Consider the following 56,666-nt stretch of genomic DNA (forward strand, 5'->3'; position numbering starts at 1 on the left):
AGACCGACCGGCTGACCGCGTTGGCGCGGGAGTTCACGGCTCTCGGGGCGGCCGTCACCGAGGCGCCGGACGGGCTGGAGATCCGGCCCCGGCCGCTGCACGGCGGGGTGTTCCGCACCTACCACGACCACCGGATGGCGCACGCCGCCGCGGTGGCCGGCCTCGCGGTGCCCGGCATCGAGGTCGACGACGTCGGGTGTACCTCGAAGACCATGCCCGAGTTCCCGGCACTATGGTCAGCGATGGTGACCGGCAAGAGCTGACGGAACAGGGGGCGGTCCTGGCGACCAGACGGCGGGAGTACGACGAGGACGACGTACGGGTCCGACCCGGAAAATCCTCACGTCCGCGTACCCGCACACGACCCCGGCACTCCGACGCGGTGGACGGCTTCGTCATCGCCGTCGACCGAGGGCGCTACACCTGCGTGCTGGCCGGGGCCGAGCGCGGCGTGGCCGGGGCCGAGCTGCCGACGGTCACCTCGATGCGGGCCCGCGAGTTGGGCCGCAAGTCGGTCGTCGTGGGTGACCGGGTCAGCCTCGTCGGCGACACCTCCGGTGCCGAGGGTGCTCTCGCCCGCATCGTCCGGATCGCCGAGCGTCGCTCGGTGCTGCGGCGCACCGCCGACGACGACGAGACCACCGCCGAGGGTCGCCTGGAACGGGTGGTGGTGGCCAACGCCGACCAGTTGGTGATCGTCAGCGCGCTGGCCGATCCACCGCCACGCACCGGGTTCATCGACCGCTGCCTGGTGGCCGCGTACGACGCCGACATCGAGCCGCTGCTCTGCCTCACAAAGGCCGACCTGGCCGGGCCGGAGGAGGTGCTGGGCTACTACACCGAGTTGGAACTGCCGTACGTGCTCAACCGCCCCGACTCCGACCTGGACGCCCTGCGCGCGCTGCTGGCCGGCCGGGTGTCGGTGCTGGTCGGGCACTCCGGGGTGGGCAAGTCGACGCTGGTCAACCGGCTCGTCCCGGACGCCGCTCGGGCGGTCGGTGTGGTCAGCGCGATCGGCCGTGGCCGGCACACCTCGACCAGTGCGGTGGCGCTCCGGCTGCCGCCGATCCCCGGCGTCGACACCGACCCGGGCTGGATCATCGACACCCCGGGCATCCGCAGCTTCGGGCTGGCGCACGTCTCCGCCGACAGCCTGCTGCACGGCTTCCCGGACCTGGTCGAGGGCACCGAGAGTTGCCCGCCCAACTGCCCGCACTCCGCCGACGAGGCCGACTGCGGGCTGGACGCCTGGGTGGCCGCCGGCAAGGCCGACCCGCGCCGGCTGGCGTCGTACCGCCGGTTGCTCGCCTCCCGCGCGGGCGAGGGCGACTCGCGCGGCGAGAGCGACCAGCGCGGGCCTGGCGAGGGTGACCGGCGCGGGCCCGACGAGTGAGCCGGCGGGCGTCGGCTAGGTTGCCGGGATGACCGGGTACGCCGACGACCTCGCCCTCGCCCATCTGCTCGCCGACCGGGCCGACGCCATCGCCACGGCCCGGTTCCGCGCGCTCGACCTGCGGGTCGAGGCGAAGCCCGATCTGACGCCGGTCTCCGACGCGGACACCGCCGTGGAGCGGGAGATCCGCGCGCTGCTGGCCGAGCACCGGCCGGGTGACGGCCTGCTCGGCGAGGAGTACGGCGGCTCCCCGGCCAGCGGTCCGGGCGGCCGGCGGTGGATCGTCGACCCGATCGACGGCACGAAGAACTTCGTCCGCGGCGTGCCGGTCTGGGCCACCCTGATCGCGCTCTTCGACGGTGACCGCCCGGCGGTCGGCGTGGTGTCCGCACCGGCGCTGGGGCGGCGCTGGTGGGCGAGCGCGGGCGCGGGCGCGTACGCCGGACCGGGTCCCGCCGCCGGTGAGCGGATCGGTGTGTCCGCGGTGCGGCGGGTCGCCGACGCCAGCTTCTGCTACTCGTCGCTCACCGGGTGGGAGCGAGCCGGACGGCTCGACGCGATGCTCGACCTGATGCGCGACAGTTGGCGGAGCCGGGCGTACGGCGACTTCTACGGCTACGTACTGCTGGCCGAGGGCGCACTGGACGTGATGGTCGAGCCGGAGTTGTCGCTGTGGGACGTCGCGGCGCTGGTGCCCATCATCACCGAGGCGGGTGGCACGGTCACGGATCTGGCCGGTCGACCGGCCCCGGCTGGTGCGCCCGGCACCGAGAGCAGCGTGGTGGCCACCAACGGTGTACTGCACGCCGACATCCTCACCCGCCTGGATCGACCAGCCGAGCGCTGACCCCCCGCAACCTCTATCCTCGCCAGGTGGTCTCCTCCGGCTGGTGCTTCCTGGCGACGATGATCGTTGCGTACGGCTTCGCCAACCTGCTCCAGTCGGTGGCCGCGGCCCGCACCACCGTGCACCACACCTTCGATCCGGGGCTGCTGCTGCGGCTGGCCGGGCACCGGACGTACCTGGTCGGGTTGTGCTGTCAGATCGCCGGCTTCGTGCTCGCCTTCCTGGCCCGGCGCGACCTGCCGCTGTTCCTGGTCCAGGCCAGCGTGGCCGCCGGGCTCGGGGTGACCGCCATCCTCGGCGTGCTGGTGCTGAAGTGGCGGCTACCGGTGGCCGAGGTGGTGCTGCTGGCCCTGCTCTTCGCCGGCATCACCGCGCTGGTGGTGTCCGCACGGCCGGCGCCGTCCCGGCAGCTCGGCACCGCCGGCTCGGTCGCCCTGCTGGCGGCGCTCGGCGTGATCGCGGTGCTCGGTGTCTTCGCCGTACGGCTGCACGGGGCACCCGGGTCGGTGGCCCTCGGTTCGCTCGCCGGGTTGGCGTTCTCCTCGGCCGCGGTGGCCGCCCGGCCCCTGGCCTCCGCGTCGTCGGCCGAGGCGTTCCTCGCCAACCCGCTGTTCTACCTGCTGATCGTCCACTCCGTCGTCGGCCAACTGCTGCTCGGTCTCGCCATGCAGCGTGGCTCGACGACCGCCGCGGTCGCCGCCATGGACGCCGCCGGCGCGGTGCCGGCGGCGATCGTCGGCCTCCTGCTGCTCAACGACAAGATCTGGCCCGGCCGGGAGTGGCTGGCCGCGGTTGGTTTCCTGGTCACCCTGGCCGCCGTGATCGGGCTGACCCGGTACGCCGAGCCGCAGCAGCAGCGCGCGTCGGCGCGCCGCCGCGACCCGGCCATGGTCGGCGCCGCCCGAGGAGCCTGAGCGGAGGCCAGGCCGCTACCGGCGCCGCGTCACGCCTCGACCGGTTTGCGGCGGCTCACCACCCGCTCGTAGAGGCGCTCCAGCGCACCGGCCGTCCGCTCCCAGGTGTAGCTGCTGCGGACCCGGTCCACCGCGGCGTGGCCGTAGGCGAACCGGGCGGCGTTGTCGGCGAGCAGCCGGCGCAGGGAGACCCCGAGGGCCCGCACGTCGCCGGGAGGCACCAACCGGCCGGTGACCTCGTCGACGACGGCGTCGGCCAGGCCGCCCATCGCGTAGCCGACCACCGGCACTCCGCAGGCCATCGCCTCCAGGGAGACGCGGCCGGCGGAGGAGTAGTGCGGCGTGCAGGCCACCACGTCCGCCGAGCGGTACCAGGTCGCCATCTGATCGTGCGGCACCGCGCCGACCAGGCGTACCTGGCCGGCCAGGCCGACCTGCTCGACCAGCTCGCGCAGCCGACGTGCCTCCGCATGGGTGGCCAGTTGGTCGGCCGGCGGCCCGCCGGCGATCACCAGCTCGGCGTCACCGACCAGCCGCATCGCCCGGATCAGGTCCTCCTGGCCGTGGCCCGGGGAGAGCCCGCCCACCGACAGGATCCGGGCCCGCTGCTCGCGCGGCGCCGCCTCTCCGTCGGGGTGGAACTGCTCGATGTCCACGCCCGCGGGCACCATCGCCACCGAACTGCGTTGCAGGCCCATCCGCGTCAGCTCGTCCACCTCGTCGTTGCACTGGGCCACCGCGATGTCCACCGCGCGGGTCAGTGCGCGTTCCAGGGGGATCCGCTCCCCCGGCCCGTCGTACCGACCGCCGAGGTGGCGCAGTTGCTCGACGCCGAGCGAGTGGAAGGTCTGCACCACCGGGAGGTCGGTCTCCCGTACGGCGTGGGCGGCGGCCAGGCCGCCGATCCAGTAGTGCCCGTGCACCACCTCGGGACGCCAGGCGCCACCCCAATCGTCGGCCAGCCAGCGGCCGAACTCGGTGACGTGCGGGATCAGCTCGGCGGTGGACAGTGGCGTGGGCGGACCCGCCGAGACCCTCTGCACCCGGTAGCCGTCGACGTCCACGGTCACCGGTAGCCCCGGGGCATCCTGGCGTTCGTAGATCCGGACGTCGTGGCCCCGGCCGGCCAACTCGGCGGCGACCCGGGTGATGTGCTGGTGGGTGCCGACCGGCGGGCCGTCGGCGTGCCGGTACGAACTGGTGTGCGCGCAGACGAGGCCAACGCGCATGGGTCACCTCCCTGCGATATTTCCCTCGGCGGTGGTCCTCCCGGTCAGAGCGTCCCATTAACCCGGAGGTCGGGAGCCGAAACCTGGCAGATCGGGAACGGCGCCCACCGGTGCCACGGACGCTTGTGCCACGACAGTCACAAATCTCCGTGCGTGTCCGACGATCGGCGGCCGGTCACTGGTATGACCTGGCCCGACCGGGGGTACCGCCCAGGAATGCCGCTGACCCGCAGCCTCGACGAATCGACCGTGGTGATCACCGGCGCGTCCAGCGGGATCGGCACGGCCACCGCGTACGCGTTGGCCCGCCGAGGGGCCGCCGTCGTTCTGGGCGCCCGGAGCGAGCCGGCGCTGCAGCAGGTCGCGCAGCGCTGCCGCCAACTGGGCGGTCGGGCGTTGGCCGTGCCCACCGACGTCACCGACCTGGGGTCGGTGCAGCAGCTGGCTGACCGGGCCGCCGCCGAGTTCGGCCGGATCGACGCATGGGTGAACAACGCCGCGGTGGGCGCGGTGGGTCTGTTCGACGAGATTCCGGTCGCCGAGTTCCGCCGGGTACTGGAGGTCAACCTGCTCGGGGCGGTGCACGGCATCAAGGCGGCACTGCCGCACCTGGGTGCCGCCGGTGGCGGCGTGCTGGTCAACAACGCCTCGTTGCTGGCCGAGGTGGCGATGCCGTACCAGTCGGCGTACAACGCGACCAAGCACGGCATCCGGGGGCTGGCCGACACCGTCCGGCAGGAACTGCGGGTCACCGGCCGGGCCCAGATCTCCATCTGCACCGTGCTGCCGGCCACCATCGACACCCCGTTCTTCCGGCACGCGGCCAACCACAGCGGACGCGAGCTGGTGCCACCGCCGCCGGTCTACCCGCCGGAGGTGGTCGCCGAGACCATCGTGCGGCTGCTGCGCCGACCGCGCCGCGAGGCGTACGCCGGTGGCGCGGCCCGGCTGCTCGGCCTGCAGTGGCGGTTGGCACCCGCGCTGGTGGAACGAACCCTCGGCTGGTACACCCACCGCACCCAGTTCGGCCCGGCTGCCCGGGCGGACAGCAGCGGCAACGTGTTCCACGCCGACGCGGAGGGCCGTCGGGACGGTGGTTGGCACGGCCGGCGGCGGCAGATGGTGCGGATGACCGCCGCGTTCGGCCTCGCTGCCGCCGGCACGGCGGTCGGCACGATGGCGGCGATGAGCCGCCGCTCCCGGATGGTGCGCTGATGACGGGCGTCGAGCGACCGGACGCGAGCGCGAGGAGTGAGCCGCTCCTGCGAGCCCCGCAGTCGCGTACGAACGACGGGACGGCGGCGTCCGTCGCCAGCGGGCACGCCGAGGCGGTCAGGTCGGCGACCGTGCGGTGTCAGGTGGAGGTCGACGAGTCCTCAGCGGTGGTCCGGGTGACCGGTGTGCTCGACGCCGATGGCGTGGACACGGTTCGCGAGGCGCTGCTCGCCCGACTCTGGGACCGACCCGGCCCGGTGGTGGCCGACGTGACCGGGCTCCGCGTGATCGACACGGGTGGGCGAGACGTCTTCGGCGACGTCCGCCGGGAGGTGGCCGACTGGCCCGCCGCCGATCTGCTGCTCTGCGACCCGGCGGTCGGCGGGCCCCGCCGTCCGGACGTGGCGCTGGACGGCCCACCGGCCTGGCCCACCCTGGACGGTGCGCTGGCGGCGCTGAGCGCCGCGCCGCTCGCGGCGGTGCTCACCGCCGACCTGGCCCCGACCGTCGGCGCCGCCCGGCAGGCCCGCGAGCTGGTGACCGTCGGCTGTCGGCGTTGGGGCATGTCGGCGCTCGCCGAACCGGCGTGCATCGCGGTCACCGAGATGGTCAACAACGTGGTGGCACACGCCCGGACACCGATGACCGTCCGGGTGGCTCCCCAGGACGACACCCTGCACCTGGCGGTTCGTGACCACTCGACCCACCGGCCGACGTTCGCCGGGCTCGCACCGCTGAACCGCGCCGGCGGCCGTGGCCTGCTCCTGATCGACACGGTTTCCCGGCGGTGGGGCAGTAGCCCCGTACCGGACGGGAAGGTCGTCTGGTGCGTGCTGTACCCCGAAGACGAGGCCGACGCCCGCGGCTGACGGGTCGTTGCGGCCCTGTTGTCCGACTCCCCAGCGCAGGACCGGCAGTGCCCCGGTTATGGCGGGAGGGCAGCGGGTAGTGATCAGACATGCGTGACAACGAGTTCCCGACCCCCGTGTCCGACACCGAGGCGGAGGGGCTGCCCGACACCGCCGACGACGACTCGACCGCCAACGACGACGTGCTCACCGGGCGCGAGGCGGACGGCCCGGAGCCGGCACAGCTGCCCGGCGACCGGACGCCGGTGGCGGTGGACCGGTTCGGAACCACCGCCGAGGAACAGCTCGACGGTGAGTCGTTGGACTACAAGCTCCAGCGGGAGGCCTTCGAACGCCCGGTGGACGACCCACTGGCCGGCACGGTCGACCCGAAGATCGCCTTCGAGGCGGACAACCAGGAGGCCGCGGCGGAGGCCCAGCTGGACGCCGACGTGATCGACCCGGGGCCCACCTCCGACCCGAACTCGCCGGTCTCCCTCTACGACCACGGCCAGCTCGGCACGGTGGCCGACCACACGGTGGGCCGGCTCGTGGAACCGGACGAGGGTGCGCACACCGACCAGGAGACCGACTCCGTGGCGTACGACGCCGGTTCGGCTGGCGGCGGGGCGACGGCCGAGGAACTGGCCATCCACGAGACGGAACCGCCGCGCTCGGTCTGACCCCGGCCCCGGCCGCCGGATCAGTCGTCGAGACCGCGCTCGATCGCGTACCGGGTCAGCTCGACCCGGTTGTGCAGGTGCAGCTTGCCCAGGGTGTTCTGCACGTGGTTCTGCACCGTGCGGTGCGACAGGCCGAGCCGCTGCGCGATCTGCTTGTACGACAGCCCCTTGGCCACCAGGCGCAGCACCTCCGTCTCCCGCTCGGTGAGCTGGGGCGCTCCGGGCTCCGAGCCGTCGGCCGGGCCGGCCGCCGACCCCGGTCCGGTTCCGGCGGCCAGCCGGCGGTACTCGCCAAGGACCAGCCCGGCCAGGCCGGGGGTGAAGACCGGGTTGCCGGCAGCCGTTCGGCGTACCGCGTCGAGGAACTCGGCCGGCGCCGTGGACTTCACCAGGTATCCGGTGGCGCCCGCCTTGACCGCGTCCAGCACGCTCTGCTGCTCCCCGCTGGCGCTGAGCATCAGCACCCGCACGTCGGGCAGCGCCGCGCGCAGCCCGCGGACCACCTCGACGCCGGAGATGTCGGGTAGTTGCAGGTCGAGGACGACCACGTCGGGCCGGGCGGCGGCGGCCACCCGGATCGCCTGGCGGCCCTCACCGCTGGTGGCGACCACCAGGAAGCCGGCCTCGGTCAGGTCGCGGGCCACCCCCTCCCGCCACATCGGATGGTCGTCGACCACCATCACCCGCACCGGGGTCACCGGTCCGCCCTCGGCACGGTCAACTCGACCTCGGTGCCAACCTCGGGGGTCGACACGATCCGGACCCTGCCGCCGAGGTCCGCCACCCGACCTCGGATCGACTGGGTCACGCCGAGCCGCCCCTGGACGGCCGCCTCGGCCAGCCGGCCGTCCGGGATGCCCGGCCCCTCGTCACGGATCGACACGGTCACCGTGTCCCCCTCATCCTCGATCAGCACCCAGGCCCGGCCACCGGCGTGCCGTCCCACGTTGTCCAGCGCAGCGCCGGTGGCGGCGGCCAGCTCCCCGGCCACCCGCCGAGGCAGCGGCACCGGTGTGGCCGGCGCGGAGAGCGACACGGTCGCTGAGGCGTACCGCCCGAGCAGGTTCCGCAGGTCCACCGCGCCGGCGTCGGTCAGGCCCGCGCCGTCCGGCTCGGCGTCACCGACCGGAGACGTGCCGGCGATCAGGGCACGCAACGCGGCCTCCTGCTCGCCGGCCAGCCGGGCCAGTTCGCCGGCTTCGCCGGGCAGGTGCACGCCGCGCCGCTGCACGAGTGCCAGCACCTGGAGCACCGAGTCGTGGATGCCCCTGGCCAGCCGCTCCCGCTCGCGGGTGGCAGCCTCCAGTTCCACCGCGCGTTGCAGGCGCTCCTCGGCCGCCGCCGCGAGCCGGGCCACATGCCCGACCACCACGCCGGCGAGCAGCATCAGGATCACCCCGGTGAACGAGGACTGGCCGATCCGCTCCCGGGTGGCCAGGTCGGCGCCGGCGACCAGCAGCGCGGCCACCGTGCCCCGCCGCCGGCCGCCGGACACGGCCCAGGCCAGCACCGGGCCGGCCATCCAGGCCACCCCCAGGGTGGGTACGCCGGCGTCGAGCGCCGCGCGGCCGACCACCCACGGGGTCGCCAGCACGATGGCCACCGCCACCCCGAGGTCGGCCAGCAGCAGCGGCCAGCGCCGCCAGGCCGGGTGGGCGTAGCCGATCGCCGTCGTTCCGGTCCAGGCCAGCATCACCAGGAGCAGCGCGCCGACGGCGAACGGGTGGGCGTACCGCTCGGCGTCGCGTACCGCGAGCACGCAAACGTACGCGAGGGACGCCAACCGGAACACCGTGAGCGCCCGCCACAGGGGCACCTCGAAACCACCCGGCGGCAACGGCATGGCGGTCAGGATGCCATAGCGGGGCAAGCCGGCCGGGGCACGGAGTGCGTACCAAGGAACCCTGACGTACGGTGGAAAAGCCGCGAAAATACGTTGAGATCCGGCGTCGGGACGGGCCATGACGAACGCAGAGGCACACGCACCGCGTACGGTTGCGCCCGTTGAGCCTGCCCTCCTGATCGCCGAGGCCTTCGACCAGGCACACGTCACCGAGATCCGACACTCGGTCACCTCGTACGCGCACGCCTCCGGGCTCGGCGGGCAGCGGCTGGACGACTTCGTGCTGGCGATCAACGAGCTGATCACCAACGCGGTGCGGCATGGCGGCGGGCAGGGATGGCTCCGGCTCTGGCGTGAGCCGGGGATGCTGGTGTGCGAGGTCGCCGACCACGGGCACGGGATCAGCGCGCAGCGGCTGGGTGACCGACGCCGGCCCGTCCCGGACACTGCTGGCGGCTGGGGCCTGTGGCTGGCCCGGGAGCTGACCGACGCCATGGAGGTCGCCACCGGCACCGCCGGCACGACCGTCCGCGTCACCACCGCCCTGCACAGCGACCACACCTCGCACTGACCCCGCCCCAAGGCTGGTGGTCAGGCGAAGAGGGCCGAGACGGACTCCCCGTTGTGGATCCGCCGCATGGCTTCGGCCAGGGCGGGGGCAACCGAGAGCACCTCGAGTTTGGGCACGTGCTTCGCGGGCGAGATGGGGACCGAGTTGGTGCAGACGATCTCCAGGACGCCCTCCTGCTCGCTGAGCCGTTGCAGCGCGTCGCCGGAGAAGAGACCGTGCGTACAGGCCAGCCGGATCGAGCGGACGTTCAGGCCGCGCAGGTGCTCCATCAGCTCGACGACGGTGCTGCCCTTCGCGATCTCGTCGTCCAGCACGATGACGTCCCTGTCGGTCACCTCACCGATGACCGCGCTTATCTTGACCAGGTCGTCGCTGAAGCGCTGCTTCGCCCCGGCCGCGACCGGTGTGCCGAGCAGCCGTGCGAAGGCCGCCGCCTCCTTGGCGTTACCCAGATCGGGCGAGACCACCACGGTGTTGCCGAGGTCGTAGCGCCGGAAGTGGGTGGCCAACTCGCGCAGCGCGTGCAGGTGGTCCACGGGGACGCTGAAGAAGCCGTGCACCTGCGGCGAGTGCAGGGTCAACGCGAGCACCCGGTCCGCACCGGCGGAGGTGAGCAGGTCGGCGACCAGCCGGGCACCGATCGAGATCCGCGGCGCGTCCTTCTTGTCCGAACGGGCGTACGCGTAGTGGGGCAGCACCACCGTGATCCGACCGGCGGACGCGCCCCGGGCCGCGTCGATCATCAGTAGCAGCTCGACCAGGTGCTCCTGCACCGGCGGCACCAGCGGCTGGATCAGGAAGACGTCCCGCTCCCGGCAGTTGGCCTGCAGCTGCACTTCCAGGCAGTCGTTGGCGAACCGGGAGACCCGCACCGGATGCAGCGGCACCCCCAGGTGGGCGCAGATCTCGGCAGCCAGGTCGGGATGGGCGGTTCCACTGAAAACTGCGATGTCGCGCACGTTCGCACATCGTAGGCGAAGCGGACGGCGACGGACGGCGAAGGGCCCCGGGTGGCCGTGACGCATGTCGCACCGCAGCACCGGTCCGGGTACGGTGCTGCGGTGACCCCCCAGTACGTCGCCGCCATCGACCAGGGCACCACCTCGTCGCGGTGCATCGTCTTCGACCGGGCCGGTGAGATCGTCGCCGTGGCCCAGCGTGAGCACCGGCAGATCTTTCCTCGACCCGGGTGGGTGGAGCACGACGCCGAGGAGATCTGGGAGAACGTCCAGCACGTGGTCCGGGAGGCTCTGCGGGCCGCCGGCACCGGGGCGGCCGGGCTGGCCGCTGTCGGTATCACCAACCAGCGGGAGACCACCCTGGTCTGGGACCGGGCAACCGGGCGCCCGGTGGCCAACGCCGTGGTCTGGCAGGACACCCGGACCGGGCCGCTGCTGCGCGAGCTGGCCTCGGCGTACGGCGAGGAGCGGTTCCGGGCCCGGACCGGCCTGCCCCTGGCCACCTACTTCGCCGGGCCGAAGCTGCGCTGGCTGCTGGACGAGGTGGACGGCCTGCGCGAGCGCGCCGAGCGCGGCGAGGTGCTCTTCGGCACCATGGACAGCTGGCTGATCTGGAAGCTGACCGGCGCGCACGTCACCGACGTGACAAACGCCAGTCGCACCATGCTGATGGACCTCGAAACCCTCGACTGGGACCAGGAGCTGCTGGACGTGATGGGCGTGCCGGCGGCGATGCTGCCGGAGATCCGCTGCTCCGCAGAGGTCTACGGCACGGCCACGGGGGTGCTGGCCGGAGTGCCGGTGGCCAGCGCGCTCGGCGACCAGCAGGCCGCCCTGTTCGGGCAGACCTGCTTCCAGCCGGGCGAGGCGAAGTGCACCTACGGCACCGGCAGTTTCCTGCTGCTCAATACCGGCGCCACCCCGGTCCCGTCGACGCACGGCCTGCTCACCACGGTCGCGTACCGGATCGACGGCCAACCAGCGGTGTACGCGCTGGAGGGGGCGATCGCGGTCACCGGCTCGCTGGTGCAGTGGCTGCGGGACAACCTCGGTCTGATCTCCACGGCCGCCGAGGTGGAGGAGCTGGCCCGCACCGTGGACGACAACGGTGGCTGTTACGTGGTGCCGGCGTTCTCCGGGCTCTTCGCCCCGCACTGGCGCAGCGACGCGCGCGGCGTGATCGCCGGCCTGACCGGCTACATCACCAAGGGACACCTGGCCCGTGCGGTGCTGGAGGCGTCGGCGTGGCAGACCCGCGAGGTCGTCGACGCGATGAACGCCGACTCGGACGTGGCGCTGCGCCGACTCCGGGTGGACGGCGGGATGACGGCCAACGGGCTGCTCATGCAGTTCCTCGCCGACGTGCTCGACGTGCCGGTGGTCCGCTCCCGGATCACCGAGACCACCTGCCTGGGCGCCGCGTACGCGGCCGGTCTGGCGGTCGGCTTCTGGCCGGACCTGGCCACCCTGCGCGCCCAGTGGCGCTCCGACGCGCAGTGGGAGCCGGACATGGCCCCGGAGCTGCGCGACCGGGAGCTGGGCAACTGGCGCAAGGCCGTCCAGCGCACCCTCGACTGGGTCCAGTGACCGCCGGGGGCGACGATCACTCCCAGCGGTTGCCGGAGAGCTTCTCGTAGACCTCGACGTACCGGGCCCGGGTCGCCTCGACCACCTCGGCGGGCACCTCGGGCGCCGGGGCCTGCTTGTCCCAGCCGCTGCCGGTGGCCCAGTCCCGCACGTACTGCTTGTCGTAGGAGAACTGCACCCGACCCGGCTGGTACGACTCGGCCGGCCAGAACCGCGACGAGTCGGAGGTGAGCAACTCGTCGGCGAGGACCAGGGTGCCATCCGGCGCCCAGCCCAGCTCGATCTTGGTGTCGGCGATCAGGACGCCCCGGTCGGCGGCCAGCTCGGCGCCGCGCCGGTAGACGTCGATGGTGATCTGCCGCAGCCGCTCGGCGGTGGCCTGACCCACCTTGTCCACCACGTCGCCGTACGTGATCGGCTCGTCGTGCTCGCCCATGGGGGCCTTGCTCGACGGCGTGAAGATCGGCTCGGGCAGGATCGAGGCCTCACCGAGCCCTCGCGGCAGCGGCACGCCGGAGACCGCGCCGGTGCGCTCGTACTCCCGCAGGCCGCCGCCGGTGAGGTAGCCCCGGGCAACGCACTCGACCGGCACCATCTCCAGTCGCTGGACACGGATCGCCCGCCCGGCGACCTCGGCCGGCACGTCGGTGGCCGAGATGACGTGGTTCGGCACCAGGTCGGCGAGCTGCTCGAACCACCACAGGGAGAGCGCGGTGAGCAGGCGTCCCTTGTCCGGGATGGGCGTCGGCAGCGCCACGTCGTAGATCGAGATGCGGTCCGAGGCGACCAGGATCAGGTCGTCGCCGTCGGCGTAGACGTCCCGGACCTTGCCCGAGTGCAGAAGTTCCACGCGCCCTAGTACACCACGCGGCGCCCGGCGGCCCGATCCGACCACCCGCGCCGGTCGGCCCCAGGGGTGACCGGACGGACGTTGACACCCTCGTGCGCCGCCTGCGTGAATGGTCCGACCCCGTCCGAAGGTGCCAGGAGATCCCGTGCCCGTTGTTCGACCCCCGATCGATCGCCTCGGCGCCGACCCGGGCCGACGCCGACTCCTCACCGCGCTGCTCGGTGCCCCCCTGCTGGCCTCCGGTGGGCTGACCGGATGCAGCGACGGCACCGAGACATCGCCCCAGGAGGGGCCGGTCGAGCTGTCGGTCTTCTGGTGGGGTGGGACCAGGCGGGCAGAGCTCACCGAGAAGGCGCTGCGGCTCTACTCGGAGCGCAACCCCCGGGTGACCTTCCGGGTCACCTGGCAGGGCGCCGACGGCTACTACGACCGGCTGGCCACCCAGGCGGCCGGCGGCAACGTGCCCGACCTGATCCAGCTCGACGACTCGGTGCTGACCGAGTACGCCGAACGCCAGATCATCCTCGACCTCAGCGAGCGGGTCGCCGACCACCGGTTGGACCTGCGGAGCCTGCCGGAGGGGCTGATCCGCTACGGCACCGTGGGCGGGCGGACGATGGCCGTGGCCGGCGGGCAGACCCTCGCGGCCGTGGTCTTCAACCGGGACCTGCTGCGCGATCTTCGGGTGCCCGAGCCTCGGGCCGGGATGTCCTGGGCCGACTACATCTCCTGGGCGGAGCAGGTCACCGAGGCCAGCAACGGTCGGGTGGCCGGCACCATGGACCCGTCCGGCGACTACCGGGCACTCTGGCTCTGGCTGCGCTCGCAGGGTGGCGAGTTCTACCGCGGGCGTCAGCTGGGCTTCGGCGCCGACGACCTGATCGCCTGGTTCGAGCTGTGGCAGCGGGCCCGCGGAGGGCGGGCCACGCCCGGCGCGGCACTGGTGGAGCAGGCCGACAGTGGCGAGCCGGCCCGGCAACTGGTGGTCACGGGGTTGACCGCCGCGTCGTTCGCCTGGTCTCACCAGCTGCCGGAGTTGCAACGGCTCACCGAGGCCGAGCTGGGCGTGATCGGCTTTCCGGGCCCACCGGGCGCCCAGTGGGCGCGGGCGTCGATGTACTGGGCGGCGTTCCGGGGCACCCGCCACCCGGACACCGTCGCCGACGTCATCAACTTCCTGACCACGAACGGCGAGGCCGGGACCGTCCTCGGTCACGAACGCGGCCTCAACGCCAGTCTCGCGGTGCGCCGCTACGCCGAGGGCAGCATCACCGACCCGGCCCAGCAGCGCGCCGCCGCTTTCGGCGCCCGCATCGCCGACCAGCTCGGGCCGGCACCGGTGCCACCGCCGAAGGGTCACGCCACGGTACGCACCCTGCTGGTCGCCGCCGCGGAGAGCATTCGCGCCGGACGGGCCGGCACCCGCGCGGCCACCTCGCGTTTTCTCGGCCAGGCCAACGCCGCCCTGGCGGCGTGAGCACCGGCGACAGGCTCAGGGCCTGCCGCCGGTGACCATGCCGGTCTCGGCGAGGGCTGGCGGGTCAGCGCGGCGGGCCGCCCCGGCGGTTGCGCGTCAGCCGCAGCACCAGGAACACGATGATCGCCACCACCACCAGGCAGCAGAGCAGGCCGAGGAAACCGAAGCCGCCCCCACGGGACCGCCGCCGGGCGGCCTCGACCACCAGCTCGCCGGTACCCGTGGACGCCCAGGCCGCGACGGGCACGAAGACCGCCAGCACGACCGCACCGAGGACCGCGCTGAGCCGGCCCCACCACTTGTTGATTGAAGACATGCGCCCATCCTCGCCGAAGGACGCAACCCGGGCACGTCGGTCCAGGCCAGATTCTCAGGCGAAGTTCCGTGCGCCTGCTGAGCCGTCAGGCCGGGACGTGGCCGGCCGTCCAGCAGGTCGCGTGGCTCTGGCAGGCGACGTACGCGGCGAGCGCCTGGTGCAGCGCGGCCAGCCTCGCGGCCGGCAGTCTGCCGGCCAGATTGTCGAGCTGGTGGGGGTCGACGCTCCGGTCGTAGTACTCCCGTTCCCCGTTCGAGTACTCCACGTACGTGTAGGTCGCTGTCCGCAGCGCCTCGTACGTGGTGGGGCTGCCGTTGCGCCGGTCCTGGGCATCCGGGTCGTCGGCCGCCTGGTTGGGCCCGTGATGCTCGATCAGTCCACCGGTACGCCAGCCGGACGCCGGCTCGCCCCGCGTCAGGCCGAGCAGGCTGCGGCCGTCGACGTTCGCGCTGACCTCGGCGCCGCCGATGCGCTGGAAGGTCGGTGCCAGGTCGATGTTCTGCACGATCTCGGCCCGCTGCGAGCCGGGGACGACGCCCGGCCCGGCGACGACGAGCGGGACGCGTACGTCGGTGTCGAAGGCGGTCTGCTTGCCGCCGGTCAACCGGTACTCGCCCATGTGGAAGCCGTTGTCGGAGCTGAACACCAGGTAGGTGTTGTCGGCGACGCCGCTGGCGGTGAGCTGGGCGCGCAGGTTGCCGATCAGTCTGTCCACCGCCTGCACGGCCTGGGCGCGCTTGCGGAAGTTCGTGTCGAGGGTGCTCTTCTCCTTGCTGGTCAACGGCCCGTTGCCGGCGAGCCAGGACGGCGGGTCGGTGGGCAGCCGGTCGTACGCGGCGGTGCGCGGGGCGGTGAGCCCGGGGAAGTCCTCGAGGTCCTGGTTGGCCGGGGTGAACGGGCTGTGCGGGGCGAAGGTCGAGACCTCCAACAGGAAGGGTGTCCCGGTGGCGGCCGAACGCTGGATGAAGTCCTTGCCCTTGCGGGACAGCACGTTGGTCAGGTAGTCGGCTGGTTTGTTGCCATAGTGGACGACCGTGTGGTTCTCGTTCAGGTCGTAGTTGTATTCGGGGTACCCGTTCCCGGCCACGTACCACTCCGACCAGCCCGGCGGGACGTACGGCAGCGCACCGCCCTGGGTGTCCGCCGGTAGGTAGCCGTTGAGGTACTTACCCAGGAAGGCGGTCCGGTAGCCCTTGCCCTGCAGAGCGGTGGCGAAGGTTCGGTTCTCGTTGCCCCGACCCTTGAAGACCGCGAAACCGCCGTCGGCTCCGCCGTTGGTGAACACACCCGTGTTGTGCGGGAACTGGCCGGTGAGGATCGAGGAGCGGGACGGGCAGCACAGCGAGTCGGTCACCGTGTAGTTGGTGAAGGTCGTGCCCTCGTTCTGCAGCTGTTTGACCTGCGGCAGATACTGCACGAGGTTCCACGCCAGGTCGTCGGTGAGCACGAAGATGATGTTGGGTGCGGCGGCGGGCACCGGGGCGGGCGCGGCGCCCCGCGCGGGTGTCCAGGCGGCGAGCAGCGCCAGCCCGGCCACGACGGTGGCGGCCAGGAGGCGTCGGGGGGTGATAGCCATGCCGCCGAGCCTGACCGAGATTTGTCAGCATCTATTAAACAAGCGGTGATGATCCGGTCAACAACGGGCCGATCCGTTCACCGGGCACACACCACGACAAGAACGCGGCCCCCTGGATCGGGGACCGCGTTCTGCATTGCACTTCTTCAGTGGTAGCGGGGACAGGATTTGAACCTGCGACCTCTGGGTTATGAGCCCAGCGAGCTACCGAGCTGCTCCACCCCGCGTCGCTGGAGAAATACTAGCGCACCCCTTCGCGCACACTCGCGGGCGGGTCACGCCGGGGGCCTGCTGCTTCCGTACCGACACGCGGTGCCGGCGCGACGAGCGTCGTCCGCCGCACACACAAGAGCCCGTCTCCCGCAATTGCGGGAGACGGGCTCTTGTGTGTGCGGTGTTTCTTTTGTAGCGGGGACAGGATTTGAACCTGCGACCTCTGGGTTATGAGCCCAGCGAGCTACCGAGCTGCTCCACCCCGCGTCGCCTGGTTAACCGTAGCGCACACACCACGAGCACCGCAAAGCGACCCTGATACCGCCTCGCCCAGCGCGTTGACCTGGGCCGTTGTCAACCGACCCAGCTCCTGATCGCCGCCACCGCCCGCCGACTGTCGGCGTCGACCTGCGCGCGCTGGCTGGAGGTGTTCTCCCAACCCTGCTCCCAGAGGACCGTCACCACGTCGCCGACCCGGATCGCGCGGACCAGCCGAACGTCCTGCCCGCCGGTCGGATCGCCGTTGACGTCCCGGCTGGCGCTCCGCAGCTCGAACAGCACCGAATCGTCGCCGAACCCGCTGTCGGGAAGCAGCCGCTGCCTGCTGAGCACCGGCGCGGCATCGCCCGGCCGCCGTTGCTCCGGGCAGGCACGCACCATCCGGCGCAGCTCGTCGAGCACCTCGTCGGCACGCCCGGCGCGATAGATGGTGATGGTGTGCGCGTAGCTGCCGTCCGGGACGTACCCCTCACCGGGGTTTCGCGGCAGCTTGTAGACCAGCAGCCGGGTGCGGCGTTGGACCACCGCGGCCTCGGTCGGGTAACGCGCGCCGCACAGGTCCGGCAGCACCTCCAGCTTCTGGAACCGGGGCCGGACCCCGATCTCGTTCGACGGCGCCAGGGCGAAGAACGCCTGATCAGGGATGCGGGTCAGCGGGGGCGCGGTGGTGCCACCCGGCGACCCGCCGGCCGTGCCCCGAGGTCGCGGAGGCGATGCCGGCGGCATGACCGGCACCACCGGCCTGCCGATCGCCGTCGGCGAGGCAGACGGCGTCGGCGTCGGCGTCGCGGGCTGTGGCGGCAGCGCCGAGGTCGCCGCCGGCGCGGGTACGGCCGCCAGCTGTGGCCTGAGGACCATCTGGGTGCCGGTCGCCACGCCGCCCAGCACCAGTGCCACCGCGAGGCTGACCCCGACGGTACGGACCCGGGCCCGCCGGTCCGCCCACTGGCGCAGCACCTCGGGGACGCCCGGCTCTCGACGGTCGGCGTAGGCGGCGAGCGACCGGTACAGGTCGGAAAGTTCACGCGACATCGGTGGCCTCCAGTTCCACGGTGACGAGATCAGGTAGCAGGGCGGCGAGCCGGGACCGGCCGCGGGACAGCCAGGACTTCACGGTGCCGACCGGAACGTCGGTCTCCCGGGCGATGTCCTGTACCGACATGTCGAAGAGGTAGTGCAGGGCGAGCGCCTGCCGCTGGGCGGCCGGCAACTGGCGGAGCGCGCGAACAAGCAGCACCCCGTCCTCACTCGGTGGTGGGGCTTCCCGCGGGGGGCCGGTACGGCTCAGCGCCGCCCGCCAACGGTGCAGATGCCGCCAGCGGTCGGTCGCGAGCCGCGCCACCACCAGCCGCAGCCACGCCTCGGGAGCCGGATGCGCCGCCAGTTGGCCCCACTGCCGCCAGGCCCGCGCGAACGCCTCCTGCACGAGATCCTGCGCCTCGGTGTGGTCGCCGGTGACCGCGTAGCCGTACCGGAGCATCCGCCGGGCGGTGCTGCGATAGAAGTCGTCGAAGCTCTCGGCGTCCCTCACGACCATCCCCCCTCGTCCACATCCCCTTGCAGGAAGGACGACGGACCGTTGCCGCAGGTTGCGGGGCCGAATCAGCCGAACCCTGTCGGAGAGGTGACTGAAGACGCCGGAGCCCCCGGCGCCCGGACCGGTGCGGTCCGACGACGAGGGCTCCGAGGAGGATGCCGCGGGCTGGGCTGGTCAGCCTCCCGTGCTCGGGCTGGTGCCGGGCGACGGGTTGCCACTGGGCGCACCGCCCGGGTTGGCCGCCTGCTGTGCCTGTTGGAAGGCGGTGAGCGCCTCGTCCAGCGCCTTGAGCGCGCGACCGTACCGCTCGAAGTCACCCGAGGCCTGCGCGTTGCGGACCTCGGTGATGGCGGTCTGCACCCGATCCGCGGCGGTGGCCAGCCCGCCGGTCGGCGGCGGGTTGCCGGTGCCGCCGCTTGGCGTCGGCGTCGGCGTCGGCGCCGTCGGGTTGCCCCCGGTGGTCGGAGGTGGCGGCGCGCCCGTGCCGGCCCGCTTACCCTGGTCGACCAGCTGCTTGATGCCGTCGTTGATGTTGTCGGCCAGCGCCACGAACGAGCCGCCGTCGCCGTACGAGAGCAGCACCTTCTGCAGCAGCGGATAGGCGTCCTGCTGGTTGCTCTTCACGTACACCGGCTCGACGTAGAGCATGCCGTCGGCGAACGGCAACGAGAGCAGGTTGCCGTACTGCACCTGCGCCTGGTTGCTGGAGAGCAGGTTGAGCTGCTGACGGATGTTGGCGTTGTTGGTCATCTGCTGGTGGACCTGCACCGGGCCGGAGATCCGGGTCTGGTCCGGCAGCTCCAGCACCTCCAGCCGGGGCTGCCCGTCGACGTACGACCCGGAGATCAGCGCCGCGAGGTTCTGCCGGCCGTTCGGGGTGACCGCGGAGGTGAGCTGGAACCGCGGGCCCTCCTGCCCCGGGAACTGGGTGAACAGGTAGTACGGGGGCTGCTTCTGGCCGCTGTCCGGTGCGTCCGGCACGTTGGGCACCTGCCAGAAGTCCTGTGCCGAGTAGAAGTCGCCCGGGTTGGTCACGTGAAACTTGGTGAGCAGGTTGCGCTGCACCTTGAACATGTCCGCCGGATAGCGCAGGTGCTCGGTGAGCTCGACCGGGATGTCCTTCTTCGGCAGCACCAGGTCACCACCGAACGCCTTGTTCCACGCCTTGAGCACCGGGTCGGTGTCGTCGTACTCGTAGAGCCGCACGGTGCCGTCGTACGCGTCGACGGTGGCCTTCACCGAGTTGCGCATGTAGTTGACGTTCTCCCGGGCCAGCTGGAAGGTGCCCCGGTTGGTCAGCTCGTCGGTGGTCTCGGTCTGCAGGTTGACCCGCTCGGCGTACGGGTAGGTGGCCGCCGTCGTGTAACCGTCGACGATCCACTGCACCCGCCCGTCGACCACCGCCGGGTACGGGTCGCCGTCCAGGGTGAGGAACGGCGCGACCTTCTCCACCCGGTCCCGCGGGTTGCGCACGTAGAGCAGCTTCGAGTCCTTGTTGACGGCCTCGGAGAGCAGGAAGTTCGACTCCTGCTCCTTGATGGCGTAGAGCAGCCGCCGCGGGAAGGAGCCGATCTTCACGCCGCCCTCACCGGTGTAGGTGTAGGACTCGCCGCCACCCTCACCGACCGGGCGGTCGAACTCGGCCTTCTTGTTCGGGTCGGCCTGACCGACGATCGCGTAGTCGTCGGCCGCCATCCGCTCGCCGTAGTAGATGCGCGGCTGCTTGGCCGGGATCTGCTCGGTCTGCGAGGAGCACGCCTCCTGGGTCTTCTCGCCGAGGAAGCCGGAGACGAAGAACGGTTGCCCGCCGCAGACCACCTGGTTCGCCGGAGCGGCCACCAGCCCGTACCCGTGGGTGTAGACGGTGTGCCGGTTGATCCAGGTGTTCTGCTGGTCGGTCAGCTCGCCATAGTTGATCTCCCGCACGCCGACCACGTAGTCGGAGGTCTTGCCGTTCACCCCGTACCGGTCGATGTCCAGTTTCGGGCCGAAGTCGTAGAAGCCGCGCACCTGCTGGAGCTGGGTGTACGTCTCGCTGACCAGCTGCGGGTCGAGCAGCCGCACGTTCGACACCACCGAGATGTCGGTGGCCAGGTTGCCCGGTGGGGTGAGGTTGCTCGCCGCGTACGGCGTGGTCTCGGTGGTCGCCAGCCCGAACGCCGCCCGGGTCGCGTCGATGCTGCGCTGGATGTACGGCGCTTCCTTGTCCTTGGCGCTCGGCTTGACCTCGAAGGTCTGCACCGCCCAGGGATAGATGCCGCCGATGGCCACGGCGGACACGCCCAGCAGGGCGAGCGAGATGCCCGGCCACACGAGGTTCCGCATCCAGGCGTTGGAGAACACGATGATCGCGATCGCCACCACGATGGAGATGTAGGCCAGGATCTCCTTCGCCGGCAGCAGTGCGTTGACGTCGGCGTAGCCGGCGCCGTACAACTTGGCGCCCTCGTTGTACTCCAGCAGCATCGCCCGTCGGTCCAGCACGTACGCGAGGGCCTTGAGCAGCACGAAGACGGCGACCAGGCTGCTCAGGTGAGCACGCGCCGCGTTGCTCATCCGGTCTCCGACGCCCTGGAGACGAACGCCGCCGAAGAGGTAGTGCACCGCCAGGGCACCGATCACGGCCAGCACCACAGCGGTGAAGGCGACCCCGAGCAGGTACCGCCAGAACGGCAACTGGAAGACGTAGAAGCCGATGTCCACCCCGAACTCCGGGTCCTTGATCCCGAAGTTGCCGCCGTTGCGGAAGAGCAGCCACTGGTTCCACCGGCTCTGCGCGGACAGACCGGCGAAGAGCCCGACGACGGCGGCGGTCAACGCGATCCAGGTGCCGAGGCGTGGGCTGAGCGCCATCCGGTACCGCTCCAGGGTCGCCTGCTCGACCGAGTGCGGACGCAGTCGCGGGCGCAACCGGTGGGCCAGCCACAGGTTGCCCCCGACGATCACGGCCATGCCGAGGCCGATGGCGAGGAAGAGCAACAGTCGGGTGACCAGCACACCGGTGAAGACCTCGGTGTAGCGGACCTCGTCGAACCAGAGCCAGTCCGTCCATGCCTGGACACCCCAGCCGAGCAGGGTGAAGAGCACGAACACCCCGACCAGGACAGCGATGGTGACGCGTCCGCGCCGGCTCATCCTCGGAAGGGGGCTGCTGCTACGCATGACCACTGTTGGCTCCGCACGCTCGAATGTGATCGGCTCCGACCAGGCACCCAGAGTACGGGAGGTTCCTGGACGTGTCGGGGCACGGTCACACGAGTCAGCAGCGGGTCGGTTGGCCTCCCGAACGCAGCGTCTCCAGTGCGGTCAGTGCCTCGTCCAACGAGCCCACCCGCAGCAGCGGCAGACCGGGCTGCGGATTGCGGACCGCCTCGGCGCAGTTGTCGGCCGGCACCAGGAACACCTTGGCCCCGGCACGCTTCGCGCCGACCAGTTTCTGGGCGATGCCGCCGATCGGGCCGACCGCGCCCTCGTCGTCGATGGTGCCGGTTCCGGCGATGACCCTGCCGGCGGTGAGGTCCGCCGGGGTCAGCTTGTCGACGATGCCCAGGGCGAACATGAGGCCGGCGCTCGGCCCGCCGATGTCGCCCAGGTCGATGCCGAGCGTGAACGGGTGCGGCTGCTGCTGGTCGATCTCGACGCCGATCCGTGGTCGGCCGTCCTGCTCCCGACTGGTCACCGCCGCGGTGGCCGACGCACCGTCGCGGGTGTAGCCGATGGTCAGGGCCGTGCCGGCCGGCTTGGCCCGGACCAGTTCGGTGAGCTTCGCGGCCACCGGCACCGGCTGACCGTTGACCGAGGTGATCACGTCACCGACCTTGAGCGACCCGGCGGACGGGCCGTCCGCGGTCACCGACTTGACGACCACCTGCACCGGGAAGCCCAACTCGCGCAGCGCGGCGGTCTCGGCACTGGTCTGTGACGCCTTGAAGTCCTCGGCATTGCGCTGTTCGACCTGCTCCGTCGACTCCCCCGGGGGGTAGACCAGCTCGCGCGGCACCACCGCCTCGTCGTCGGAGAACCAGCCGGCGATGGCTCCCCGGAGCCGCACCGTGGGCTGGACCCCCACCGTGGTCAGCCTGAGCTGACCCGCCGAGCTGGACGTCTCGCGCCCGGAGATCTGGATGACCTCCTTGCCGTCGGCCGTGCCGAGGGTGTTGACCGTCGGGCCCGGGCCGAGCACCACGTACGGGATCGGCACCCGGAGCACCCCTACGCTCAGCAGGGCGGTGAACAGGGCACCGAGCAGGACCGTCAGGCCACGACGTCTCATGCGGCAGAGCGTACCGACCGCCCGGGGGACGGTTGCCGGATGCATCGCACGACTTCGCCCTCAGCGCAACGCCAGCGGCGGCGACCTGGGGCGGCGCGCGCGTACCGTAGACGTCGTGCCTGATATTCCGTTCGGTTTCGCGCTTCCGGGTGGGCAACCACCAGACCCCAACGATCCCGCGCAGATGCAGCAGTTCATGTCGCAGTTGCAGCATCTGCTCTCCGCTCCGGGCAGCGGGCCGGTCAACTGGGACCTGGCTCGGCAGGTGGCGGCCAGCCAGTTGGCGGCCACCGGCGACCCGGCGGTGTCGCCGTTCGAGCGCAACGCGGTCGAGGAGGCGCTGCGCCTCGCCGACCTGTGGCTCGAGCCCGCCTCGGCGTGGCCCTCGGGCATCCAGTCCCCGGTTGCCTGGAACCGCAATGAGTGGATCTTCAAGACGCTGGACGTCTGGCGCAAGCTCTGCGACCCGGTGGCCAGCCGGATGGTCGGCGCGATGGGTGACCTGGTCCCGCCGGAGGCGCGCGCCCAGCTCGGCCCGATGCAGTCGATGGTGGCGACCCTCGGTGGCGCGCTCTTCGGCGGCCAGCTCGGCCAGGCCCTCGGCTCGCTCGCCGCGGAGGTGCTCTCCGCCGGCGACATCGGGCTGCCGCTCGGCCCGGCCGGCACGGCCGCACTGATCCCGGCCAACATCCGGGCGTACGGCGAAGGGCTGGAGCTTCCCGAGGACGAGGTACGCCTCTACGTGGCGCTGCGCGAGGCCGCCCACCAGCGGTTGTTCCAGCACGTCCCCTGGTTGCGCGGGCACGTCTTCAGCGCCGTCGAGATGTACGCCTCGGGCATCCGGGTCAACCGGGAGGCGATCGAGGAGGCGATGGGTCGGGTCGACCCGACCGACCCGGAGTCGATGCAGGCCATCGCGCTGGAGGGCATCTTCACCCCGGAGGACACCCCGGCCCAGAAGGCGTCGCTGGCCCGACTGGAGACCGCGTTGGCCCTGGTCGAGGGATGGGTCTGCCATGTGGTGGACAGCGCCGCCAGCGAGCGGCTGCCGAACGTCGTACGGCTCGGTGAGGCGTTCCGCCGTCGCCGCGCGGCCGGCGGTCCCGCCGAGCAGACCTTCGCCGCGCTGGTCGGTCTGGAGTTGCGGCCCCGCCGGCTGCGCGAGGCGGCGGCACTCTGGGCCGCGCTCACCGAGCACCGTGGCATCGCCGGTCGGGACGCCGTCTGGGGTCACCCGGACCTGCTCCCGTCGGACGACGACTTCGCCGACCCGGTGGCCTTCGCGATGAACGACACGGACCTGAGCGAGCTGGACAGCTTCGACTTCACCGCCCCCGGCGGCGCGGAGGAGAAGGCTCCGGGCCAGTCCGACGACACCGACACCGACGGCGACGCCAAGCCCTGACGCCTCACCGCGGGTGCCCGCACCGATCGACGGCGGGCACCCGGGGGTCGAGCGGATCGGCCGGGCGGCCTGGTTGGTCAGGCGGGTCGGCCGGGCGGCCTGGTTGGTCAGGCGGGTCGGCCGGAGCCCGAGAGAAGGGCACGGGTCGCTTCCCAGCCCTCGAAGGCGGGGTCCAGCGTGGCAAGGTCGGCCGGGCCGCGCATCCGTCGCCACCCGGCGGTGACCGCCACGTCCCCCGGTCGAGGGGCACCCGAACGCGCCTCGACAGGCGTCGCCGTGTCGAGGTCCAACAGCGGCAGCCAGTCTGGCACGGGCAGTCGCACGGCCACCCCGAGCAGACCCGGGCCGCCGCCCTCGACCGGAGCCACCGCGACCGGCCGCGTGGTGAGCGGTCGCAGCAGCTTGCCGACGGTCAGCGCGGGTAGGTCGGGCACGTCGCCGGCGAGCACCGCCGCCTGGTCGTAGCCCTCCAACGCGGCGAAAACGGCGTTCGGCGTCGGCTCCGCGACCTCGTACACGGCCGTGCCAGGCCACACCAGCGCATCGGCCAGAGCACGATCGGCGGGGGACACCGCGACCGCGATCTCCACCTCGTTGAGCGTGGCGAGCAGGTCGATGACGTCCTCTGCCAGGGCCGCCCGCCACTGCGCCCGGTCGACGCCGGGCGGCGACCAGGAGACCGGGCCGAGCAAGGCCACCACCACCCGTCGTGCCATCTGTCGACCCTAGCGCCCCGCCCGACCCCACCCCGACCCCGCCCGACACGGGTTCCAGGGGGCCTCGGGCTCAGGGGGCCTCGGCCGAGGAGTTCAGGTGGGCAGCGGGGCGCAGGAGGCGGCAGCGACGCCCTCGAGGTAGCCGCGGGCCCGCTCGGCCTTGGGATAGCGGCCCACCAGGGCCCAGAACCGGGCGTTGTGGCTGGGCACGATGAGGTGGGCGAGCTCGTGCAGCAGCACGTAGTCGATGACCCAGTCGGGCATGTCCTGGACCCGGTGGGAGATCCGGATGCTGCGGTCGGCGGGTGTGCAGGAGCCCCACCGGCCGTTCTGGTTGGTGACCCACCGGACGCTGGCCGGAACTGCCCTCGCGCCGTACCCGTCGAGGTAGAGATCGATCAGCCGGGTGGCCCGGGCCAGCAACTCGTCGTCGGAGCGGGCCAGCCGGCCCTCCCGGGCGGCGAGCCGGGCGAGCATCCGGTCGACCCACTCGCTCTCCTCGGCCCGGGAGAACTGGTCCGGAATGAGGACGACGACCCGCTCACCGTCACGGTACGCAGACACCGTGCGTCGCCGACGCTGACTGCGCCGCACCTCGACGACCGGCTTGCGCGTCCCCGCCATCACTGGCCCGCGCAGCCTCGGCTACGTGTCACGAAGGAAAGCTAATGCGTACTGACCAGGGGTCCGCAAGAGTCAACCGCATGACACGCGCCCAGAAAATGGTGATTGGTCGCCCGGCGTCCCGAAAATTTCTTGGTTGGGTCGGCCATCCGCCAATCCGTCACCCTTCGTGAACGTCGATGGCGGCGCTGCGCGCGGCGCCCCTCCACCGTAGGTGATCACTGCGCTCGGCGCCTCTTCGGGGGCACCCGCACGGGTGGCTGTGACGGTTTGGCCGGCGTGTCCCCGCCAAACTGACTTATCCGACCTAATTCGCCGTGCACACTCTCGACGTCGACTAGCTCACAGTGTCGATGCACAGCTGACATGGAACCGCCCACACCTGGGTAGGGTCCGCGGACCAGCGGTCACGATGGTGGCCGCGGAGTGAGACCCAGCGCCGGAGCCCCCTGTGGCCCGCCGCCGGGCACCCCGCCGGGACGGCATCGACCGGCGGACGAGACGAGGAGGGCACCGTGGCCGACCAGGCCCAGACGACCTACAACGGTTACTGCGTGAAGTGCAAGGAGAAGCGGGACTTCGAGGGGCACGTGGAGGTCTCGAAGACCGGAATGAACATGGCAAAGGGCAAGTGTCCGGTGTGCGGGACAACAGTGAACCGCATCCTCGGCAAGGCGAAGGTCTGAGGAGTACGGGTGGACGGGGGCGGGGTGGCCGACGGCCACCCCGCCCCCGTCGCCGTTCCGAACGGTGAGCTGTCAGGTGGCTGACACTGCCGCCAGCGGGCTGTGGATAACCCGGCAAAACCTGTGGATAAGGCTGGACAGCCGCCTGGCCACCTGTGGACAACGATCGACCGAGCGCAGGGAAGCGGTCACGATTCGTCATCGTGACCCGTACCGCGCTGCCCCGACCCACGCTGCTGCCCGGCCTCAACCGACTCTGGCGGGACCGGCACACGCTCCAGCTCGGCGTCGGCCCGGGCCCCGCCGTGCTGGTGGAACTGACGAACCCGCGAGCCGCCCGCCTTCTCGACCTGTTGGACGGCACCCGCAGCGAGAGCGCCGTGCTGGCGCAGGCGGTCGCCGCCCAGGTCCGAGGCGACGAGGCGCGTAGCCTGCTCGACGCCCTGCGCGCGGCGGGCCTGCTCGTGCCCGCGCACCACCTGCTCCCCCGCGACCTGGCCGGTGCGGTCCGGGCACGCCTCGCCGCGGAGTCCGCCGCCCTGGCCCTGGTCACCGCGCAACTGCCCGGCACCCCCGCGCAGGTCCTGCGTCGGCGGCTGGGCGCCCGGGTGCTGCTCAGCGGCACCGGGGCGCTCGGCGGGCCGCTGGCGGTGGCGCTGGCCCAGTCCGGCGTCGGGCAGGTGATCCCACACCTCACCGGCCCGGTACGCCCCATCGACCTGGTCGGCACCGGCATCCCCGCCGCCGAGGTCGGCCAGCCGCTGGCCCCGGCGGTCCGGGCGGCGGTCAACCGCGCCGCCCCGGGCACCGGCACCCACCCGGGCCGACCCACCCGCGTCGACCTGGTGATCCAGCTCGGCACGGACCGTCCGCCCGCGCTGCTCGCCGCCGGGCTGGCCCAGCGCCGCCAGCCGCACCTGCTGGTCACCCTGCGCGAAGGCGTACCGATCATCGGGCCGTTGGTCCGCCCGCCCGCCGGGCCCTGCCTGCACTGCGTCGAGCTGCACCGGGCCGACCGCGACCCGGCCTGGCCACGGCTCGCCGCCCAACTCGCCGCCACCGAGCCGATGGCTGTCGGCGCGACCGGCACACTCCTGGCGGCCACCGGGTACGCGCTGGCCGAAGCGCTGGCGCAGGTCGACGGCGGCAGCCCCGAGACGCTGGGCGGCGCCATGGAGATCATCGGCGCGGGCCGCTTCCGCCGTCGGGGCTGGCCACCGCATCCGGCGTGCGGGTGCTCGCGGAGCCGTGCGTGGGCACCAGCCCGGCCGCAGAGCAGCAGCGAGGCCCTCCGGTCGGTAACAATGACCGAGTGACCGACATCCCGCGCCGGGCCGTGTCCCGGACCGCCAAGCTCGCCGCTCTGCCGCTCGGCTTCGCCGGTCGGACCGTCCTCGGCATGGGTAAGCGCGTCACCGGGCTCGCCTCCGACGTGATCTCGGCAGAGATCCAGCAGCGCACCGCCGAGCAGCTGTTCAGCGTGTTGGGCCAGCTCAAGGGCGGTGCGATGAAGTTCGGCCAGGCGCTGTCGGTGTTCGAGGCGGCCCTGCCGGAGGAGATCGCCGCCCCCTACCGCCAGGCCCTGACCAAACTCCAGGAGGCCGCGCCGCCACTCCCGGTCGCCAGCGTGCACAAGGTGCTGACCGAGCAGCTCGGCCCGGACTGGCGGGACCGCTTCGTCGAGTTCAACGACACTCCGGCCGCCGCGGCCAGCATCGGTCAGGTGCACCGGGCCCGGTGGCGCGAGCCGGGGTACGGCCCGTCCGGCGAGCCGAACGGCCGCGACGTGGCCGTCAAGATCCAGTACCCGGGTGCCGGTGACGCACTGCTCGCCGATCTGAAGCAGCTCTCCCGGCTGGGCGGCATGTTCCGGGCCATCCAGCCGGGCCTGGACGTCAAGCCGCTCCTGACCGAGCTGCGCGAACGGATCACCGAGGAGCTGGACTACGAGCTGGAGGCCGAGTCGCAGCGCACCTTCGCCGCCGCGTACGCCGACGACCCGGAGATCTACATCCCGGCGGTGGTCTCCACGGCGCCCCGGGTGCTGGTCACCGAGTGGGTGACGGGCACGCCGCTGGCCGACATCATCCGGGAGGGCACCGAGGAACAGCGCAACGAGGCGGGCCGGCTGATGGCCACCCTGCACCTCTCCGCGCCGCAGCGGGCCGGGTTGCTGCACGCCGACCCGCACCCGGGCAACTTCCGGCTGCTGCCCGACGGTCGACTCGGAGTGATCGACTTCGGTGCCGTGGCGCGGATGCCGGAGGGCACGCCGGAGCCGATCGGTCGCATCGCCGCGCGGGCACTGCGCAACGACGCCGACGGGGTCGTGGAGGGGCTGCGGTCGGAGGGCTTCATCGGCCCCACCACCGACATCGACGCCGAGGGAGTGCTCAGTTTCCTTCGTCCGATGCTGGAGCCCATCGCCGCCGACGAGTTCCGGTTCACCCGGGCCTGGCTGCGCGCCGAGGCGGCCCGACTGGCCACACCCCGCTCCCCCACCTACCAGCTGAGTCGGCAGCTCAACCTCCCGCCGTCCTACCTGCTCATCCACCGGGTGACCCTCGGGTCGATCGGGGTGCTCTGCCAGCTGGAGGCGAAGGCGCCGTACCGGCGCATCCTGGAACGCTGGCTGCCCGGCTTCGCCCCGGTCGCCTGAGCGCCGCCGATCACGACGCCAAGGGCGGGTGCCGGTGGCACCCGCCCTTGCGCGTGGTTGGTTACTAGAGAACGCCCAGGTCGCGCGCCGCCTGGTTGCGGCTGTTCATGGCGACGGTACGGGCGGATCGGGTTGCCTCAGTGCTCGTGGTGGTACGACCGGCCTGAGGCCGGCGCATTCGGGCCCGGGACAACGCTTCGTGGAGTAGTTGCATCTCGAAGGCTCCACTCGGAACGTTCAACATCGTTTTCTCGCTGACTGCCGGTGTGACACCGGCGTAGTTGGTACGGATCGGGAACATGTCAGGCTGCCAGCCGGACCGCGCCACGCACCTCGGACAGCCCACTGGCCTCCAGGCGCGCCTCGGCCTCGACCCGGAGCGCGGCGTCACGGGCGACGTCCTCCTTACGCGGACGGCCACGGGGCCGCTTACGCGGAACAACCGCGCCACGCTCGAAGATCTCGCCGCCCCAGACGCCCCACGGCTCCGCTCGCTCCGCCGCACCGGCCAGGCACTCGACGCGCAGCGGGCAGTCCCCGCAGAGCGACTTGGCCAGCTCGAGCTGCGCAGGCGAATCGGAGAACCACAGGTCGGGGTCGAACTTCCGGCAGGGCAGGTTCGCCTCCATCTCGACGCTCACGTCGACGGGGGCCAACGCCAGACTCATCGCCCGGTCACCTCTCTCTCACTTCGATCTCGTGGATCGCATTCCGACGTACTTCGGCGGGGCAAAAAACTGAGGCCGCGGATCCCGGTAAGCGGGTTCCGCGGCCTCGAGGTGAGCCGGAGTCTGATGGTCAGACCGGTCTACCTCGAGGTGGAACGCCGCGGGCATCCGTGCGCTTGTTGGCGAACTGAATGCCCCTGCCCGTGATGCCACTGGTCCCCTCGACTCCGGTGGGTGCGACAGCCAGGATCAACTCGGCCTGAACCTGGTGCACCTGCGGAACCGACGGTCGTGCGACCGGAAGGGCCACCCGGACAGCCGACAGCGGAGCGTGGACGGGTGGCATCGCCGCCAGACGCTCATAGGTGAAGATCTCCACGGTGACCACCTCCCTCACGTTCCTCGAAATCGACCGGACCGACCCCCGTGAGCAGCCGGAATGGCGCCGCTCGCGTGGTGTGTTCTGAGGCTATTCCTCGCGCACGGGCGAGGGCAAACGAATTTACGACGAGATTTCGAAAGTTTTCTCCGGGCAGACGTCGTCCACCCCCGCGCCCCCCACGAGCGCCAGAACCGACTCCCCGTAGAGGCCCAACTTGCGCGGGCCGATACCGGCGATCGCGATCAGTTCTTCCGGTCGGCCGGGCCGCCGCTCGGCAAGCGCGGTCAGCGTGGCGTCCGTGAACACCACGTACGCGGGCACCTTCTGTGCCCCGGCCACCCGCCGGCGCCACTCAAGGAGACGTTCGTGCAGCTCATCGTCTATGCCGGACGGGCACGTGGGGCAGCGGCCCAGCTTCCGGTCCGGGCCGGCGAGCAGCGTGGCGCCGCAGATGCGGCAGGAGACGATCTGGGTCCGGCGCCGCTCGGGACGGCGGGCCGGCCCGCTGCCGCCGCTGGCCCGTTCGGCTCCACCGGACCGATCCAGTTGCGGCAGGAACCGCGACGGTCGCCGGGCTCGCCCGCCCGGCGAACGCGCGGCGGCATACGACAGCCAGAGCCACTGTCGGGCCCGGGTGATCCCGACGTAGAGCAGCCGGCGCTCCTCCTCGACCTGCTCGACGCTCTTGGCGTACGTGGTGGGCAGGGTGCCCTCGGCGAGCCCGACCAGGAACACGGCGTCCCACTCCAGCCCCTTGGCCGAGTGCAGCGAGGCCAGCGTCACCCCGTCCACCGTCGGCACGTGCTGCTGGGCGGCCCGCCGGGCCAGCTCCTCGGTGAAGTCGGTCAGGGTGACGGCGCGCTCCACGGAGGCCGCCTCGCCGATCGGCAGCACCTCGGGGGTGGCGGCGTACTCCTCGGCGAGCTGGACCAGCGCGGCCAGTGCCTCCCACCGCTCGCGGGCCGCGCCGCCGGCCGGAGGCGAGTCCGGTGCCCAGCCGACCGCGCTGAGCGCCTCGACGACGGCGACCGGCAGCGGCGTCCCGCCGTCGACCGACCGGGTGGCGGCGCGCAGCGCGACCATCGCCTGGCGTATCTCGGTGCGTTCGAAGAACCGCTCGGCGCCCTGCACCACGTACGGCACCGCGGCCTCGGTGAGCGCCTTCTCGTACGCCTCGGACTGCGCGTTGATCCGGAAGAGCACGGCGATCTCCTTCGCCGGTGTGCCCGAGTCGATCAACGCACGGCAGCGGGCGGCCACCGCGTTCGCCTCGGCCGGCTCGTCGGTGAAGATCCGCAGGTCCGGCTCGGGGCCGGGCGGGCGCTGCCCGCGCAGCTCCAGCCGCAGCCGGGCCTCGGTGCCGCGGGCCTGGGAGATCACCGCGTTGGCCAGCCCGACGACCTGCGGGGTGGAGCGGTAGTCGCGGACCAGTCGGACCACGGTGGCACCCCGGTAACGGCGCGGGAAGTCGACCAGGTAGCCGGAGGTGGCCCCGGTGAACGAGTAGATCGTCTGGCTGGCGTCGCCCACGACGGTCAGGTCGTCCCGGCCGCTCAGCCAGGCGTCCAGCAGCCGCTGCTGGAGCGGGTTGACGTCCTGGTACTCGTCGACCACGAAGTGCCGGTACTGACTGCGGATCTGCTCGCCGACGTCCCGGTGCTCCTCGATGCCCCAGACGGCGGCACGCAGCATGTCCTCAAAGTCGATCACGCCGTTGGAGCGCTTGAGCTGCTCGTACGCGGCGAACACCTCGGCCACCTTCGTGGGCTCGTGCGGCGTGTCCCGCAGCGCCCGAGCCGACGCCACCACGTACTCCCCCGGCTCGACCAGCGACGACTTGGCCCACTCGATCTCGCCGGCCAGGTCGCGTGCGGCGGCCCGGTCGGTGCGCAGGCCGACCCGGGCGGCGGCGAGGGTGACCAGGCGCACCTTGCTGTCCAGCAGCTCGGGCATGGCCCGGCCGGCCAACAGCCGGGGCGCGAAGTAGCGCACCTGGCGCAGTGCGGCGGCGTGGAACGTCCGCGCCTGCACACCGCCCACCCCGAGCGCGCTGAGACGACTGCGCATCTCGGCGGCCGCCCGGGCGGTGAAGGTGACCGCGAGCACGTGCCGGGAGGAGATCTCGCCGGAGAGCGCCCGGTGGGCGATCCGGGAGGTGACCGCGCGGGTCTTGCCGGTGCCGGCGCCGGCCAGGATGCAGACCGGGCCGGCGGGTGCGGTCACCGCGGAGCGTTGCTCCGGGTCCAGCCCGGCGAGCACGCGTTCCGACGCTGAGTGAACCACCACAACCAGGAATCATCTCAGCTACCCCGGACGTTGCAGCGAACAGCCTCGGCTTGATCCCCAAGCCGGCGGCCGGAGGAGTTGGAGGATCCGCATGTTGACGATGTATTCCACCCCCTGGTGCGGCTACTGCCACCGGCTCAAGTCGCAGCTCGACCGGGAGGGCATCGGGTACGACGTGGTCGACATCGAGCAGGACCCGAAGGCCGCGGATTTCGTGATGAGCGTCAACGGCGGCAACCAGACGGTGCCGACGCTGCGCTTCGCCGACGGCAGCGCCCTGACCAACCCCTCGATCACCCAGGTCAAGCAGCACCTGGCGACCCTCGCCGCCTGACCGGCCGGGTCCCCTCACGAACGAGCGGCCGCCCCACGCGGGGCGGCCGCTCGGCGTGTCTGATATCTGTCACCGCCCCGGTGGACGGTGGATCCCGGTCGTCACCTGCCGCTCGGCGTCCTCGGCGGAGCGGCGGGGTGCCGGAAGCGCCGGGCGGGTCGGTGGTGTGGGCGGGCGGGCACCCGACGGCGCGCTCAGGTGCCGGCCCCGCCACAGGTAGCAACCGGCCGCCACGGTGGCCACCCCGACCAGCGCGAACAGCACCCGGTAGTCGAGGAACCCGACCAGCAGCGCTCCGGCGCCGATGGAGAAGGCCTGCGGCCCGCTGACCACCGCCTCGGTCGCGGCGGCCACCCGACCCACCAGCCCGGGCGGGGTACGCCGCTGGATCAGCGTGTGCAGCCCCACCATCCGCAGCGGGAGCGAGACGCCGGCCAGCAGCACGGCCACGATCCCGAGCCGGAGATCGGGGTACGCGAGCGCGAGCGCCGCCGGACCGAAGAGGGCCACCCCGGCGGCCAGCGTGCCGACCTCACCGAAACGGCGGATGAGCGCCGGTGAGCAGAGCGCGCCCAGCAGGCCACCGACGCCCTGCACGGTGACCAGCACGCCCACGAACGCGACGTCCCGGTCCAGCCCCTGGTCGACGTACGCGAAGATGAGCGACTCGCTGAAGCCCATCACCAGCGACCCGAGCCCGAAGCCGAGCAGTGCCCGACGCAGCACCGGCTCACCGGCCAGGTGCCGCAGACCGGCGCCCAGCTCGGCCGGCCAGCGCAGCCGCACGGTCGGCGGTCCCGGCCGAGGGCTGGGCAGTGCGCTCACCACCGCGGCGGCGGTCAGAAATCCGACCATGCCGATCGCGGCCAGCGCCCACCCGCCGATCGCCGCGTAGAGCGCCGCGCCGACCAGAGGCCCGACCAGCCGCAACCCCTGGCGTACGGTCTGCAGCACCCCGTTCGCATCGGCCAGCAGCTCCACCGGCACCACCTGCCGGATCAGCCCACTGAGCGCCGCGCTGAGCGTGATGTACGACAGGCCGTACAGGGCCGCCACCAGATAGACGAGCCAGACGTCGTTCGCGTCCCGGACCGTGAACAACGGGGTGAGCAGGACCGCGGTGACCAGGTTCGCGGCCACGAAGAAGGGCCGGCGCGGGTAGCGGTCGACGAACCAGCCGACCAGCGGCGCGAGCGTCATCGGGGCGATCACGGCGAAGATCGTTGCGCCGGCGAGCCCGTCGGAGCCGGTCAGGTCCTTGACCCAGATCGCGAGTGCGAGCAGCAGGATCGACTCGGCGGTCATGCTGGCCAGCAGACCGCCGAAGAGCAGGCGGAAGTCGGGTCGGCGCAGGACGGTGCGCATGGGGGTCCCTCCGGCGGGGATGGCGCGCCCAGGGTGGGCGTGGTCGACGGGGCAGGACCGCGGGTGCGTCGTCGTCCGGCGTGGCCGTGGTCCATTTTTCGCAAGACACGCCCCCGCCGGAACCTCCGACGCCGGTCGCGCCGTCCATACTGACCGTGGGGGGCGAATTTCATACAGTTACCGTCGCGTTGCGGCGGTCGACGGGAAAGAGGACACCGTGCCTCCTGCCGGACACAGCCCGATCATGCGTCGTCGCCGGTTGGGCGTGGAACTGCGCAGCCTGCGCGAGGCCGCGGGCCTCACCGGGGACCAGGTCATCGGGCGCATCGGTTGGGCCTCCGCGTCCAAACTGTCCCGCCTGGAGAACGGGCGCAGCCGCCCCGATCCGGTCGACGTCCGTGTCCTGCTCGACCTCTACGGCGCCGACGAGGCGCAGCGTGCGGATCTGCTCGGCATCACCGGCGAGGCCGGCGACGTGCGGGGCTGGTTGAAGAACTTCCCGGTGATGACCGAGCAGCAGCGCGGCTTCGCCGAGTTGGAGGCCGGCTGCGTGGAGATCTCCGAGTACAACCCGGTGCTGGTGCCGGGGCTGCTGCAGACCGCCGACTACGCGCAGGTCCGGATCCTCTCGGCCCGCCAGGTGGACGAGGGTGCCGGCGATCCGGGGCGGGGCGACGAACCGGAGACCGAGGTCCAGGCCCGGTTGGCGCGCCAGGGCCTGTTGACCCGGGAGCCCGACGCGCCGCGCTACACCGCCGTGCTGGACGAGGCCGCGCTCGGCGGCCGGGCCGGGCCACCCGAGGTGTTGCGCGAGCAACTGATCCAGCTCTGTGAGCTGGCACTGCTGCCCAACGTGACGCTGCACGTGCTGCCGCGCGACACCCAGGTCGGCCACTGGTACCTGCCGCCGACCGCGTTCTCCCTCTATCGGTTCGCCGATCCCCTCGATCCGGAGACGATCGCCATCGAAGGGGGGTTCACCGACATCGTGTCGACCGATGCAGTCGCGCTAAATCGCTATAAAGTGGCGTTCGAGTGGCTATGCACGGCGGCACTGAATGCTTCGGACACGCTCGCCTGGCTGATCGAGGCGACCGGACGGCTGACCGAGGCGACGCCCCCATCCACAGTGGCGTTCGGGCCGTCAACGGCGCCGACCCAACGCCGCCGGGCCTCGGGGCGACTGACGGACCGGTGATCCACGGGGGACCCTCCGTCGGGGCGTGCGGCACCACTCGTCCCATCGGAACGGTTCACACCAGGAGCAGAACCATGAACGACATTCGCAACAAACCATCCGTTGCCGCCCACCACCTGGCGGATGCCCCGTGGCGTACCAGCACGCGTAGCCAGACCTCCAACTGCGTGGAGGTCGCTCCGCTGGCCGCTGGCCCGTCGGCCGTCGCGCTGCGCGACAGTAAGGACCGGAGCGGCCCGGTGCTGCAGTTCAACCGGGCCGGATGGCTCGGCTTCATCGCAGGAGCGAAGAAGGGTCAGTTCGATCTGAACTGATCCGGTGACCGGTTCGGGGCCGTCGGCGCATCGCCGGCGGCCCCGTCGCGTTGTCGGGCCGCCGACCCCGCTGAGCAGCCATCCGCTGATCAGACGAGCCTCGAAACCGATAGGCGCGTTTCGGTTGCTGAGACGAACACGCGGCGTAACATGGCCATCGACCACGTGGAAGTTCCACACTGGCTCATCCGTCGCCGTTCATCCGGAGACCCTCATGCGGTTCCTGATCGTTCGCACCGACATCCGCGCCGTCGCCGACGGTGACATCGCCGCCGCCTGGGCCGACGGCCACCGACTCCGCGACGAGACCACCACGCCCGAGCCGCGCCGGCAGACCGTACACGCCGAGGATCGGGACGCGGCGCTGCTGCTGGCTCGGGCCCTGTCCACGGTCGGCGCGGTCCGCGCCGGCAAGCAACGGGTCAAGGTCCTGCCGCTCAGCGAGCCCCGATCCGCCTTCCGGCACCGGCCGGGCCGCACCAGCACCTGATCTACCGAACGTCCGTCGTGGTCGGAACGGCTCCCCCGCCGCGTTTCTCGCCCCAGCCGACCACGACGGCCCGTGTTCCCGGCCCGTGACCGCCGCGGCAACGGCGTCCACGGGCCGGGACCGTGCTCACCGGTCGGCGTCCACCCACCCGTCGAGCCAGCGATGGATGAGGAACAGCGCGATCGACGACGGTGGCGGCAGGATCAACCGCGCCCCGTCGCCCACGTCGACGGTCCGGCCCGCCAGCGCCGCCCCGATCTCCCGACGGGAGAACCACCGGGCGTACGCGATCTCGGACGGATCGACCCGCACCGGGTCGGCAGGGTCGGCGGTGGCCAGGAAGCCCAGCATCAGCGAGCCGGGGAACGGCCACGCCTGGCTGCCCACGTACCCGATGTGGTCGACCCCGACGCCCACCTCCTCGCGGACCTCGCGCAGCACGGCCGCCTCGGCCGACTCCCCCGGCTCGACATAGCCGGCCAGGCAGGAGTAGCGCCGGCCGCCCGGAGTGCCCGGCCAGCCGGCGTTGTTGCCCAGCAGGCAGCAGCCGTCCGGGCCGTCGACACCGTCGTGCACCAACACGATCATCGCCGGGTCGGTACGAGGCCAGACCCGGCTGCCGTTGCGGTCCACCCGCGACCAGCCGGCCTCGTCCATCGCGGTCGGCGCCCCGGTAGCCGCCGAGTAACCGTGCCGGGTGTGCCAGTTGACCAGCGCCAGCGCGGTCGTGAAGATGCCGGCCTCCCGGTCGGCGAGCAGGTGGCCCACCTCGCGCAGGTTGACCGCGCGGGTGCCGGGCAGCGCCGGCAGCGACGTGTCGACCGCGAAGACCGGCACCCCGTCCGGCTCGACACCGAGGAACATCGCCACCGACTCGGACCCGACCGGCACGTCGGCCGCACCGAACAACACGAGCGCCGGAGGCGAGGCGTCGGTACGGGCCAGCGTCCGCCCCTCGTCGGTCGAGTCGAGCAGCAGCACCCGGGCCCGTAGCCACGCCTCGGTCAGCCACTGCGAGTCGCCCCGCCGGTGGGCGGCACGGTCCAGCGTGGACCGGGCCAGCGGCGGCGCCGTCTCCCCACTCACGCCGCGCCCTCCGTCGCCGGCGGTACCGGCCGGCTCACTGCTGCACCGGCTCGGTCCGGACGGTGGTCAGGGCAGCCAGCCCAGGGCTGACCCGCTCGGCGTCGCCGAGCACCACGACCGCGGCTCGGGCCGGCGCGAGGTACTGGGCCGCCACCTGCGCGACGTCGTCGACGGTCGCCTTCGCCAGCCGGGCCGCGTACTCGGCGAGGAAGTCCAGGCGCAGACCATTTCCGGCGTACGCGCTGGTCAGCGCGGCCAGCCCGGCCTGGGTGGACATGCCGAGCTGGAGGGTGCCGAGAGCGTACTGACGGGCCTGCTCCAACTCGTCGGGCTTGGGAGGCAGCGACGCCAGCCGACCCAGCTCGTACGTCGTCTCCAGCAACGCCGGGCCGGTGACCTCGGTGGCCACCTCTGCCGCGGCGACCAGCACCGACCCGGCCACCGAATGCTCGATCACCGAGTGCGGCCCGTACGTGTAGCCCTTGTCCTCCCGGATGTTTTCCACCCACCGGGAGGAGAAGTAGCCGCCGAAGACCAGGTTGGCCAGCTGCAGCGGGGCGTGGTCGGGATGGGTGCGGGGCACGGCCGGCAGTGCGATCCGCAGCGAGGACTGCACCGAACCGGGCCGGTCGACCAGCAGAAGCGGACCCGCCTCCACCGCCGGGGTGGGCGCCAGCGTGGCGACACGCCCGGCGCCGGCCCAGCCATCGAGCGCCCGCTCGGCCGCGTCCAGGGCCCGCTCCGGCTGTACGTCGCCGACAACCACCAACTGCGCGCCGGCCGGGTGTACCCGCTCGGAGTGCAGGCTGCGCAGCGCCGCAGGGCGAACCGCGCGGATCTGACCGGGCTCCGGGGTCTGCGTGGCGTACGGGTGCCGCCCGTAGATCCGCCTCAGCAGCGCCTCCCGGGCCAGGTGCGCCGGTTGGCTCTGCGCCACCTGGATCCGGTCGACCAGCCGGTCCCGCTCGGTGGCCACGTCGTCGCTCGGGTAGCTGGCGCCGGTCAACACCTCGGCCAGCAGTTCCAGCATCCGGTCCAGACCGGTGACCAGGCCGGCGCCGGACAGCATCAACCGGTCCGGGTCGACGCCCGCGGAGAGCCCGCCGCCCACCTTCTGCAGCTCGGCGGCGATCTGCACGCTGGTCATGGAGTCGGTGCCGGAGAGCATGGTCTGCGAGAGCATCGCGCCGCGGGCCGGGTGGGCCCGGCCGAACGGCACCCAGAGCCGCAGCTCGACCAGGGGTACGGCGGGCCGGCGTACCGCGATCACGGTGAGACCGTTGCCCAGCGTGCGTTCGGACTGCTTGGGCACCTTGAGCTTGCGGGTGGGACCGAGCGGCGGCAGCGTCCGCGGCCCAGGGGCGACGGTGGTGGCGCTCACCGGATCACCTTCGTTCGCGACTGCGGGGCTCGCAAGACCGGCTCACTCCTCGCGCTCACCGGACCACCTTCGTTCGCGACTGCGGGGCTCGCAAGACCGGCTCACTCCTCGCGCTCACCGAACACCTCCCGCGATGACCTCGACCGCGGCCCGGCGCTCCGGGCGCAGGGTGGACGCGGCGGCCCGGACCTGCTCCTCGGTGACCTCGCCGACCAGCCGGGGCAGGTCGTTGAGCAGGCCCGGCTCGCCGCGTTGCTGTTCCAGGACGGCCATGCCCAGCGCCCGGCCGAGCGCCGCGTCGGTGTCCCGCAGCAGGTGTGTCGCCATCCGGGCCTGGGTGCGGGCAAGCTCACCATCGGTCAACCCGTCGGTGGCGAGCCGGTCCAGTTCCTCGTCCATGGTGCGCAGCACCTTGTCCACATCTCCGCCGGGCGGCAGGTGCGCCTGCAGCAGCAGCGCCGTCGGGTCGCGTACGTCGAACGGGTCGCCCATGAAGCCGAGGTAACCGCCGAGGCTGGTCACCGTGCGGTCGCGCTGGACCAGTCGCTCGACCAACCGCGACGCGTCGCCGTCGGTCAGCACCTCGGCGAGCACCACGTACGGCAGGTAGCCGGCGAAGTCGCCGACCGGGTCGGGCACCCGCCAGGCACCGGCCACCGCCGGCAGCGGTGCCAGTTTGTCGGTGTACGAGGTGCGCCGCTCGGCGGTCAGGTCGGGCTCGGTGAAGTCGGGCCGTACCGGCGCCGGACGGGCCGGCACGTCAGCGAAGTGCCGGCTGACCAGTTCGGTCGCCTCGGCCACGTCGATGTCCCCGCTGACCGCGAGGACCGCGTTGCCGCTGGCGTAGTAGCGGCGGAAGAAGTCCGCGGCGTCGGCGACGGTCGCCGACTCCAGGTCGTCGAAGGAGCCGTAGCCGTCGTGCGCGTTGGGGAAGGTGTCGAACATGACCGGCGGCAGGGTCAGCCAGGGAAAGCCACCGTACGGCCGGTTGAGCACGTTGACGCGGATCTCCTCCTTGACCACGTCGACCTGGTTGCGCAGGGTCTCCTCGGTCAGCCGGGGGCCGCGCATCCGGTCGGCCTCCAGGAACAGCGCGCGCTCCAGCGCGTTGCTCGGCAGCGTCTCGAAGTAGTCGGTGTAGTCCAGGTGGGTGGAGCCGTTGAAGGTGCCGCCGGAGCCCTGCACGTGCCGGAAGTGGGCCAGCTTCTCCAAATTTTCCGAACCCTGGAACATCAGGTGCTCGAAGAGGTGGGCGAAGCCGGTACGCCCCTCCGGTTCGGAGCGGATGCCCACGTCGTAGACCACCGCCACCCCGATCACCGGTGCGCTGCGGTCGGGGGTGAGGACCACCCGCAGGCCGTTGTCGAGGGTGAACCGCTCGACCGGATATTTCGTGGCGGGAATTCGGGTTCTGCGCGTGGGCACGGGATCGACCCTAGCGCGTCGGCACCGCCGCCACGGGCGACCTCCGTGCAGCAGCCGCCACCGGGTTGGCCACCAGGGGCAGCACCTCGGCGCCGACCCGCTCGGCCTCCTCCCGGTGCGGCCAGCCGGAGAGGACGAACTCGTCGACGCCGAGCGCGGCGTACTCGTCGATCCGGGCCGCGACCTCGGCGTAGCTGCCGACCAGCGCGGTGCCGGCGCCCTCGCGGACCAGGCCGACGCCGGCCCAGAGGTTCGGTGCGACGGTGAGCCCGTCGGTGCGGCCGGCGTTCAGCGCGGCCATCCGGGCCTGGCCGACGGAGTCCATCCGGCGGAACCGGGCGTGGGCGGCGGCGATCCGTTCGGGGCTCATCCCGGCCAGCAACCGGTCGGCTTCGGCCCACGCTTCGGCGCTGGTGGGCCGGGCGATGACGTGCAGCCGCAGCCCGGTGCGCAGGGTGCGGCCGTGCTCGGCGGCCAGCGCCCGGACCCGGGTCACCCGAGCCTCGATCGACGCCGGCGGCTCGCCCCACATGAGGTAGACGTCGGCCTGCCGGGCGGCCACCGCCTCGGCGGCCGGGGACGCGCCACCGAAGTAGACCGGCGGTGGATCGGTCAGGGGTTTGGCCAGGCCACCGCCGTCGACCCGGTAGTGCGTGCCGGAGTAGTCGAACGGCCGGCCGGCCCAGGCGCCGCGCAGCACCTCGAGAAACTCCCCGGTGCGCGCGTACCGGTCGTCGTGCCCGAGGAAGTCGCCGTACGCGCGCTGCTCGGCGGGGTCGCCACCGGTCACGATGTTGAGCGACAACCGGCCACCGGAGACGGCCTGGAACGCCTCGGCCTGCTGGGCGATCAGAGTGGGCAGTGCGAAGCCGGCTCGGACGGCGACCAGCATGCCGAGCCGTTCGGTGTACTGGGCGACCGCCGCGCAGACGATCCACGGGTCGGGGCAGCCGGCGCCGACCGGGGTGAGTACGGCGGCGAAGCCGTGCGTCTCGGCGGCCCGACCGACCTCGGTCAGGTATGCCACGGTGGCGGCCCGGTCGTGTCGGGCGGCGCCGGCGGTCACGGTGGCGGCGCCGACCTGGTCGCCGTCGCCGGAGGTGGGTAGGAACCAGTGGAACGTCAGTGCTGCGGTCACCGGATTACCCTAGCAAGCTGGTAGGAAATGCCGATATATCTGAGACGCGGCTTCCCGATATATGGATGGCCCTTGACGTCGACTCCGGCCTGGACCACTCTTCCTACCAACTAAGTAGGAATACTGCGGATTGGATGACGATGAGACGGCTCCCCCTGCGCCGGTGGGTCACGCTGGCCACCCTCGCCGTGGTCGGCGCGGCGACCCTGGGCAGCACCGCCGCGTGCGGCGACGACAAGGAGGCCGCGGGCGGCAGCTCCGGCCCGGTGACGCTGCGACTCGGCTACTTCCCCAACATCACCCACGCCCCGGCAGTCGTCGGCGTGGAAAAGAAGATCTTCACCGACAAGCTCGGCACGAACGTGAAGCTGGAACCGAAGACCTTCAACGCCGGCCCGGCCGCCATCGAGGCGGTCTTCTCCGGCGCGCTGGACGCCACCTACATCGGCCCCAACCCGACCGTGAACGCGTTCTCCAAGTCCAAAGGTGAGGCCGTCCGGGTCGTCTCCGGTGCCGCCTCCGGTGGCGTGGCGCTGGTCGTCAAGCCCACCATCACCGACGCGCAGGGCCTGAAGGGCAAGAAGATCGCCACCCCGCAGCTGGGCAACACCCAGGACGTGGCGATCCGTTACTGGCTCAAGCAGCAGGGGCTGACCACCACCAAGGAGGGTGGCGGCGACGTCAAGATCGTGCCCCAGGAGAACGCGCAGACCGTGGAGACGTTCACGAGCGGCGCGATCGACGGGGCCTGGGTGCCCGAGCCGTTCGTGTCCCGGCTGGTCAACGCCGGCGGCAAGGTGCTGGTCGACGAGCGCGACCTGTGGCCGGACAAGAAGTTCGTCATCACCAACCTGCTGGTCAGCACCAAGTTCCTCAAGGCGCACCCGGACGTGGTGCAGAAGCTGGTGGACGGCCAGGTCGCCGCGAACGAGTTCGTCAACAGCAAGCCCGACGAGGCGCAGCAGGCCATCTCGGACGCGATCGGCAAGATCACCGGCAAGCCGCTGGACCTGAAGCTGATCAAGCAGGCGTGGCCGACGTTGACGTTCACCAACGACCCGATCCCCACCTCCCTCAAGGCCGGGCTCGACCACGCCGTCGACGTGGGGCTGACCGAGCCGGTCGACCTCAAGGGCCTGTACGACCTGACGTACCTCAACAAGGCGCTCAAGGCGCAGGGCCAGCCCGAGGTCGTCCAGCCGTGACGTCGACCACGACGACGCCGGAGAGCGCGACCACCGCGGTCGCGCTCTCCGGCGTGACCAAGGTGTACGGGCGAGGGGCGAACGCCGTACTGGCCCTGGACGGAGTGTCGCTGGACGTGGCACAGGGTGAGTTCGTCTGCCTGGTGGGTGCCTCCGGGTGCGGCAAGAGCACCCTGCTCAACCTGGTCGCCGGGCTGGACCGACCCAGCGGCGGGCAGATCGGCGTGACCGGGAACGCCAGCCCGGGGCTGATGTTCCAGGAACCGGCACTGTTTCCCTGGCTGACCGTCGAGGCCAACGTGGAGGTGCCGCTCAAGCTTCGCGGCCTGCCCCGGGCCGAACGCCGGGATCGGGTGGCCGAACTGCTGCGGACGGTGCACCTGGCGGACTTCGGCCGCAAGCGCCCGCACGAACTGTCCGGTGGGATGCGGCAGCGGGTCGCACTGGCCCGCACGCTGGCCCTGGACACTCCGGTGCTGCTGATGGACGAGCCGTTCGGCGCGCTGGACGCCATGACCCGGGACATCCTGCACGACGAGTTGGAACGGATCTGGTCCGAGCGCAAGCTCTCGGTGCTGTTCGTGACGCACAACGTGCGCGAGGCCGCCCGGCTGGCCGACCGGATCATCCTGCTGTCCAGCCGCCCCGGCCGGATCATCTACTCCACCGACGTGGACATTCCGCGCCCCCGGCGGATCGACTCCCCCGAGGTCGCCGCCATCGCCGCCGACGTCACCGAGCGGCTCCGTACGGAGGTGAGCCGCCATGGCCAGTGACACCCTCGCCAGCACGCGCTCCGACGCCCAGATCTCCGGACTGGACGCGCTGGAGATCGCCGGTCGGGACAAGGAGGTCTCCCGGGCCACCCGGCTCTGGGCGGCCACCTGGCCCAAGCTGGCCGCGCTCGCCATCGCCATCGGCATCTGGCAGATCGTGGTCTGGACCGGCTGGAAGGACCCGTGGGCCCTGCCCGGCCCGGGTCCGGTCTTCTCCGACCTCGCCGACTACGCGCTGAGTTCGGCGCTCTGGGACGGCCTGGCCACCACCGCCCGGCGAGCCGTGGTCGGCTTCGCCGCCGCCGTCGCCGTCGGGTTGCTCCTCGGCCTGGGCGTGGCCCAGTCGCGGGTGCTGCGGGCCGCGATCGGTTCGATGATCACCGCCCTGCAGACGATGCCGTCGATCGCCTGGTTTCCGCTGGCCATCCTGCTGTTCCAGCTCAGCGAGCAGGCGATCTTCTTCGTCGTGGTGCTCGGTGCCGCGCCGTCGATCGCCAACGGCGTGATCCACGGCGTGGACTACGTACCGCCGCTGCTGAAGCGGGCCGGGCGCAACCTGGGCGCGAGCGGGCTCAGCCTCTACCGGTACGTCATCGCGCCGGCCGCGCTGCCGGCGATCGTGGCCGGGCTGAAGCAGGGCTGGGCCTTCGCCTGGCGGAGCCTGATGGCCGGCGAACTGCTGGTGGTGATCGCGTCACGAACCTCGATCGGTGCCCAGCTCACCTACGCCCGTGACTTCTCCGACGCGGAGCGGCTGATGGCCATCATGATCGTCATCCTCGTCGTCGGCCTCGCCGTCGACTCCGCCTTCGGTGCGGCGGACAAGGCGATCCGGCGCCGCTGGGGCGTACTGGACCAGGCTGGTCAGTGACGTGTACGTCTCCGCGCGCAGCGACTACGCGCTCCGGGCGATGCTCGCCGTCGCCGCCGGTGTCGTCGGCGAGGGTGCGGGCGAAGGCGGCGAGCTGGTGAAGGCGGCCAGTCTGGCCGAGGCGCAGGACATTCCGTTCAGCTTCCTCCAGGGCATCCTGCTCGACCTGCGCCGGGCCGGCCTGCTGTTCAGCCACCGAGGCAGCGACGGCGGGTACGCGCTGACCCGCCCGGCCCAGGAGATCACCGTCGGTGACGTGCTGCGAGCGGTCGGCGGCTCGTTGACCACTGTCCGCGGCCTGCCGGCCGAGCGGGCCGGATATCACGGGGTGGCGGCCGGGTTGACCGACGTCTGGCTGGCGGTGCACGGGGCGATCGCCACCGTGGTCGACAGCAGGACCCTCGCCGACCTGCTCGACCGGCACCCGACGAACGAGGAGGGCGGTGTGGTCGAGCCGGTGCCCCGCCGGCCCGACCACACCTCGTACCGATCCTGACCGGGCCTGCCCCTCCGCCGGCACGGTCGGTCCGGTCGCTGCTCAACCCACGTACACGTCCGCCGCGCCGAAGCCCGGGGCGCCGGGGCTGTGCAGCTCCACCAAGCCGGCGGGAGCGTTACCTGCCGGAGTGGCATGCCAGGGTGCGAAGGCCGCGACCATGGCGAGCAACAGCCCGGCGAGCGCGACCGCGCCCACCAGGACCAGTTCGCGCAGCGCCCCCGAGCCGGCTTCGCCCGCCATGGTCACCCCTCCCGCACCGGGCCCCCCGCCCGGTATCCCCCGTGGGTCAGCTTCGGCCACCGGCGGCCGTGGCACAGTCAGCCAGCCGACCCGGCTGAGGCCGAATACCGACTCGAACGGGCGCGGACCGGTTGGCACGGCGAGCGGACCGGGCACAACGGCGCCACAAACGGATCGACCCGCCCAGCCGAAGCGGGGCGGGTCGGGCCGGACGTAGAAGATCAGACGGTGCGGGGGCGGCGCGGGCGGCGGGACCGGCCCGACGCGCGGTGTGCCGGCCGGCCGGCGCCGTCGGCGGCCGGGCCGCCGGAGCCACCGACGGTACGTCCCCGACCAGCGGCCGCCGGCGGGGCGACGATGGTCACCGGCACCCCGGACGGCTCACGGGCACCGGTCACCCGGGCCAGCGAGTCGTCACCCGGGCGCACCTGCACCGACTCCGGCCGGATGCCGGCCGTGGCCATCAGACGGGACACGTCCCGGCGCTGCTCGGGAAGGACCAGGGTGACCACGCTGCCGGACTCGCCGGCCCGGGCGGTCCGGCCGCCGCGGTGCAGGTAGTCCTTCGCCTCGGTCGGCGGGTCCACGTTGACGACCATGTCCAGACCGTCGACGTGGATGCCCCGGGCCGCCACGTCCGTGGCGACCAGGGCGGTCACCTGGCCGTTGCGGAACTGCTCCAGGATCCGGGTGCGCTGCGGCTGGGACTTGCCGCCGTGCAGCGCGGCCGCGCGTACCCCCTTGGAGAGCAACTGGCGGGCGAGCCGGTCGGCGCGGTGCTTGGTCCCCATGAACAGGATGGTGCGGCCGTCGCGGGCGGCGATCCGGGTCAGCGCGTCGGGCTTGTCCACCGCGTCGACGTGCAGCACGTGGTGGGTCATCGCGGTGACCGTGGCGGTGCCCGGGTCGACCGAGTGGGTCACCGGGCTGCTCAGGAAACGGCGGACCAACCGGTCCACGCCGCCGTCCAGGGTCGCCGAGAAGAGCATCCGCTGCCCCTGCGGCGCAACCTGCTCCAGCAGCTTGGTCACCTGCGGCAGGAAGCCCATGTCGGCCATCTGGTCGGCCTCGTCGAGCACGGTGATCTCGACCTGGTCGAGCCGGGCGTCACCGCGGTTGATCAGATCGTGCAGCCGGCCGGGGGTCGCCACGACCACCTCGGCGCCGGCGCGCAGGGCGTCCGCCTGACGCTGCAACGACAGCCCGCCGACCACGGTGGCGCAGCGCAGCCCGACGGCGCGGGCGTACGGGGCCAGCGCGGTGGTGACCTGCTGGGCCAGCTCGCGGGTCGGCACCAGCACCAGAGCCAGCGGGCGACCCGGCCGGGCCCGACGGCCGGCGGTGCGGGAGAGCAGCGCAAGCCCGAAGGCGAGAGTCTTGCCGGAGCCGGTGCGACCCCGGCCGAGCACGTCCCGACCGGCCAGCGAGTCGGGCAACGTGGCCGACTGGATCGGGAACGGCTCCAGGATGCCCTGCGCGGTCAGCGCGTTGAGCAGCGCAGGCGCCAGACCGGTATGGGCGAACGAAGGAACAACAGTGGTCACGCAGAAGCCTTCCTCGACGCGGCACGTGTCGAGGGAGGGCGCCGCGAACGGCGCTGTCACCGGCGGAAAAAGGCCGCCAGGACTCACAAGCACGAACCGAAGGTTGTACGGGCCGGCCCGCCGCCGGGCCGCCGCCTGCTCACGCAGGTCGACGGCGGGGCGGGCCGGTCCCGTCACCGTCGCGCCCGGAGGGCGCAGCGGGTGGTACCGACCGATCCGAAGATCAGATCGGGCGGATGTTCTCCGCCTGCGGGCCCTTCTGGCCCTGGGTCACCTCGAACTCGACCCGCTGGTTCTCGTCCAGGCTCCGGTAGCCGGAGGACTGGATAGCCGAGAAGTGGGCGAAGACGTCAGCGCCGCCGCCGTCCGGGGTGATGAAGCCGAAGCCCTTGTCAGCGTTGAACCACTTCACGGTGCCAATAGCCATGTGTTTCGTCTCCTTGACGGAACGTCGGACTCGCACTTGTTGCGAGCCCGAAGAGGAGCGCTCCGCGCGGGAATGCGCGAATCGCCTGTCGCTTCTGGTCGCCCCGCCCGGAGAACTCCGGACACAACAAAGAGCGCCTGGGGCCACAATCCCGCCAGGCGCACACAGAGTCTCTGGTAACCAAAACTGCAACCCGGTCAACGTACCACGGATTTTCCCGCCCCGGTCAAGATTGGTCGGAATCTTCGGGCAATCGGGCGATCAGGGCCGTGAGCCCGGTCACGTCCAGCAGATCGGCAGGACGCACCGTCGCCCCGTTCCGGACGTAGTGGAACGCCGCGCCGACCCGATCGACCGGCACGCCGGCCAGCTGCGCCCAGGCCAGCCGATAGACGGCCAACTGCACGGCGGCCACCTCCGCCGCCGGGCCGGAGGGCTGCGCGCCGGTCTTCCAGTCGACCACGTCGAACCGGCCACCCGGCCTCGAGAAGACCGCATCCATCCGCCCCCGGACCACCACCTGAGCGATCACCGTGGCGAACGGCACCTCCACCTCCACCGGAACCCGGTCGGCCCACTCGCTGGCGAGGAAGCGCTCCTGCAGCTCGACGAGCGCCTCGTCCGGCGCGGCATCCGCGTCGGCCGCACCCGGCAGCTCGTCCAGGTCGAGCAGCCGGTCGGCACCGAAACGCTGCTCCAGCCAGGCGTGGAAGGCCGTGCCCCGGCGGGCGTACGGGTTGGGTTCGGTGGGCACCGGACGGCGCAGCGTCCGGGCCAGCGCCGCCGGATCCCGACGCAACGCGACCAGCTGGGTGACGCTCAACTGACCGGGCAGGGCCACCTCGAGGGCACCGGAGAGCCGCGTCAACTCGGCCCGCTCGGCGAGCAGCAGGGCCGCCTCACGCTGCCAGCGCGCCACCTCCGGATCCACCTCCGGCTCGCCGGTGACCACCACCTCCACAGGGCCGTCGGTCATCAGACGGCGGACCAGCGCGGCCGCCTCGGCCAGCGCCGGCCGTCGGCCGCCCAGCGGGTCGGCCGGCCACTCCGCGCTGAGCACCACCTCGGCGGTCGGGTTCGTCGCATCCGGGGTCGGCTCCGGCGCCCACACGTCGACCAGGTGCCCCGGGCCGCCGTCCAGGCAGGCGTCGTACACCTCGCTCAGGAAGACCGACGGGCCACGCGGCCGCTTGGTCCCCTCCCCCCACCAGTACCCCGAGCAGAGCAGCAACCGACGCGGCCGGGTCACCGCCACATAGGTCAGCCGGCGCTCCTCCCGCTCGTCGTGAGCCCGCCAGGCGTCCGTGAAGTCGGTCACCGCCCGGGCCACGGCCCGCTGGTCGGCCGTCTCGTCGAGCGCCAGCTCCGGCAACCCGTCGTGGTCGCCGCGCAGCGGGAACGGCAGCACGCCCAGGCCGCCCAGCCAGTGGTCGGAGTTGCGGACCGGCCCGGGCCACAGCCCACGGCTCAGCCCCGCCACCGCCACCACATCCCACTCCAGGCCCTTGGCGGCGTGCGCGGTGACCACCTGCACCGCACCCTCCACCACCTCGACCTCACCGGGGGCGAGGCCGCGCTCCTCGTCCTCGGCTGCCGCCAGATAGGACAGGAAACCGGCCAGGGTCGCGCCGGGGGTCTCGCCGCCGAACCGGGCCGCCACGTCGCCGAGGGCGTCCAGGTGCCCCCGGGCCAGGCCGGCGTCGCCGGCGCCGTCCCGGCCGGCCCGCACCGCGACCTCCACATCCAGGCCGATGGTCCGCTCGATGTCCGCGATCAGATCCGGAAGGGCCTGGTCCAGTCGGTAGCGAAGCAACGCCAACTCCCGCCCGTACGCGCGGAGCCGTGCGAAACCCTCCGCCGAGTACGCCTGTGCCGGACCGAGGTCGGCCAGCGCCTCCACCAGGGTCGCCTCGTCCAGCAGGTCGGGACTGATCTCCGAGGTGTCGTCGGCCGCCACCTGCCGCCGGGCTCTGGCGATGGCCCGGGCCCGCCGGTGCAGAGCCACCAGGTCACGCGGCCCGGTCCGCCAGCGGGCACCGGTCAGCAGCCGCAGCAGGGCGGCACCGTCGGTCGGGTCGGCCAGCACCCGCAGCGTGCAGACCACGTCCCGTACCTCGGGGGTGTCCAGCAGGCCCCCCAGCCCGACCACCTCGACCGGGAGACCGCGCTCGCGCAGCGCCGACTCGATCGCCGGGATCTGACTGCGGACACGGACCAGGACGGCGGTGCTCGGGCGCTGCGCCACCGGAATGTGCTCGGGAGCCGCGCCGGGCATCCGGGCCGCGCCACGCCACGCGGCGAGCACGCTGTCGGCGATCCAGTCCGCCTCGTCGGCGTAGGTGGTCAGCAGCGCGCAGTGCACGGTGCCGCCCGCGGCCCCGCCGGGACTGCGGTGCGGGATCGGATCCAGGACGGTGAGCGCGGAGCGCAGCTCCGGGACCCGGGCGCCGGCCGCGCGCAGCGGGGTGGACAGCGCGTTCGCCACCCGGAGGATCTCCGGCCGGTTACGCCAGCTGGTCGTGAGACCGAGCGCCGCGGCCGGTTGACCGCCGGCCCGGGCGAACTCGGTCGGGAACCGGTCCAGGGTGCCGGCGCTGGCCCCCCGCCAGCCGTAGATCGACTGACACGGGTCACCCACCGCCGTCACCGGGTGCCCGCCACCGAACAGCGCGTTGAGCAGCACCACCTGGGCGTGGCTGGTGTCCTGGTACTCGTCGAGCAGCACCACCCGGAAGCGGTCGCGCTCGATCGCACCGACCCCGGGGTGGTCCCGGGCCACCCGCGCCGCCCGGGCGAGCTGGTCGGCGAAGTCCATCGCCTCGAAGTCCTCCTTGCGCCGGGCGTACGCCCGCACCAGCGGCAGCAGGCGCAGCCGTGTCTGCTGGAGCGCGAGCGCCTTGCGGACATCCGCGTAGACCCGGCCCGGTCGGGACTGCACCTCGGCGAAGAAGCGGCCCGTCCAGGCGGCGAGCTCGTCCGGGGCGACCAGGTGCTCATCCAGCTCCCCGGCGAGCGCCAACACCGCGTCGGTGATGGTGCTCGGCATCCGGTCCACCTCGGACATGTCGCCGTCGTAGTTGCGCACCAGCAGGTCGACCAACTGCCAACGGGACGCCTCGGTGAGCAGCCGGGTGGACGGCTCGTAGCCGGACCGCAGCCCGTGCTCGGTGACGATCCGCCCGGCGTACGAGTGGTAGGTGGAGACGGTGGGCTCACCGGCCAGCGGGTCGTCCAGCGGGTCGCGGCCCTGCCGGCCGAGGCGCCGGATCAGCTGGTCGAGCCGGGTCCGTACCCGGTGGGCCAGCTCGCCGGCCGCCTTACGGGTAAAGGTCAGCCCGAGGATCTGCTCCGGGCGCACGTACGAGTTGGCCACCAGCCACACCACCCGTGCGGCCATCGTCTCGGTCTTGCCCGACCCGGCACCGGCGACCACCAGCAGCGGCTCCACCGGGGCGGCGATGATCGCGGCCTGCTCCCGGGTGGGCGCCGGCAGCCGCAGCAGCTTGGCCAGCTCCACCGGCGTGTACCGGGGGCCGGCGTCGGCGAGCCGGGGCGCCGGAGCGGGGCCGGCACCGAAGAGAGTGGGCTGGGTCAAGGGTTCTCCGGACGACGGACGGTCGGCGGCTCGACGACCTGGCGCCCCTGCCCGGAGACCGGGCAGCTGGTCCGTACCGGGCAGACCCGGCACTTCGAGTTGGCCACCGCGGCGAACGTGGCGGCTGCCATCGTATCGGCGGTCCGCCGGACCAGCGCGGTCGCCCAGCCGGCCGCCGGTCCCTCGCCGACCGCCGGCTGGTTCTGCTCCCGGGCATCCTTCGCGGAGGTGCCGAGCTGCACCAGCGCGGCGCCCCCGGACTCGTCGCCGAACTCGGCGAACGCCCCCGCCTCGACCGCGGCCTGGTATGCGCCCAGCTGTGGGTGCTCGGCCAGATCTGTGCCGGTGACGGCGGTCGACTTGCCGGTCTTCAGGTCGATCACCACCAGCCGCCCGTCCTCGTCGACCTCCAACCGGTCGACCCGCCCGGTCAGGTCGACGGGTCGGTGCGGGTCGTCCAGGCGGACCGCGAACTCGTGCTCGATGGCGAGCAGCCGGCGCGGGTTGGTCGCCAACCAGCGCAGCAGCTTGTCGACCATCGCCTCGGCGCGCTCCCGCTCCGGGCCGGCCATCCACCGGGCGGCCAGCTCGATCGCGTCGAACCGGGCGGCCACGTAGTCGAGCAGGGCGCCCCGGTCGGCGCTGGCGTCCTCGGCGAGCATCGCGGCGGCGTGCACCAGATTGCCCACCCCCTGGGCGGTGCTGGTCGGGCCGCTGCCACCGTGCCGTTCCAGCAGCCAGCGCAGACTGCACCGCAACGCGCTCTCCATGGCCGACGGGGTGACCCGTACCGGCTCGCCGTCCTCGACGAGCGGCCGGTCGTCGGAGAGCGCGCGCAGCCCCCACCAGTCGTCGGGGTGCGCACCGGGCACGCCGGCGGCGGCGAGCCGCGCCAGTTCGGTCGCCGCGGCACGCCGCCGGGCCGTCGAAGCGGCCGGGTCGGTGATCGCGGTACGCAGCTCGGCGACCAGCGCCGGAAGGGTGAGCGCGCGGGGCGGGCGGGTGACCGGCAGCGCACCGGGCCGATCCGGTTCACCATCCCCCGCCGCGTCGACAACGGCCTCCCCGCCGTGCGACCCGCCCTTCCCTGCCGCGTCGGCGGTCGGCGTACCGCCGGTCTCCGGGCCGCCGCGCGGACCGGGCGGTGCGGGCGGGTCGACCGGGCCGGCGCCGTTCGGCGGCGTGGGCGGCGCGACGGGGCCCAGTTCGTGGAGGAAGCGGCTCGGCTGCTCCTCGTGGTCGTCACCGCCGACCGCGGCCGATGCCACGGCGCTGACCAGCAGCCGGTGGCGGGCGCGGCTGACGGCCACGTGGAAGAGGCGGCGTTCCTCGTCGAGCAGCGCCGAGGTCTGACCCATCACGTTCGCCGCGGTCGCCCCGCCGACAGACCGGCCGGCCAGCACGTCGACGAGGCGCTCCGAGCCGAGCAGGCTGCCGCGCAGTCGCAGATCCGGCCAGATGCCCTCTTGCACGCCGGCCACCGCCACCAGGTCCCATTCCAGGCCCTTCGCGGCGTGCGCGGTGAGCAGCCGGACGGCGGCGCCCCGGTCAGCGGTCGGGGCGATGGTGTCCGCCGGCAGGTCCTGGCCGAGCACGTGGTCGAGGAACACTTCGGTGCGGGCGCCGGGGAGCCGGTCGGTGAACCGGGCCGCCGCGTCGAAGAGCACCAGCACCGCGTCCAGGTCACGGTCGGCTGCCTCGGCCCTGCGCCGTCGGGCCAGGTCCCCCTCGCCGGCTGCCGGCCGCCCCTCGCCGACGGCGCCGGCCCAGCGTTCGGCCAGCCCGCTGGCGTGCCAGACCGCCCAGAGCACGTCCTCGACGGTCGCCCCTGGGCGCGCGGCGGTGTCCCTCGCCGTCGCCAGCAGCCCGGCGACCGCCTGCGCCGGCTCCGCCCACCGACGGTCGATGCCGGCCAGCTCGGCCGGGTCACGCAACGCCTCGACGATCAGCTCCCCGGACGGGCGCCGGTCCGCGACGGCCAGCGCCAGCGCGCGCAGGCCCTGCCGCAGCCGCCGCTCGGCCAGCGGGTCGGCGCCACCCAGCGGTGAGTGCAGCAGCGCGACCGCCGCCTCCTCGTCCAGACTGTCTGGCTCCAGCGCACACCGCAGCAGGAGCAGCAGGGGTGCCACCGCCGGTTGCAGATGCAGCGGCAGATCCTCGCCGTGCACCACGGTGGGTACGCCGGCCGCGTGTAGCGCCCGCTGCAGGGTGGGCAGCTGCAACGCGGTCGACCGCACCAGCACCGCCATCCGTGACCAGGGCATGCCGTCGAGCAGGTGAGCGGAGCGCAGCGCGTGGGCCAGCCAGGCGGCCTCGCTGGTCGCCGAACGGAACGTGTGCACCTCGACCACGCCGGCCGGCGCGTCCGGCAGCGGATGCAGGCGGCGGTGCGCAGCCGGCCCCCGCAACCGGCGGCCCAGCCGGGCGATCGCCGCGAGCAGGCCCGGGCCGGCCCGGTACGAGGTGGTCAGCAGCACCTGCGCGGCCGGCGCCCCGGAGGCGGTCCGGAAACGGTGCGGGAAGGTGCTCACGCCGGCCGGGTCGGCGCCCCGGAAGGCGTACGTGGACGAATCCGGGTCGGCGAAGGCGACCAACGGCTTGCCCCCGCCGGCGATCACCGACAGCAGGTCGAGCTGGGCGGGATCGGTGTCGGCCAGCTCGTCGACGTACACCTGGGCGAGCCGGCGGCGTTCGGCGGCCAGTAGCTCCTCGTCGTCGCGCAGCAGGCCGGTGGCCGCCCGCACCAGCTCGGCCGGGTCGTACGCGATCGAGCCGCGGTTGCTGACGTCACGCAGCGCGAGCACCGCGACGTACTGCCGCAGGAACCGGGCGGCCGCCGGCCAGTCGGCGCGGCCGAGCTTCTCGCCCAGCCGCGCCAGGTCGACGGGCCCGACACCGCGTTCGGCGGCGCGCATGAGCAGGTCGCGAAGCTGGCCGGCGAAGGCTCGGGTCCGTAGGGCGGGGCGCAGGTCGGTCGGCCAGCCGACCGGGTCGTCCTCGGGCTCCTCGCCCACCACGTCCAACAACTCGCGGATGATCAGATCCTGCTCGGGACCGGTGAGCAGGCGGGGCGACGGCTCGCCACGCTCGGCCGCGGCCCGGCGGAGCAGCCCGAAGGCGTACGCCGGAAAGGTGCGCACCAGCGGCTCCCGCAGCACCCGGTGGCCGTCCTGCGCCACCCGGGCCTCGATCCGCCGACGCAGGTCGGTGGCTCCTCGGCGACCGAAGGTCAGCACCAGGATCCGTTCGGGGTCGACCCCCTCGGCCACCCGGGCGGCGACCGCCTCGACCAGGGTGCTGGTCTTGCCGGTGCCCGGCCCACCGAGCACCAGCATCGGCCCGTCGGTGTGCCCGACCACCTCTGCCTGCACCGGATCGACCCGCCGCTCGGCACCGACCGGCGGGGTGCTGTCGTCAGTGCGGACGGTGTCACCGGCACCCACGGTGCTGCCGTCAGCAACGCTCCCGTCCCCCCGCGCCGGCCCTCCGGGCCGCCGCACCAACCGGTACGCCTGCATCAGCTCATCCCATCACGCCCATACGACACCAACCCCACCCCACCCAACCTCTCCACCCCACCCCATCCAGATCGGTCGATCATGAGGTTGGCGGCGCGACACGCCGACAGCGGTGCCGTCAACCTCATGATCAACCCAGGTCGGCCCGGATCAACCCGGATCGGCCCGGACCGGCCCGGGTCAGGCCAGGCGGGACTCGATGGCCTCCAGGGCGGCGGGGACGTTGTCGGCCACGGTGAGGAGGCCGAGGCCTGAGGGTTTGAGAAAGTGCTGGTCGGCGAGGGTGCCGAGCCAGTCCAGCAGAGGCCGGTAGAAGCCGTCGCTGTCGATCAGCACCATCGGCTTGGTGTGCAGCGCGAGGGTGGCGGTGGTCCAGACCTCGAACACCTCGTCCAGGGTGCCCAGCCCACCGGGCAGGGTGAGGAACGCGTCCGACTTGTCGATCATCAAGGTCTTGCGGCTGGCCATCGAATCGGTCACCAGCAACTCGTCCGAGCGCAGGTCGGCGACTTCCAGGTCGACCAGCGCCTGCGGGATCACGCCCAGGGTCCGCCCGCCGGCGGACCGGGCGCCGTCCGCCAACGCGCCCATCATGCCGACGCAGCCGCCGCCGCTGACCAGCGTGTGCCCGCGCCGGGCCAGCTCCGCGCCGGTCTCGGTGGCGAGGTCCAGCCACCGCTGGTCGAGGGTACGCGAGGAGGCGCAGAAGACGCAGATCGCCGCCATCAGCCCTCCCGGGGCTTTTCGGCGGCCTGCTCGGCGGCGGCCTGCTGGTCGGCAGCGGTACGGGTGACGGCCTCGTCGCGGACTGCCTCCTGCTCGGCGGAGAGCGCCGCCTCGGCCTCGACGATGTGCCGGACCGCCGCGCCGACGTCGTCGGTGAGGCAGATCAGCTCCAGGTCGGTCGGGCCGATCTTGCCGCTCGCGGCCATCGTGTCGCGCAGCCAGTCGAGCAGCCCCTGCCAGTAGGCGGTTCCCATCAGCACCACCGGAAACCGGGTGACCTTGCCGGTCTGCACCAGGGTCAGGGCCTCGAAGAGCTCGTCCATGGTGCCGAACCCACCGGGCAGCACGACGAACGCCTGCGCGTACTTGACGAACATGGTCTTGCGGGCGAAGAAGTAGCGGAAGTCGATGGCCAGGTCGGCCCATTCGTTGACGCCCTGCTCGAACGGGAGCTCGATGCCGAGCCCGACGGAGCGCCCGCCGGCCTCGCTGGCGCCCCGGTTGGCGGCCTCCATCACGCCCGGCCCGCCTCCGGTGATCACCGCATAGCCGGCTCGGGCGAGCGCACCGCCCAACTGCTCGGCCAGTCGGCACTCGGGGGTGTCCGGGCCGCTGCGGGCGGAGCCGAAGACGCTGACCGCCGGAGGCAGATCGGCGAGGGTGTCGAACCCCTCGACGAACTCGGAGAGGATGCGCAGTGCTCGCCAGGCGTCTCTGGTCTTCCAGTCGTCCCGCCCGCGCGAGTCGAGCAGTCGCTGGTCGGCGGTGCTGCTCGGGATCGCCCCCCGGCGCAGCGTGACCGCGCCCCGATGCCGCTCCTGTCTGGGACCGCGGCTGGCCTCCCGCCCGTTGCTCTGGCTCATGGAGCAACCGTAGTGGAGCCGTACCGGCCGGGTGGGCGGGGTGCGGACGCCAGGAAATAGTTCGGGATCTTGGGCAACTATTCGGCTCCGCCGTACGTCTTACTATTCACATACCGGGTATGCCCCGGCGCGCGCCTTCGGGGGAGGAACAGCGTGATCAGCAACAGCGAGATGATCCGGATCCGTCGCCAGATGCAGCGACGGATCCGAGACGTGGTGGCCGAGCGCCGCCGCACCCGTCAACTGGACCCGACCACCGTCCCCATCCCCTCCGGAGCTGATCAAGAGGTTTGCGTCGCCGACAACGGGCCCGGCTGACGCAAACCTCTTGATCACCGGCGGGGGCGGGGTCAGGCCGGGGCCAGCCAGCGGTGCAGGGTTGCGGCGCCGTCACGGATCTTGGTGATCTCGACGTGCTCGTCCCTGTGGTGGGCCAGGTTCGGGTCTCCCGGGCCGAAGTTGAGCGCCGGGATGCCCAGGGCCGCGAACCGGGCCACGTCCGTCCAACCCAGCTTGCCGATCGGCGCCGCGCCGACCGCCGCCACGAACTCCTTCGCCGGGGCCGCCTCCAACCCGGGGGCCGCGCCCGCCGCCGCGTCGGTCACGGCCACCTCGAAGCCCGCGAAGACCTCCCGCAGGTGCGCCTCCGCCGCCGCCGGGTCGCGATCCGGTGCGTACCGGTAGTTGACCTCGATCTCGCAGTGATCGGGGATCACGTTCCCGGCGACCCCGCCGTGGATCCGGACCGCGTTCAGACCCTCGCGGTAGTCGCACCCCTCGATGGTGACCCGACGCCCCTCGTACGCCTGGAGCCTGCGCAGCACCTCACCGGCGGCGTGGATGGCGTTCACCCCGTGCCAGGAGCGCGCGGCGTGGGCCCGCTCACCCGTGGTCGTCACGATGGCCCGCATGGTGCCCTGGCAGCCCGCCTCGACGATGCCGTACGTCGGCTCCAGCAGCACCGCGAAGTCCGCCTCCAGCCACTCCGGGTACGCCTGACCGACCAGCGTCAGCCCGTTGTACCGCGACTCGATCTCCTCGGCCTCGTAGAAGAAGTACGTCACGTCGTAGCGCGGCTCGGGCAGGGTCACCGCGAGGTGCAGGGCGTACGCGACGCCGGACTTCATGTCGGAGGTGCCGCAGCCGTACATCAGGTCGCCGCGCATGGTCGACGGGAAGTTGTCGTTCAACGGCACGGTGTCCAGGTGCCCGGCCAGCACCACGCGCTGCGACCGACCCAGGTCGGTGCGCGCCATGACGGTGTTGCCGTGCCGGTGGGTCGTCAGGTGCGGTACGCCCCGCAGCACCTCCTCGACGCAGTCGGCGATCGCCTTCTCGTTGAGGGACACGGACTCTATGTCTACCAAGGCGCGGGTCAGCGCCACCGGATCGGCGAGGACCTCGGGGGTCAGCGGGTTCTCCATGCTTCGCACGGTACCTTCAGGTCTGTCAGCGCGAGGAGTGCGCAGGGGCCAGCTCGGCCGCGACCGAAAGGGAACGACGTGACGTCCGCAGATTCCGCCTGGGGCATCGGCCTGGCCACCGTCACGGCAGACGAGCAGGTACTCGACACCTGGTACCCGACCGGCAAGCTGGGCCTGGGCGAGCTGCCGCTGGTCGCCGGTGAGGACAAGG

53 protein-coding genes and 2 tRNA genes (2 of these 55 running past the window's edge) are annotated in these 56,666 nt (G+C 72.4%); 24 read left to right on the top strand and 31 right to left on the bottom strand.

Features of this window, described 5'->3' with window-relative positions:
- The 4 genes in view from aroA to ACLJN9_RS14350 are tightly spaced (at most 59 nt apart) and all read left to right on the top strand, a layout consistent with a single transcriptional unit that may run on beyond the window.
- On the top strand, positions 1-263 hold the end of the coding sequence (aroA, locus tag ACLJN9_RS14335; RefSeq protein ID WP_410811784.1) for a 3-phosphoshikimate 1-carboxyvinyltransferase. 1,039 nt of this gene lie to the left of the window's left edge; the window shows 263 of its 1,302 coding nt (coding positions 1,040-1,302); the start codon falls outside the window, past its left edge; its stop codon occupies positions 261-263.
- On the top strand, positions 233-1,393 hold the full coding sequence (rsgA, locus tag ACLJN9_RS14340) for a ribosome small subunit-dependent GTPase A (RefSeq protein ID WP_410811786.1): 1,161 nt from the start codon (positions 233-235) through the stop codon (positions 1,391-1,393). Before aroA ends, rsgA begins: the two co-directional genes overlap by 31 nt.
- 28 nt (positions 1,394-1,421) lie before the next feature.
- Positions 1,422-2,240: a histidinol-phosphatase gene (gene hisN / locus ACLJN9_RS14345; RefSeq protein ID WP_410811787.1), complete on the top strand. Its 819-nt coding sequence runs from the start codon at positions 1,422-1,424 to the stop codon at positions 2,238-2,240.
- A gap of 59 nt (positions 2,241-2,299) precedes the next feature.
- Entirely contained in the window at positions 2,300-3,154 is an 855-nt protein-coding gene (locus ACLJN9_RS14350) for a hypothetical protein (RefSeq protein WP_410811995.1), read from the top strand.
- A 29-nt stretch (positions 3,155-3,183) separates the two neighbouring features.
- Here the strand turns inward: ACLJN9_RS14350 and ACLJN9_RS14355 are convergent, their stop codons facing one another.
- The gene (locus ACLJN9_RS14355; protein ID WP_410811788.1) at positions 3,184-4,383 is read right to left on the bottom strand and encodes a glycosyltransferase; all 1,200 of its coding nucleotides are present in this window, start codon (positions 4,381-4,383) and stop codon (positions 3,184-3,186) included.
- Between the two features lie 216 nt (positions 4,384-4,599).
- Here ACLJN9_RS14355 and ACLJN9_RS14360 point away from each other — a divergent pair, with 216 nt between their 5' ends.
- The 3 genes from ACLJN9_RS14360 (at position 4,600) to ACLJN9_RS14370 (ending at position 7,129) form a co-directional block, all read left to right on the top strand.
- Positions 4,600-5,598: an SDR family oxidoreductase gene (locus ACLJN9_RS14360; RefSeq protein ID WP_410811789.1), complete on the top strand. Its 999-nt coding sequence runs from the start codon at positions 4,600-4,602 to the stop codon at positions 5,596-5,598.
- Entirely contained in the window at positions 5,598-6,467 is an 870-nt protein-coding gene (locus tag ACLJN9_RS14365) for an ATP-binding protein (protein WP_410811790.1), read from the top strand. Before ACLJN9_RS14360 ends, ACLJN9_RS14365 begins: the two co-directional genes overlap by 1 nt.
- 89 nt (positions 6,468-6,556) lie before the next feature.
- Complete coding sequence (locus tag ACLJN9_RS14370) at positions 6,557-7,129, top strand: DUF5709 domain-containing protein (RefSeq protein ID WP_410811791.1); 573 nt, start codon at positions 6,557-6,559, stop codon at positions 7,127-7,129.
- Between the two features lie 20 nt (positions 7,130-7,149).
- Here the strand turns inward: ACLJN9_RS14370 and ACLJN9_RS14375 are convergent, their stop codons facing one another.
- The gene (locus tag ACLJN9_RS14375; protein WP_410811996.1) at positions 7,150-7,809 is read right to left on the bottom strand and encodes a response regulator; all 660 of its coding nucleotides are present in this window, start codon (positions 7,807-7,809) and stop codon (positions 7,150-7,152) included.
- 14 nt (positions 7,810-7,823) lie between these two features.
- Positions 7,824-8,972: a MacS family sensor histidine kinase gene (gene macS / locus ACLJN9_RS14380; protein WP_410811792.1), complete on the bottom strand. Its 1,149-nt coding sequence runs from the start codon at positions 8,970-8,972 to the stop codon at positions 7,824-7,826.
- 118 nt (positions 8,973-9,090) lie between these two features.
- On the opposite strand from macS, the gene ACLJN9_RS14385 reads away from it, so the two are divergent.
- Complete coding sequence (locus tag ACLJN9_RS14385) at positions 9,091-9,543, top strand: ATP-binding protein (protein WP_410811793.1); 453 nt, start codon at positions 9,091-9,093, stop codon at positions 9,541-9,543.
- A gap of 20 nt (positions 9,544-9,563) precedes the next feature.
- Here ACLJN9_RS14385 and ACLJN9_RS14390 read toward each other — a convergent pair whose 3' ends face one another.
- Positions 9,564-10,502, bottom strand: a complete 939-nt coding sequence (locus tag ACLJN9_RS14390; protein WP_410811794.1) for a ribose-phosphate diphosphokinase — start codon at positions 10,500-10,502, stop codon at positions 9,564-9,566.
- A gap of 102 nt (positions 10,503-10,604) precedes the next feature.
- Between ACLJN9_RS14390 and glpK the strand changes: the two genes are divergently transcribed.
- Positions 10,605-12,089 carry a glycerol kinase GlpK gene (gene glpK, locus ACLJN9_RS14395; RefSeq protein WP_410811796.1) on the top strand — a complete coding sequence of 495 codons (1,485 nt, stop codon included), beginning with the start codon at positions 10,605-10,607 and terminating at the stop codon, positions 12,087-12,089.
- A gap of 16 nt (positions 12,090-12,105) precedes the next feature.
- Here the strand turns inward: glpK and ACLJN9_RS14400 are convergent, their stop codons facing one another.
- Positions 12,106-12,939, bottom strand: coding sequence for a phosphoribosylaminoimidazolesuccinocarboxamide synthase (locus ACLJN9_RS14400; protein ID WP_410811798.1), 834 nt, complete (start codon positions 12,937-12,939; stop codon positions 12,106-12,108).
- A 145-nt stretch (positions 12,940-13,084) separates the two neighbouring features.
- Between ACLJN9_RS14400 and ACLJN9_RS14405 the strand changes: the two genes are divergently transcribed.
- Positions 13,085-14,416, top strand: coding sequence for an ABC transporter substrate-binding protein (locus ACLJN9_RS14405; protein WP_410811799.1), 1,332 nt, complete (start codon positions 13,085-13,087; stop codon positions 14,414-14,416).
- Between the two features lie 64 nt (positions 14,417-14,480).
- On the opposite strand, the gene ACLJN9_RS14410 is transcribed toward ACLJN9_RS14405, so the two are convergent.
- The 8 genes from ACLJN9_RS14410 to ACLJN9_RS14445 form a co-directional block, all read right to left on the bottom strand.
- Positions 14,481-14,732: a hypothetical protein gene (locus ACLJN9_RS14410; RefSeq protein ID WP_410811800.1), complete on the bottom strand. Its 252-nt coding sequence runs from the start codon at positions 14,730-14,732 to the stop codon at positions 14,481-14,483.
- An 85-nt stretch (positions 14,733-14,817) separates the two neighbouring features.
- The gene (locus tag ACLJN9_RS14415) at positions 14,818-16,308 is read right to left on the bottom strand and encodes a sulfatase (RefSeq protein WP_410811801.1); all 1,491 of its coding nucleotides are present in this window, start codon (positions 16,306-16,308) and stop codon (positions 14,818-14,820) included.
- 150 nt (positions 16,309-16,458) lie between these two features.
- Positions 16,459-16,535: transfer RNA gene (locus ACLJN9_RS14420), tRNA-Met, on the bottom strand.
- Positions 16,536-16,714: 179 nt separating this feature from the next.
- A tRNA-Met gene (locus ACLJN9_RS14425) sits at positions 16,715-16,788 on the bottom strand.
- An 87-nt stretch (positions 16,789-16,875) separates the two neighbouring features.
- The gene (locus tag ACLJN9_RS14430) at positions 16,876-17,832 is read right to left on the bottom strand and encodes a hypothetical protein (protein ID WP_410811802.1); all 957 of its coding nucleotides are present in this window, start codon (positions 17,830-17,832) and stop codon (positions 16,876-16,878) included.
- Entirely contained in the window at positions 17,822-18,331 is a 510-nt protein-coding gene (locus ACLJN9_RS14435; RefSeq protein WP_410811997.1) for an RNA polymerase sigma factor, read from the bottom strand. Before ACLJN9_RS14435 ends, ACLJN9_RS14430 begins: the two co-directional genes overlap by 11 nt.
- Before the next feature lie 180 nt (positions 18,332-18,511).
- Complete coding sequence (locus tag ACLJN9_RS14440) at positions 18,512-21,499, bottom strand: UPF0182 family protein (protein ID WP_410811803.1); 2,988 nt, start codon at positions 21,497-21,499, stop codon at positions 18,512-18,514.
- 97 nt (positions 21,500-21,596) lie between these two features.
- Entirely contained in the window at positions 21,597-22,610 is a 1,014-nt protein-coding gene (locus ACLJN9_RS14445) for a PDZ domain-containing protein (RefSeq protein WP_410811804.1), read from the bottom strand.
- Positions 22,611-22,725: 115 nt separating this feature from the next.
- On the opposite strand from ACLJN9_RS14445, the gene ACLJN9_RS14450 reads away from it, so the two are divergent.
- Positions 22,726-24,015, top strand: coding sequence for a zinc-dependent metalloprotease (locus ACLJN9_RS14450; RefSeq protein ID WP_410811805.1), 1,290 nt, complete (start codon positions 22,726-22,728; stop codon positions 24,013-24,015).
- Positions 24,016-24,122: 107 nt separating this feature from the next.
- Here ACLJN9_RS14450 and ACLJN9_RS14455 read toward each other — a convergent pair whose 3' ends face one another.
- Together ACLJN9_RS14455 and ACLJN9_RS14460 are read right to left on the bottom strand one after the other, a co-directional pair.
- Positions 24,123-24,731, bottom strand: coding sequence for a hypothetical protein (locus ACLJN9_RS14455; RefSeq protein ID WP_410811806.1), 609 nt, complete (start codon positions 24,729-24,731; stop codon positions 24,123-24,125).
- Positions 24,732-24,824: 93 nt separating this feature from the next.
- Positions 24,825-25,355: a M48 family metallopeptidase gene (locus ACLJN9_RS14460; protein WP_410811808.1), complete on the bottom strand. Its 531-nt coding sequence runs from the start codon at positions 25,353-25,355 to the stop codon at positions 24,825-24,827.
- Positions 25,356-25,870: 515 nt separating this feature from the next.
- Between ACLJN9_RS14460 and ACLJN9_RS14465 the strand changes: the two genes are divergently transcribed.
- From ACLJN9_RS14465 to ACLJN9_RS14475, 3 genes are all read left to right on the top strand, one after another.
- On the top strand, positions 25,871-26,041 hold the full coding sequence (locus ACLJN9_RS14465) for a DUF5679 domain-containing protein (protein WP_167457767.1): 171 nt from the start codon (positions 25,871-25,873) through the stop codon (positions 26,039-26,041).
- Positions 26,042-26,244: 203 nt separating this feature from the next.
- Complete coding sequence (locus tag ACLJN9_RS14470) at positions 26,245-27,357, top strand: TOMM precursor leader peptide-binding protein (RefSeq protein ID WP_410811809.1); 1,113 nt, start codon at positions 26,245-26,247, stop codon at positions 27,355-27,357.
- On the top strand, positions 27,354-28,700 hold the full coding sequence (locus ACLJN9_RS14475) for an ABC1 kinase family protein (protein ID WP_410811811.1): 1,347 nt from the start codon (positions 27,354-27,356) through the stop codon (positions 28,698-28,700). The genes ACLJN9_RS14470 and ACLJN9_RS14475 overlap by 4 nt, the downstream gene beginning before the upstream one ends.
- A gap of 302 nt (positions 28,701-29,002) precedes the next feature.
- Here the strand turns inward: ACLJN9_RS14475 and ACLJN9_RS14480 are convergent, their stop codons facing one another.
- From ACLJN9_RS14480 to ACLJN9_RS14490, 3 genes are all read right to left on the bottom strand, one after another.
- The gene (locus ACLJN9_RS14480; protein ID WP_410811813.1) at positions 29,003-29,368 is read right to left on the bottom strand and encodes a WhiB family transcriptional regulator; all 366 of its coding nucleotides are present in this window, start codon (positions 29,366-29,368) and stop codon (positions 29,003-29,005) included.
- 130 nt (positions 29,369-29,498) lie between these two features.
- Positions 29,499-29,747, bottom strand: a complete 249-nt coding sequence (locus ACLJN9_RS14485) for a hypothetical protein (RefSeq protein WP_410811814.1) — start codon at positions 29,745-29,747, stop codon at positions 29,499-29,501.
- 123 nt (positions 29,748-29,870) lie between these two features.
- Entirely contained in the window at positions 29,871-32,036 is a 2,166-nt protein-coding gene (locus ACLJN9_RS14490) for an ATP-dependent DNA helicase UvrD2 (RefSeq protein ID WP_410811815.1), read from the bottom strand.
- Positions 32,037-32,127: 91 nt separating this feature from the next.
- Between ACLJN9_RS14490 and ACLJN9_RS14495 the strand changes: the two genes are divergently transcribed.
- Positions 32,128-32,370 carry a mycoredoxin gene (locus ACLJN9_RS14495; RefSeq protein WP_410811816.1) on the top strand — a complete coding sequence of 81 codons (243 nt, stop codon included), beginning with the start codon at positions 32,128-32,130 and terminating at the stop codon, positions 32,368-32,370.
- Positions 32,371-32,439: 69 nt separating this feature from the next.
- On the opposite strand, the gene ACLJN9_RS14500 is transcribed toward ACLJN9_RS14495, so the two are convergent.
- Positions 32,440-33,735, bottom strand: coding sequence for an MFS transporter (locus ACLJN9_RS14500; protein WP_410811818.1), 1,296 nt, complete (start codon positions 33,733-33,735; stop codon positions 32,440-32,442).
- Positions 33,736-33,952: 217 nt separating this feature from the next.
- Between ACLJN9_RS14500 and ACLJN9_RS14505 the strand changes: the two genes are divergently transcribed.
- From ACLJN9_RS14505 to ACLJN9_RS14515, 3 genes are all read left to right on the top strand, one after another.
- Complete coding sequence (locus ACLJN9_RS14505) at positions 33,953-34,933, top strand: helix-turn-helix domain-containing protein (protein ID WP_410811819.1); 981 nt, start codon at positions 33,953-33,955, stop codon at positions 34,931-34,933.
- Positions 34,934-35,007: 74 nt separating this feature from the next.
- Positions 35,008-35,247 (top strand): DUF397 domain-containing protein, encoded by a 240-nt coding sequence (locus ACLJN9_RS14510; protein ID WP_410811821.1) that lies wholly within the window; start codon positions 35,008-35,010, stop codon positions 35,245-35,247.
- A 214-nt stretch (positions 35,248-35,461) separates the two neighbouring features.
- The gene (locus tag ACLJN9_RS14515; RefSeq protein ID WP_410811822.1) at positions 35,462-35,737 is read left to right on the top strand and encodes a hypothetical protein; all 276 of its coding nucleotides are present in this window, start codon (positions 35,462-35,464) and stop codon (positions 35,735-35,737) included.
- A gap of 126 nt (positions 35,738-35,863) precedes the next feature.
- Here ACLJN9_RS14515 and nudC read toward each other — a convergent pair whose 3' ends face one another.
- The 4 genes from nudC to ACLJN9_RS14535 form a co-directional block, all read right to left on the bottom strand.
- Complete coding sequence (gene nudC, locus ACLJN9_RS14520) at positions 35,864-36,823, bottom strand: NAD(+) diphosphatase (RefSeq protein WP_410811823.1); 960 nt, start codon at positions 36,821-36,823, stop codon at positions 35,864-35,866.
- Between the two features lie 34 nt (positions 36,824-36,857).
- Positions 36,858-38,204, bottom strand: a complete 1,347-nt coding sequence (locus tag ACLJN9_RS14525) for a M16 family metallopeptidase (protein ID WP_410811824.1) — start codon at positions 38,202-38,204, stop codon at positions 36,858-36,860.
- A 114-nt stretch (positions 38,205-38,318) separates the two neighbouring features.
- Positions 38,319-39,629 (bottom strand): M16 family metallopeptidase, encoded by a 1,311-nt coding sequence (locus ACLJN9_RS14530; protein ID WP_410811825.1) that lies wholly within the window; start codon positions 39,627-39,629, stop codon positions 38,319-38,321.
- A gap of 10 nt (positions 39,630-39,639) precedes the next feature.
- Complete coding sequence (locus ACLJN9_RS14535; RefSeq protein WP_410811826.1) at positions 39,640-40,767, bottom strand: LLM class flavin-dependent oxidoreductase; 1,128 nt, start codon at positions 40,765-40,767, stop codon at positions 39,640-39,642.
- 140 nt (positions 40,768-40,907) lie between these two features.
- Here ACLJN9_RS14535 and ACLJN9_RS14540 point away from each other — a divergent pair, with 140 nt between their 5' ends.
- Genes ACLJN9_RS14540 through ACLJN9_RS14555 form a run of 4 tightly spaced genes read left to right on the top strand, consistent with a single transcriptional unit; the run spans position 40,908 to position 44,115 of the window.
- A complete protein-coding gene (locus ACLJN9_RS14540; protein ID WP_410811827.1) occupies positions 40,908-41,972 on the top strand; it encodes an ABC transporter substrate-binding protein in 1,065 nt (354 codons plus the stop codon).
- Positions 41,969-42,748 (top strand): ABC transporter ATP-binding protein, encoded by a 780-nt coding sequence (locus ACLJN9_RS14545; RefSeq protein ID WP_410811828.1) that lies wholly within the window; start codon positions 41,969-41,971, stop codon positions 42,746-42,748. The genes ACLJN9_RS14540 and ACLJN9_RS14545 overlap by 4 nt, the downstream gene beginning before the upstream one ends.
- Positions 42,738-43,619 carry an ABC transporter permease gene (locus ACLJN9_RS14550; RefSeq protein ID WP_410811829.1) on the top strand — a complete coding sequence of 294 codons (882 nt, stop codon included), beginning with the start codon at positions 42,738-42,740 and terminating at the stop codon, positions 43,617-43,619. Before ACLJN9_RS14545 ends, ACLJN9_RS14550 begins: the two co-directional genes overlap by 11 nt.
- A gap of 1 nt (position 43,620) precedes the next feature.
- Positions 43,621-44,115, top strand: coding sequence for an RrF2 family transcriptional regulator (locus tag ACLJN9_RS14555; RefSeq protein ID WP_410811830.1), 495 nt, complete (start codon positions 43,621-43,623; stop codon positions 44,113-44,115).
- Between the two features lie 42 nt (positions 44,116-44,157).
- Here the strand turns inward: ACLJN9_RS14555 and ACLJN9_RS14560 are convergent, their stop codons facing one another.
- From ACLJN9_RS14560 to ACLJN9_RS14590, 7 genes are all read right to left on the bottom strand, one after another.
- Complete coding sequence (locus tag ACLJN9_RS14560; RefSeq protein ID WP_410811831.1) at positions 44,158-44,358, bottom strand: hypothetical protein; 201 nt, start codon at positions 44,356-44,358, stop codon at positions 44,158-44,160.
- Between the two features lie 221 nt (positions 44,359-44,579).
- Positions 44,580-45,902, bottom strand: a complete 1,323-nt coding sequence (locus ACLJN9_RS14565) for a DEAD/DEAH box helicase (RefSeq protein WP_410811832.1) — start codon at positions 45,900-45,902, stop codon at positions 44,580-44,582.
- Between the two features lie 223 nt (positions 45,903-46,125).
- Positions 46,126-46,329, bottom strand: coding sequence for a cold-shock protein (locus ACLJN9_RS14570; RefSeq protein WP_101369720.1), 204 nt, complete (start codon positions 46,327-46,329; stop codon positions 46,126-46,128).
- Positions 46,330-46,555: 226 nt separating this feature from the next.
- On the bottom strand, positions 46,556-49,924 hold the full coding sequence (locus tag ACLJN9_RS14575) for an ATP-dependent helicase (RefSeq protein ID WP_410811833.1): 3,369 nt from the start codon (positions 49,922-49,924) through the stop codon (positions 46,556-46,558).
- Positions 49,921-53,442, bottom strand: coding sequence for an ATP-dependent helicase (locus ACLJN9_RS14580; RefSeq protein ID WP_410811834.1), 3,522 nt, complete (start codon positions 53,440-53,442; stop codon positions 49,921-49,923). Before ACLJN9_RS14580 ends, ACLJN9_RS14575 begins: the two co-directional genes overlap by 4 nt.
- Before the next feature lie 180 nt (positions 53,443-53,622).
- Positions 53,623-54,168: a TIGR00730 family Rossman fold protein gene (locus tag ACLJN9_RS14585; protein WP_410811835.1), complete on the bottom strand. Its 546-nt coding sequence runs from the start codon at positions 54,166-54,168 to the stop codon at positions 53,623-53,625.
- Positions 54,168-55,031, bottom strand: a complete 864-nt coding sequence (locus ACLJN9_RS14590; protein WP_410811836.1) for a TIGR00730 family Rossman fold protein — start codon at positions 55,029-55,031, stop codon at positions 54,168-54,170. The genes ACLJN9_RS14585 and ACLJN9_RS14590 overlap by 1 nt, the downstream gene beginning before the upstream one ends.
- 153 nt (positions 55,032-55,184) lie before the next feature.
- Between ACLJN9_RS14590 and ACLJN9_RS14595 the strand changes: the two genes are divergently transcribed.
- Positions 55,185-55,349, top strand: coding sequence for a hypothetical protein (locus tag ACLJN9_RS14595; protein WP_410811837.1), 165 nt, complete (start codon positions 55,185-55,187; stop codon positions 55,347-55,349).
- 32 nt (positions 55,350-55,381) lie between these two features.
- Here ACLJN9_RS14595 and dapE read toward each other — a convergent pair whose 3' ends face one another.
- Complete coding sequence (dapE, locus tag ACLJN9_RS14600) at positions 55,382-56,455, bottom strand: succinyl-diaminopimelate desuccinylase (protein WP_410811838.1); 1,074 nt, start codon at positions 56,453-56,455, stop codon at positions 55,382-55,384.
- A gap of 78 nt (positions 56,456-56,533) precedes the next feature.
- On the opposite strand from dapE, the gene dapD reads away from it, so the two are divergent.
- Positions 56,534-56,666, top strand: the beginning of a protein-coding gene (dapD, locus tag ACLJN9_RS14605) for a 2,3,4,5-tetrahydropyridine-2,6-dicarboxylate N-succinyltransferase (protein WP_410811839.1). 827 nt of this gene lie beyond the right edge of the window; only the first 133 of its 960 coding nucleotides appear in the window; it begins with the start codon at positions 56,534-56,536; the stop codon falls past the right edge of the window.

Source organism: Micromonospora sp. 067-2 (genome assembly GCF_046549295.1).
GTDB lineage: Bacteria > Actinomycetota > Actinomycetes > Mycobacteriales > Micromonosporaceae > Micromonospora.

Bases quoted from the DNA above. Each gene is read 5' to 3' on its own strand.
- ACLJN9_RS14560 (WP_410811831.1), bottom strand. From the start codon at position 44,358: ATGGCGGGCGAAGCCGGCTCGGGGGCGCTGCGCGAACTGGTCCTGGTG.
- ACLJN9_RS14415 (WP_410811801.1), bottom strand. From the start codon at position 16,308: ATGGCTATCACCCCCCGACGCCTCCTGGCCGCCACCGTCGTGGCCGGG.
- ACLJN9_RS14385 (WP_410811793.1), top strand. From the start codon at position 9,091: ATGACGAACGCAGAGGCACACGCACCGCGTACGGTTGCGCCCGTTGAG.
- ACLJN9_RS14440 (WP_410811803.1), bottom strand. From the start codon at position 21,499: ATGCGTAGCAGCAGCCCCCTTCCGAGGATGAGCCGGCGCGGACGCGTC.
- ACLJN9_RS14580 (WP_410811834.1), bottom strand. From the start codon at position 53,442: ATGCAGGCGTACCGGTTGGTGCGGCGGCCCGGAGGGCCGGCGCGGGGG.
- ACLJN9_RS14430 (WP_410811802.1), bottom strand. From the start codon at position 17,832: ATGTCGCGTGAACTTTCCGACCTGTACCGGTCGCTCGCCGCCTACGCC.
- ACLJN9_RS14510 (WP_410811821.1), top strand. From the start codon at position 35,008: ATGAACGACATTCGCAACAAACCATCCGTTGCCGCCCACCACCTGGCG.
- rsgA (WP_410811786.1), top strand. From the start codon at position 233: ATGGTCAGCGATGGTGACCGGCAAGAGCTGACGGAACAGGGGGCGGTC.
- ACLJN9_RS14350 (WP_410811995.1), top strand. From the start codon at position 2,300: ATGATCGTTGCGTACGGCTTCGCCAACCTGCTCCAGTCGGTGGCCGCG.
- ACLJN9_RS14480 (WP_410811813.1), bottom strand. From the start codon at position 29,368: ATGAGTCTGGCGTTGGCCCCCGTCGACGTGAGCGTCGAGATGGAGGCG.
- ACLJN9_RS14540 (WP_410811827.1), top strand. From the start codon at position 40,908: ATGAGACGGCTCCCCCTGCGCCGGTGGGTCACGCTGGCCACCCTCGCC.
- dapE (WP_410811838.1), bottom strand. From the start codon at position 56,455: ATGGAGAACCCGCTGACCCCCGAGGTCCTCGCCGATCCGGTGGCGCTG.
- macS (WP_410811792.1), bottom strand. From the start codon at position 8,972: ATGCCGTTGCCGCCGGGTGGTTTCGAGGTGCCCCTGTGGCGGGCGCTC.
- ACLJN9_RS14365 (WP_410811790.1), top strand. From the start codon at position 5,598: ATGACGGGCGTCGAGCGACCGGACGCGAGCGCGAGGAGTGAGCCGCTC.
- ACLJN9_RS14500 (WP_410811818.1), bottom strand. From the start codon at position 33,735: ATGCGCACCGTCCTGCGCCGACCCGACTTCCGCCTGCTCTTCGGCGGT.
- ACLJN9_RS14410 (WP_410811800.1), bottom strand. From the start codon at position 14,732: ATGTCTTCAATCAACAAGTGGTGGGGCCGGCTCAGCGCGGTCCTCGGT.
- ACLJN9_RS14355 (WP_410811788.1), bottom strand. From the start codon at position 4,383: ATGCGCGTTGGCCTCGTCTGCGCGCACACCAGTTCGTACCGGCACGCC.
- ACLJN9_RS14515 (WP_410811822.1), top strand. From the start codon at position 35,462: ATGCGGTTCCTGATCGTTCGCACCGACATCCGCGCCGTCGCCGACGGT.
- ACLJN9_RS14445 (WP_410811804.1), bottom strand. From the start codon at position 22,610: ATGAGACGTCGTGGCCTGACGGTCCTGCTCGGTGCCCTGTTCACCGCC.
- ACLJN9_RS14375 (WP_410811996.1), bottom strand. From the start codon at position 7,809: ATGGTGGTCGACGACCATCCGATGTGGCGGGAGGGGGTGGCCCGCGAC.
- ACLJN9_RS14360 (WP_410811789.1), top strand. From the start codon at position 4,600: ATGCCGCTGACCCGCAGCCTCGACGAATCGACCGTGGTGATCACCGGC.
- ACLJN9_RS14370 (WP_410811791.1), top strand. From the start codon at position 6,557: ATGCGTGACAACGAGTTCCCGACCCCCGTGTCCGACACCGAGGCGGAG.
- ACLJN9_RS14550 (WP_410811829.1), top strand. From the start codon at position 42,738: ATGGCCAGTGACACCCTCGCCAGCACGCGCTCCGACGCCCAGATCTCC.
- ACLJN9_RS14570 (WP_101369720.1), bottom strand. From the start codon at position 46,329: ATGGCTATTGGCACCGTGAAGTGGTTCAACGCTGACAAGGGCTTCGGC.
- hisN (WP_410811787.1), top strand. From the start codon at position 1,422: ATGACCGGGTACGCCGACGACCTCGCCCTCGCCCATCTGCTCGCCGAC.
- ACLJN9_RS14590 (WP_410811836.1), bottom strand. From the start codon at position 55,031: ATGAGCCAGAGCAACGGGCGGGAGGCCAGCCGCGGTCCCAGACAGGAG.
- ACLJN9_RS14455 (WP_410811806.1), bottom strand. From the start codon at position 24,731: ATGGCACGACGGGTGGTGGTGGCCTTGCTCGGCCCGGTCTCCTGGTCG.
- ACLJN9_RS14460 (WP_410811808.1), bottom strand. From the start codon at position 25,355: ATGGCGGGGACGCGCAAGCCGGTCGTCGAGGTGCGGCGCAGTCAGCGT.
- ACLJN9_RS14495 (WP_410811816.1), top strand. From the start codon at position 32,128: ATGTTGACGATGTATTCCACCCCCTGGTGCGGCTACTGCCACCGGCTC.
- ACLJN9_RS14585 (WP_410811835.1), bottom strand. From the start codon at position 54,168: ATGGCGGCGATCTGCGTCTTCTGCGCCTCCTCGCGTACCCTCGACCAG.